This window comes from Bradyrhizobium sp. CCBAU 11430, assembly GCF_028128855.1.
Taxonomy (GTDB): Bacteria; Pseudomonadota; Alphaproteobacteria; order Rhizobiales; family Xanthobacteraceae; genus Bradyrhizobium; species Bradyrhizobium ottawaense.
This window is the reverse complement of the sequence record NZ_LBJV01000004.1, coordinates 1-56359: the sequence shown is the minus strand read 5'-3', so window position 1 is coordinate 56359 and position 56359 is coordinate 1. Positions and strand designations below refer to the sequence as shown.

General features: G+C 64.3%; 56 protein-coding genes and 1 pseudogene (1 of these 57 cut by a window edge). 30 read left to right on the top strand and 27 right to left on the bottom strand.

All coding sequences use genetic code 11. From position 1 onward, the window contains the following. Positions 1-3387, bottom strand: partial view of a methionine synthase gene (gene metH, locus XI04_RS02825; protein WP_271610444.1) — the 5' portion only. Its footprint begins 465 nt before the window's first position; 3387 of the gene's 3852 nt are visible here — the first part of the coding sequence; it begins with the start codon at positions 3385-3387; its stop codon lies off the left edge, out of view. Positions 3388-3393: 6 nt separating this feature from the next. Continuing rightward, positions 3394-4314, bottom strand: coding sequence for a methylenetetrahydrofolate reductase [NAD(P)H] (gene metF / locus XI04_RS02820; RefSeq protein ID WP_028142120.1), 921 nt, complete (start codon positions 4312-4314; stop codon positions 3394-3396). Positions 4315-4713: 399 nt separating this feature from the next. Here metF and XI04_RS02815 point away from each other — a divergent pair, with 399 nt between their 5' ends. Next, a complete protein-coding gene (locus XI04_RS02815) occupies positions 4714-5727 on the top strand; it encodes an LLM class flavin-dependent oxidoreductase (RefSeq protein ID WP_271610445.1) in 1014 nt (337 codons plus the stop codon). A gap of 127 nt (positions 5728-5854) precedes the next feature. Here XI04_RS02815 and XI04_RS02810 read toward each other — a convergent pair whose 3' ends face one another. Together XI04_RS02810 and XI04_RS02805 are read right to left on the bottom strand one after the other, a co-directional pair. Further along, a complete protein-coding gene (locus tag XI04_RS02810) occupies positions 5855-6715 on the bottom strand; it encodes a prephenate dehydratase (RefSeq protein WP_271610446.1) in 861 nt (286 codons plus the stop codon). A gap of 39 nt (positions 6716-6754) precedes the next feature. Next, positions 6755-7495, bottom strand: a complete 741-nt coding sequence (locus XI04_RS02805) for a 3-deoxy-manno-octulosonate cytidylyltransferase (RefSeq protein WP_152102359.1) — start codon at positions 7493-7495, stop codon at positions 6755-6757. 233 nt (positions 7496-7728) lie between these two features. Between XI04_RS02805 and XI04_RS02800 the strand changes: the two genes are divergently transcribed. The 6 genes from XI04_RS02800 to XI04_RS02775 all read left to right on the top strand — a co-directional run bounded on the left by XI04_RS02800 (position 7729) and on the right by XI04_RS02775 (position 16230). After that, the gene (locus XI04_RS02800; RefSeq protein WP_028142116.1) at positions 7729-8283 is read left to right on the top strand and encodes a c-type cytochrome; all 555 of its coding nucleotides are present in this window, start codon (positions 7729-7731) and stop codon (positions 8281-8283) included. Positions 8284-8495: 212 nt separating this feature from the next. Continuing rightward, on the top strand, positions 8496-10397 hold the full coding sequence (locus XI04_RS02795; protein WP_038971333.1) for an extracellular solute-binding protein: 1902 nt from the start codon (positions 8496-8498) through the stop codon (positions 10395-10397). Positions 10398-10411: 14 nt separating this feature from the next. Then, positions 10412-12298, top strand: a complete 1887-nt coding sequence (locus XI04_RS02790; RefSeq protein WP_095424711.1) for an extracellular solute-binding protein — start codon at positions 10412-10414, stop codon at positions 12296-12298. A gap of 2 nt (positions 12299-12300) precedes the next feature. Further along, complete coding sequence (locus XI04_RS02785; RefSeq protein ID WP_028142113.1) at positions 12301-13410, top strand: microcin C ABC transporter permease YejB; 1110 nt, start codon at positions 12301-12303, stop codon at positions 13408-13410. Further along, the gene (locus XI04_RS02780) at positions 13410-14588 is read left to right on the top strand and encodes an ABC transporter permease (RefSeq protein ID WP_271610447.1); all 1179 of its coding nucleotides are present in this window, start codon (positions 13410-13412) and stop codon (positions 14586-14588) included. The genes XI04_RS02785 and XI04_RS02780 overlap by 1 nt, the downstream gene beginning before the upstream one ends. 4 nt (positions 14589-14592) lie before the next feature. Further along, the gene (locus tag XI04_RS02775) at positions 14593-16230 is read left to right on the top strand and encodes an ABC transporter ATP-binding protein (protein ID WP_095424668.1); all 1638 of its coding nucleotides are present in this window, start codon (positions 14593-14595) and stop codon (positions 16228-16230) included. Between the two features lie 80 nt (positions 16231-16310). Here the strand turns inward: XI04_RS02775 and XI04_RS02770 are convergent, their stop codons facing one another. From XI04_RS02770 to XI04_RS02755, 4 genes are all read right to left on the bottom strand, one after another. Continuing rightward, complete coding sequence (locus XI04_RS02770; RefSeq protein WP_028142110.1) at positions 16311-16538, bottom strand: hypothetical protein; 228 nt, start codon at positions 16536-16538, stop codon at positions 16311-16313. A 36-nt stretch (positions 16539-16574) separates the two neighbouring features. After that, entirely contained in the window at positions 16575-16856 is a 282-nt protein-coding gene (locus XI04_RS02765; protein WP_028142109.1) for a hypothetical protein, read from the bottom strand. Between the two features lie 199 nt (positions 16857-17055). After that, positions 17056-17898, bottom strand: coding sequence for a C40 family peptidase (locus XI04_RS02760; RefSeq protein WP_028142108.1), 843 nt, complete (start codon positions 17896-17898; stop codon positions 17056-17058). After that, positions 17891-19264 (bottom strand): leucyl aminopeptidase family protein, encoded by a 1374-nt coding sequence (locus XI04_RS02755; protein WP_038950028.1) that lies wholly within the window; start codon positions 19262-19264, stop codon positions 17891-17893. Before XI04_RS02755 ends, XI04_RS02760 begins: the two co-directional genes overlap by 8 nt. 200 nt (positions 19265-19464) lie before the next feature. Here XI04_RS02755 and XI04_RS02750 point away from each other — a divergent pair, with 200 nt between their 5' ends. Together XI04_RS02750 and XI04_RS02745 are read left to right on the top strand one after the other, a co-directional pair. After that, positions 19465-19668 (top strand): hypothetical protein, encoded by a 204-nt coding sequence (locus tag XI04_RS02750; RefSeq protein ID WP_018318792.1) that lies wholly within the window; start codon positions 19465-19467, stop codon positions 19666-19668. Positions 19669-19901: 233 nt separating this feature from the next. Further along, the gene (locus tag XI04_RS02745) at positions 19902-20717 is read left to right on the top strand and encodes a tetratricopeptide repeat protein (protein WP_038950029.1); all 816 of its coding nucleotides are present in this window, start codon (positions 19902-19904) and stop codon (positions 20715-20717) included. Positions 20718-20792: 75 nt separating this feature from the next. On the opposite strand, the gene XI04_RS02740 is transcribed toward XI04_RS02745, so the two are convergent. The 10 genes from XI04_RS02740 to XI04_RS02695 form a co-directional block, all read right to left on the bottom strand. Then, positions 20793-21767 (bottom strand): type II secretion system F family protein, encoded by a 975-nt coding sequence (locus XI04_RS02740; RefSeq protein WP_028142105.1) that lies wholly within the window; start codon positions 21765-21767, stop codon positions 20793-20795. 9 nt (positions 21768-21776) lie between these two features. Continuing rightward, positions 21777-22754: a type II secretion system F family protein gene (locus XI04_RS02735; protein WP_028142104.1), complete on the bottom strand. Its 978-nt coding sequence runs from the start codon at positions 22752-22754 to the stop codon at positions 21777-21779. Between the two features lie 10 nt (positions 22755-22764). Further along, the gene (locus XI04_RS02730; RefSeq protein ID WP_028142103.1) at positions 22765-24234 is read right to left on the bottom strand and encodes a CpaF family protein; all 1470 of its coding nucleotides are present in this window, start codon (positions 24232-24234) and stop codon (positions 22765-22767) included. A 21-nt stretch (positions 24235-24255) separates the two neighbouring features. Further along, positions 24256-25524 (bottom strand): AAA family ATPase, encoded by a 1269-nt coding sequence (locus XI04_RS02725; protein ID WP_028142102.1) that lies wholly within the window; start codon positions 25522-25524, stop codon positions 24256-24258. Further along, a complete protein-coding gene (locus XI04_RS02720) occupies positions 25521-26255 on the bottom strand; it encodes a CpaD family pilus assembly protein (RefSeq protein WP_038971338.1) in 735 nt (244 codons plus the stop codon). The genes XI04_RS02725 and XI04_RS02720 overlap by 4 nt, the downstream gene beginning before the upstream one ends. Before the next feature lie 20 nt (positions 26256-26275). Next, a complete protein-coding gene (locus tag XI04_RS02715) occupies positions 26276-27751 on the bottom strand; it encodes a type II and III secretion system protein family protein (protein ID WP_038950033.1) in 1476 nt (491 codons plus the stop codon). 11 nt (positions 27752-27762) lie between these two features. Continuing rightward, positions 27763-28560 carry a Flp pilus assembly protein CpaB gene (gene cpaB / locus XI04_RS02710; protein ID WP_038950034.1) on the bottom strand — a complete coding sequence of 266 codons (798 nt, stop codon included), beginning with the start codon at positions 28558-28560 and terminating at the stop codon, positions 27763-27765. Between the two features lie 128 nt (positions 28561-28688). After that, on the bottom strand, positions 28689-29213 hold the full coding sequence (locus tag XI04_RS02705) for an A24 family peptidase (RefSeq protein WP_028142098.1): 525 nt from the start codon (positions 29211-29213) through the stop codon (positions 28689-28691). A gap of 124 nt (positions 29214-29337) precedes the next feature. Continuing rightward, positions 29338-29484, bottom strand: a complete 147-nt coding sequence (locus XI04_RS02700; protein ID WP_162832269.1) for a hypothetical protein — start codon at positions 29482-29484, stop codon at positions 29338-29340. A 70-nt stretch (positions 29485-29554) separates the two neighbouring features. Then, positions 29555-29719, bottom strand: coding sequence for a Flp family type IVb pilin (locus XI04_RS02695; protein ID WP_007599783.1), 165 nt, complete (start codon positions 29717-29719; stop codon positions 29555-29557). A gap of 269 nt (positions 29720-29988) precedes the next feature. On the opposite strand from XI04_RS02695, the gene XI04_RS02690 reads away from it, so the two are divergent. The 4 genes from XI04_RS02690 (at position 29989) to XI04_RS02675 (ending at position 32925) form a co-directional block, all read left to right on the top strand. Then, positions 29989-30816 (top strand): sterol desaturase family protein, encoded by an 828-nt coding sequence (locus XI04_RS02690; RefSeq protein WP_028142097.1) that lies wholly within the window; start codon positions 29989-29991, stop codon positions 30814-30816. Positions 30817-30966: 150 nt separating this feature from the next. Beyond that, a complete protein-coding gene (locus XI04_RS02685) occupies positions 30967-31464 on the top strand; it encodes a pilus assembly protein N-terminal domain-containing protein (protein WP_038950036.1) in 498 nt (165 codons plus the stop codon). Between the two features lie 229 nt (positions 31465-31693). Then, positions 31694-32275, top strand: a complete 582-nt coding sequence (locus XI04_RS02680; RefSeq protein WP_038950038.1) for a TadE/TadG family type IV pilus assembly protein — start codon at positions 31694-31696, stop codon at positions 32273-32275. Positions 32276-32298: 23 nt separating this feature from the next. Then, on the top strand, positions 32299-32925 hold the full coding sequence (locus XI04_RS02675) for a TadE/TadG family type IV pilus assembly protein (protein ID WP_028142094.1): 627 nt from the start codon (positions 32299-32301) through the stop codon (positions 32923-32925). Between the two features lie 102 nt (positions 32926-33027). Here the strand turns inward: XI04_RS02675 and XI04_RS02670 are convergent, their stop codons facing one another. The 3 genes from XI04_RS02670 to XI04_RS02660 all read right to left on the bottom strand — a co-directional run bounded on the left by XI04_RS02670 (position 33028) and on the right by XI04_RS02660 (position 35408). After that, positions 33028-33240, bottom strand: coding sequence for a cold-shock protein (locus XI04_RS02670; protein WP_028142093.1), 213 nt, complete (start codon positions 33238-33240; stop codon positions 33028-33030). A 258-nt stretch (positions 33241-33498) separates the two neighbouring features. Continuing rightward, complete coding sequence (gene infA / locus XI04_RS02665; RefSeq protein ID WP_008131890.1) at positions 33499-33786, bottom strand: translation initiation factor IF-1; 288 nt, start codon at positions 33784-33786, stop codon at positions 33499-33501. Positions 33787-33809: 23 nt separating this feature from the next. Further along, positions 33810-35408 (bottom strand): DEAD/DEAH box helicase, encoded by a 1599-nt coding sequence (locus XI04_RS02660; protein WP_038974843.1) that lies wholly within the window; start codon positions 35406-35408, stop codon positions 33810-33812. A 480-nt stretch (positions 35409-35888) separates the two neighbouring features. Here XI04_RS02660 and urtA point away from each other — a divergent pair, with 480 nt between their 5' ends. From urtA to XI04_RS02585, 15 genes are all read left to right on the top strand, one after another. After that, positions 35889-37211 (top strand): urea ABC transporter substrate-binding protein, encoded by a 1323-nt coding sequence (gene urtA, locus XI04_RS02655; RefSeq protein WP_026202068.1) that lies wholly within the window; start codon positions 35889-35891, stop codon positions 37209-37211. A gap of 84 nt (positions 37212-37295) precedes the next feature. Further along, positions 37296-38903: an urea ABC transporter permease subunit UrtB gene (gene urtB / locus XI04_RS02650; protein ID WP_028142091.1), complete on the top strand. Its 1608-nt coding sequence runs from the start codon at positions 37296-37298 to the stop codon at positions 38901-38903. After that, positions 38900-40069, top strand: coding sequence for an urea ABC transporter permease subunit UrtC (gene urtC, locus XI04_RS02645; protein WP_271610449.1), 1170 nt, complete (start codon positions 38900-38902; stop codon positions 40067-40069). The genes urtB and urtC overlap by 4 nt, the downstream gene beginning before the upstream one ends. Positions 40070-40075: 6 nt before the next feature. Beyond that, a complete protein-coding gene (urtD, locus tag XI04_RS02640; RefSeq protein ID WP_018318771.1) occupies positions 40076-40837 on the top strand; it encodes an urea ABC transporter ATP-binding protein UrtD in 762 nt (253 codons plus the stop codon). A gap of 3 nt (positions 40838-40840) precedes the next feature. Next, the gene (gene urtE / locus XI04_RS02635; protein WP_018318770.1) at positions 40841-41536 is read left to right on the top strand and encodes an urea ABC transporter ATP-binding subunit UrtE; all 696 of its coding nucleotides are present in this window, start codon (positions 40841-40843) and stop codon (positions 41534-41536) included. A 32-nt stretch (positions 41537-41568) separates the two neighbouring features. Further along, a complete protein-coding gene (locus XI04_RS02630; protein WP_212429064.1) occupies positions 41569-42399 on the top strand; it encodes an urease accessory protein UreD in 831 nt (276 codons plus the stop codon). 37 nt (positions 42400-42436) lie between these two features. After that, complete coding sequence (locus tag XI04_RS02625) at positions 42437-42739, top strand: urease subunit gamma (RefSeq protein ID WP_271610450.1); 303 nt, start codon at positions 42437-42439, stop codon at positions 42737-42739. 112 nt (positions 42740-42851) lie between these two features. Beyond that, a complete protein-coding gene (locus XI04_RS02620) occupies positions 42852-43157 on the top strand; it encodes an urease subunit beta (RefSeq protein ID WP_035708642.1) in 306 nt (101 codons plus the stop codon). 57 nt (positions 43158-43214) lie between these two features. After that, positions 43215-43754, top strand: coding sequence for an HD domain-containing protein (locus XI04_RS02615; protein ID WP_212429063.1), 540 nt, complete (start codon positions 43215-43217; stop codon positions 43752-43754). Positions 43755-43788: 34 nt separating this feature from the next. Continuing rightward, on the top strand, positions 43789-45504 hold the full coding sequence (ureC, locus tag XI04_RS02610; RefSeq protein WP_095424677.1) for an urease subunit alpha: 1716 nt from the start codon (positions 43789-43791) through the stop codon (positions 45502-45504). A gap of 142 nt (positions 45505-45646) precedes the next feature. Continuing rightward, the gene (locus XI04_RS02605; protein WP_018318764.1) at positions 45647-45946 is read left to right on the top strand and encodes a putative quinol monooxygenase; all 300 of its coding nucleotides are present in this window, start codon (positions 45647-45649) and stop codon (positions 45944-45946) included. A gap of 14 nt (positions 45947-45960) precedes the next feature. Then, positions 45961-46611 (top strand): urease accessory protein UreE, encoded by a 651-nt coding sequence (locus XI04_RS02600; RefSeq protein WP_028142083.1) that lies wholly within the window; start codon positions 45961-45963, stop codon positions 46609-46611. Continuing rightward, entirely contained in the window at positions 46592-47320 is a 729-nt protein-coding gene (locus tag XI04_RS02595; protein ID WP_081494296.1) for an urease accessory protein UreF, read from the top strand. The genes XI04_RS02600 and XI04_RS02595 overlap by 20 nt, the downstream gene beginning before the upstream one ends. Before the next feature lie 39 nt (positions 47321-47359). After that, positions 47360-47983 (top strand): urease accessory protein UreG, encoded by a 624-nt coding sequence (ureG, locus tag XI04_RS02590; protein WP_008131868.1) that lies wholly within the window; start codon positions 47360-47362, stop codon positions 47981-47983. 296 nt (positions 47984-48279) lie between these two features. After that, positions 48280-49938 carry a CHASE domain-containing protein gene (locus XI04_RS02585; RefSeq protein WP_271610451.1) on the top strand — a complete coding sequence of 553 codons (1659 nt, stop codon included), beginning with the start codon at positions 48280-48282 and terminating at the stop codon, positions 49936-49938. 65 nt (positions 49939-50003) lie between these two features. Here the strand turns inward: XI04_RS02585 and XI04_RS02580 are convergent, their stop codons facing one another. The 5 genes from XI04_RS02580 to XI04_RS02560 all read right to left on the bottom strand — a co-directional run bounded on the left by XI04_RS02580 (position 50004) and on the right by XI04_RS02560 (position 54141). After that, positions 50004-50612: a TetR/AcrR family transcriptional regulator gene (locus tag XI04_RS02580; protein WP_038971346.1), complete on the bottom strand. Its 609-nt coding sequence runs from the start codon at positions 50610-50612 to the stop codon at positions 50004-50006. 84 nt (positions 50613-50696) lie between these two features. Continuing rightward, positions 50697-51839 carry an OpgC domain-containing protein gene (locus XI04_RS02575; RefSeq protein ID WP_028142079.1) on the bottom strand — a complete coding sequence of 381 codons (1143 nt, stop codon included), beginning with the start codon at positions 51837-51839 and terminating at the stop codon, positions 50697-50699. Positions 51840-52029: 190 nt separating this feature from the next. Further along, positions 52030-52485, bottom strand: a complete 456-nt coding sequence (locus tag XI04_RS02570) for a hypothetical protein (RefSeq protein ID WP_271610452.1) — start codon at positions 52483-52485, stop codon at positions 52030-52032. Between the two features lie 93 nt (positions 52486-52578). After that, positions 52579-52950, bottom strand: coding sequence for a DUF883 family protein (locus XI04_RS02565; protein WP_028142077.1), 372 nt, complete (start codon positions 52948-52950; stop codon positions 52579-52581). A 78-nt stretch (positions 52951-53028) separates the two neighbouring features. Continuing rightward, on the bottom strand, positions 53029-54141 hold the full coding sequence (locus XI04_RS02560) for an AI-2E family transporter (RefSeq protein ID WP_028142076.1): 1113 nt from the start codon (positions 54139-54141) through the stop codon (positions 53029-53031). 209 nt (positions 54142-54350) lie between these two features. Between XI04_RS02560 and XI04_RS02555 the strand changes: the two genes are divergently transcribed. Together XI04_RS02555 and XI04_RS02550 are read left to right on the top strand one after the other, a co-directional pair. After that, complete coding sequence (locus tag XI04_RS02555; RefSeq protein WP_271610453.1) at positions 54351-55130, top strand: L,D-transpeptidase; 780 nt, start codon at positions 54351-54353, stop codon at positions 55128-55130. Positions 55131-55147: 17 nt separating this feature from the next. Beyond that, a complete protein-coding gene (locus XI04_RS02550; protein WP_028142074.1) occupies positions 55148-55795 on the top strand; it encodes a DUF2865 domain-containing protein in 648 nt (215 codons plus the stop codon). 218 nt (positions 55796-56013) lie between these two features. Here XI04_RS02550 and XI04_RS02545 read toward each other — a convergent pair. Further along, positions 56014-56359: pseudogene (locus tag XI04_RS02545) on the bottom strand (methyl-accepting chemotaxis protein); the annotation flags it as partial.

The window sequence follows — 56359 nt, the reverse complement described above, 5'->3', positions numbered from 1 at the left end:
GTCCGGCGCGTAGGCCCAGAATTCGCGGCGCACGCGGGAATGCATGCGCTCGGCGAAGGCCTCGGCGAGACGGTCGGCCAGCGCCTTGCACAGGATCGAGGAGTAGTCGTCATTCGCCATCTTGAAGCGGTCGGCGACCGCATCCTCGCCGATGCCGGCCGTGACGACGAAGCCACCGACATAGTCGGGCACGCCCGCGGGCGCGACGAAGTCGGCGAGCGCGGCATTAAACCGACCTTCGCGCTTCTCGAGCTGCTGGCGCAGCGTGTGCAGCGTCGCGATCTTCTTGGTCCGGCTCTCGTCGGCGTAAACAGCGATATCGTCGCCGTCCGCGTTCGCCGGCCAGAAGCCGATCGTCGCGCGCGCCCGGAACCACTTTTCCTTGACGATAGTGTCGAGCATTTTTCGCGCGTCGTCATAGAGCGAGCGCGCGACCTCGCCGACCTTGGCATCGTCGAGGATGGCGGGGAAGCGCCCCGCGAGCTCCCAGGTCTGGAAGAACGGGGTCCAGTCGATGCAGTCGACCAGTTCGGCGAGATCGTAGTCGTCAAAGCTGCGGATGCCGAGGAAAGTCGGCTTCACCGGCTTGCTTTTGGCAAAGTCGACCGGCACGCGGTTGGCGCGCGCTGCCGCGAGCTTCAGGCGCTTCTTGTCGGCCTGCGCGCGCAGATGCGCGTCCGAGATCTTGGCGTATTCGGCGCGCACCTCGGCGGCATAGGCTTCGCGCTTCTCGGGCGAGAGCAGCGAGGAGGCGACGCCGACGGCGCGGCTGGCATCGTTGACATGCACGACGGGGCCGGCCCGATAGCTCGGGTCGATCTTGACGGCGGTGTGCACGCGGCTGGTGGTGGCGCCGCCGATCAGGAGCGGCAGCTTGAGGCCCTCGCGCTGCAATTCGCCGGCGAAGAACGCCATCTCGTCGAGCGAGGGCGTGATCAGGCCGGAGAGACCCACGATGTCGGCCTTCTCCGCCTTCACAGTCTCGACGATCTTGGCGGCCGGCACCATCACGCCGAGGTCGATGACCTCGAAATTGTTGCACTGGAGCACGATGCCGACGATGTTCTTGCCGATGTCGTGGACGTCGCCCTTGACGGTCGCGAGCACGATCTTGCCGGCGGACGAGGAGCCCTCGGTGCCGATGCCGTTGGCGAGATTGCGCGCCTTCTCTTCTTCCATGAACGGCATCAGCCAGGCCACCGCCTGCTTCATCACGCGCGCGGACTTCACCACCTGCGGCAGGAACATCTTGCCGTCGCCGAAGAGGTCGCCGACCACGTTCATGCCGGCCATCAGCGGGCCCTCGATCACGTCGAGCGGCCGCGACGACGCCTTGCGGGCTTCCTCGGTGTCCACTTCGATGAACTCGGTGATCCCATGCACCAGCGAATGCGACAGCCGCTTCGCCACCGGCCATTCGCGCCAGGCCAGATCGGCTTCCTTGGTCTGGGTCTTGTTGCCGCGGAATTTCTCGGCGAGGGCCAAGAGACGCTCGGACGCGCCCGGGTCGCGGTTGAGCACGACGTCCTCGCAAGTTTGGCGCAACTCGGCATCGATGTCGTCATAGACGATCATCTGCCCGGCATTGACGATGCCCATGTCCATGCCCGCCTTGATGGCGTGATACAGGAACACCGAGTGCATGGCCTCGCGCACCGGCTCGTTGCCGCGGAACGAGAACGAGAGGTTGGAGACGCCGCCCGAGATGTGCGCGCCCGGCAGGTTCTGCCGGATCCAGCGCGTCGCCTCGATGAAGTCGGCGCCGTAATTGTTGTGCTCCTCGATGCCGGTCGCGATCGCGAAGATGTTCGGATCGAAGATGATGTCCTCGGGCGGGAAGCCGACCTTGTTCACCAGGATGTCGTAGGCGCGCTTGCAGATCTCGGTCTTGCGCGCGAACGTGTCGGCCTGGCCGACCTCGTCGAACGCCATCACGACCACAGCCGCACCATGACGGCGGGCGATCTTGGCCTCAAAGATGAACTTCTCCTCGCCTTCCTTCATCGAGATCGAGTTGACGACCGGCTTGCCCTGCACGCATTTCAGGCCGGCTTCGATCACCGAGAACTTGGAGGAGTCCACCATCACGGGGACGCGGGCGATGTCGGGCTCGGCGGCGACGAGATTGAGGAACGTCACCATCGCGGCTTCAGAGTCGAGCAGGCCTTCGTCCATGTTGACGTCGATGATCTGCGCGCCGTTCTCGACCTGGTCGCGCGCGACCTGCAGCGCCGCCGTGTAGTCGCCGGCCGTGATCAGCTTGCGGAAACGGGCCGAGCCGGTGACGTTGGTGCGCTCGCCGACGTTCACGAACGGGATCGCGTCGGTCAGGATGAAGGGCTCGAGGCCGGAGAGCCGCAGGCGCGGTTCGATCTCCGGCACGATGCGCGGCTTGTGCGGGGCGACGCTAGCGGCGATCGCGGCGATATGCTCCGGCGTGGTGCCGCAGCAGCCGCCGACGATGTTGACGAGGCCGGACGCAGCGAACTCGCCGACGAGGTGCGCCATGTATTCCGGCGTCTCGTCATACTGCCCGAATTCGTTGGGCAGGCCGGCGTTCGGGTAAGCGCAGACCAGCGTGTCGGCGACGCGGCCGATATCGGCGATATGGGCGCGCAGATCTTCGGCGCCGAGCGCGCAGTTGAAGCCGATCGTGACGGGTTTTGCGTGTCGCACCGAATTCCAGAACGCCTCCGGCATCTGGCCCGAGAGCAGGCGGCCGGATTTGTCGGTGATGGTGCCCGACACCATCACGGGCATGTCGATGCCGCGCGCTTCGGTGATCTCGGCGATCGCATAGAGCGCCGCCTTGGCGTTCAGCGTGTCGAAGATGGTCTCGACCAGCAAGAGGTCGACGCCGCCGTCGAGCATGCCGTTGATCTGCTCGCCATAGGACTTGCGCAGATCGTCGAAGGTGACGGCGCGGTAGCCGGGATTGGAGACGTCGGGGGAGATCGAGGCGGTGCGGTTGGTCGGGCCGATGGCGCCCGCGACGAAGCGCGGCTTGCCGTCCTCGGCCTCGACGCGCCGCGCGGCATTGCCGGCGAGGCGGGCGCCTTCGCGCGCCATCTCGTAGACGATGTCGGTGAGGTCGTAATCGGCCTGCGCGATCGACGTCGTGGAGAAGGTGTTGGTCGCGACGATGTCGGCGCCGGCGCGCAAATACGCCGCGTGGATGTCCTCGATTGCCTGCGGCTGGGTCAGAATCAACAGATCGTTGTTGCCGCGCAGGTCGCGATGAAAGTCCTTGAAGCGCTCGCCGCGGAAGGCAGCCTCGTCGAACTGCAGGTTCTGGATCATCGTGCCCATGGCGCCGTCGAGCACGAGAATGCGCTCGCGCGCGGCGTTCAGCAGGGCAGTACGTTTCGCGGAAACAGGTACGGTCATGTTGTCTCAGGCCGCTTTCTGGGCGCTCTTGGCGCGAATGCCGAGCAGATGGCTGATCGCGAACACGAGATCGGCGCGGTTCATGGTGTAGAAATGGAAAGTGTCGACGCCGTGCTTGGCGAGCTTCTGCACCTGGCCGGCCGCGACGGTTGCGGCCACCAGCTTGCGGGTCTCGGCGTCCTCGTCGAGGCCTTCGAATTTCGCGGCGAACCAGTCCGGCACGGTGGTGCCGGCGCGCGTCACGAAATTGCGGGCCTGCTTGAAATTGTGCATGGGCATGATGCCCGGCACGATCGGGATGTCGATGCCGCGCGCCCGCACGCGGTCGAGATAGCGGAAGTAGAGGTCGTTGTCGAAGAACACCTGGGTGATCGCGCGCGTCGCGCCGGCATCGACCTTGGCCTGCAGCGTGTCGATATCATCATCGAAGTCGCGCGCTTCGGGGTGCTTCTCGGGATAGGCGGACACGGACACTTCGATGTCGGCATGCCGCTTCTTGATCCCCGCGACGAGCTCGGCCGAGCTCTGATAGCCGTCGGGATGGCTGGCATAGGGCGTGCCGATGCCGCCGGCGGGATCGCCGCGCAGGCCCACGATATGGCGGACGCCGACCTCGTGATAGCGGTCGACGATCTCGTCGATCTCGCCGCGCGAGGCACCGACGCAGGTCAGGTGCGCCGCCGGCAGCAGCGCGGTCTCCTTCAGGATGCGGGCAATGGTCGAATGGGTGCGCTCGCGGGTCGAGCCGCCGGCGCCGTAGGTCACCGAGACGAATTTCGGGTCGAGCGGAGCGAGCCGGTTGATGGTCTCCCAGAGATTGCGCTCCATATCTTCCGTCTTGGGTGGAAAGAACTCGAAGGAGATCGCAGGCCGCTTCAGGTGCCCGTCTTGCCCGTCGGCTCGGGCAGGAATCGTCAGATCGGTCATGGCACCACTCGCTCCAGATGTGTCGCCAGATCCTGGCGGCCGACGGTCAGGTCTTGCTTGGGAGAGCCCAAGATAGGGCAAAGGCGGTCCGATCGACAGCCCATCATGGATGGGAAATGGCCCACTTCTGGCAACAATAGATGAATTATTGAGCGTCTATCAATTTGAGTGGGATGTCGGTGAATTCTACAATAATCTAGCTATTTCAATTATTTGGCAGAAAACTGAGGACCGACCGGGGCGGGCACGGTAGGTGGGCAATATGAAAGAATTGTTGTTTGGACTGCTCTTGGCCCACCGCCTCGCTTCGGTCGACTGCGCGGGCTCGCGGTCTGCACACGTCAGATCTGCGCAGCCGCCCCATTGTCGCCGCGCGGCCCTCCACTAGGTTAGCGCGCCATGATCCCGCTCTCAGTCCTCGACCTCTCCGTCGTTACCACAGGCACCAGGCCCGCCGCGGCGCTGCGCAACAGCATCGACCTGGCGCGCCATGTCGATGGGCTCGGCTATGTCCGCTACTGGCTCGCCGAGCATCACAACCTCGCCTCGGTCGCGAGTCCCGCGCCAGACGTCATGATCGGCCAGATCGCGGCGGTGACGAATCATATCCGCGTCGGCTCCGGCGGGGTGATGCTGCCCAATCATGCGCCGCTGGTGGTCGCCGAGCGCTTCAAGATGCTGGAGGCGCTGTTTCCCGGCCGCATCGACCTCGGCCTTGGCCGCGCGCCCGGCACCGACGGCGCCACCGCCTATGCGCTCCGGAGCCGGCTCGACCGCCGCGAGGGCGATGATTTCCTGGAGCGGCTGCACGAGCTGATTCTGTGGGAGACCCGTGAATTCCCCGCAGGGCACCCCTACCATAACGTCGTCGCCATGCCCGACGACACCAGACTGCCGCCGATCTGGCTGCTCGGCTCCAGCGATTATTCCTCGGAGTTGGCGGCACAGGTCGGCATGGGCTTCGCCTTCGCGCATCATTTCGCGTCCCACGACGCGGTCGACGCGATGGTGCATTACCGCAACCGCTTCCAGCCCTCGGCCTGGCGTGCGAGCCCGCAAGCGATCCTCGCGGTCGCCGTCATCACCGCTGATACCGATGAGGAGGCCGAACGGCTTGCCAGCTCGTTCGACCTCAACCGGCTGCGCCGCGACCGCGGTCAATATCTGCCGCTGCCGAGCGTCGAGGAGGCCCAGGCCTACCCTTACTCCGACTCCGAGCGCACCTCGATCCTCCGCAACCGTTCCCGCCTGTTCGTCGGCAGCCCCGCGACGGTGCGGAAGAAACTGCAGCCGCTGATCGACGCGAGCAAGCCGGACGAGCTGATGGCGATCACAGCGGTGTACGATCACGAGGCGCGGAAGAAGTCGTATTCGCTGCTCGCCGAGGCGTTCGGGCTTAAAGCGACCGCGTAAGAATATCGTGCCCCGGACGCAGCGCAGCGCTCCTTCAGCGATGCGCTGCAGAGCCGGGGCCCATCGCGCCTCCGGGTATCTTGGCCCCTGGGTCCCGGCTCGCGCTTCGCGCGTCCGGGACACGCGACTAATCCTGCTGGGTCTCGCTGAACGTGGCGCGGAAGGGGTGGCCGGGATACACGCCGACGATGCGGAATTCGCGCGAGAAGAATTTCAGCTCCTCGATCGCGAAGGCGAGGCCCTTGTCCTCGGGGTGGCCGTCGACGTCGGCATAAAACTGCGTGGCGAAGAAATTGCCGTCGACCATGTAGCTTTCGAGCTTGGTCATGTTGACGCCGTTGGTGGCAAAGCCGCCGAGCGCCTTGTAGAGCGCGGCCGGCAAATTGCGCACCCGGAACACAAAAGTCGTGACCAGCGGGCCGGAGCCTTGGGCGGCCCATTTCGGCTCGCGCGCCAGCACCACGAAGCGGGTGGTGTTGTGCGCCTCGTCCTCGATGTCCTGCGCGAGGATGTCGAGGCCGTAGATCTTGGCGGCGAGGCGGGAGGCGATCGCGGCCACCGTCTTGTCCTTGCGCTCGGAGATGTCGCGAGCGCTGCCGGCGGTGTCGGCATGCACGATCGGCTTGACGCCGAGCTTGCGGATGATGCGCCGGCATTGGCCGAGCGCATGCACATGGCTCTCGACGCTCTTGATGTCGTCGAGCTTGGTGCCCTTCACCGCCATCAGCTGATGCCGGACCGGCAAGAACCATTCGCCGATGATGAAAAGGCCGGAGGCCGGCAAGAGGTGATGGATATCGGCAACACGGCCCGCGACCGAATTCTCGATCGGGATCATGCCGAGATCGGCCTCGCCGGAGGAGATCGCCGACAGCGCGTCCTCGAAGGTGGCGCAGGGCATCGGCTCGGCGTCGGGATAGGCCTCGACGATGGCGATGTGGGAATTGGCCCCGGGCTCGCCCTGGAATGCGATCTTCATCTTGCTCATGTCTTAAAAGTGCTCCTGGGTCGGCCTTGTAACAGCGGCTCAGGATTTGGAAAGGATGCTGCGGGCGGTTTCCAGGTCCGCCGGCGTGTCGACCCCGCGGGGGACGGTGTCGACGATGGTGAAGTCGATGCGCATTCCGGCCTCGAGCGCCCGGAGCTGTTCGAGCTTCTCCTGCAATTCCAGCGGCGAGGGCGGCAGCGAAACGTAACGCTCCAGCGCGGCGCGGCGATAGGCATAGAGGCCGATATGGTGGTAACGCGGTCCATCGCCGGTCGGCGCGGTGGCGCGGGTGAAATAAAGTGCACGCATGCGCTTGCCGCCGAGCGAGGTTCCGATCGCCTTCACGACGCTCGGGGCGAGGTCCTCCTCCTCGGTGTGGATCTGCGAGGCCAGTGTCGCTATGTCCACGGCGGGGTCCTGCAGCGGCGGCAGCACCTCGCGGATGTTGCCGATCGTGATCGTGGGGAAATCGCCCTGCAGATTGACCACGATCTCGGCCTTGCCGTCCGGATCGAGCTTCTGCATGGCCTCGTGGATGCGGTCGGAGCCGGAGGGGTGTGTGGGGCTGGTCATCACAGCCTCGCCGCCATGGGCCGTCACGACCGAAGCGATCTCGGGCGTATCGGTCGCGACCGCGACCCGGCCGATTGCCGCGGCCTCGGCGCGGCGCAGCACGTGCACGATCATCGGCAATCCCGCGATATCGGCGAGTGGCTTGCCGGGCAGGCGGGTGGCGGCCATGCGGGCCGGGATCAGCACCAGGATGCGAGGATCGATCATCGGGTTCAAAGGTCTGGGGTCAAGAGCCTAGAAACGGGGCGTTTTCCGCGCCGGGAAATGGGTGGGGACGGGCCGAAAGCCGGGTCGCTTATACGGGTTGCCAGACCCCGGGCAAACCGATATCTCAATGGCAAAACTCGGGGAAACGATAGGGAACGCTTGATTCTCCCGAGGCTCGTCCTGGCGGCCGCCTGGCCGCTCGATTCTTCTTGCGGTGTGGGGCCTGGCCGGAAATGGACTCTTTCGAACTCAATAAAATTCTCGGTGCTGTGCTCGGCACCTGTCTCCTTCTGCTGGTGACCAGCTTCACCGCCAATGCGCTGTTCACGCCGAAGCCGCTCGAGAAGCCGGGTTTCGAGATCGCCGTGAAGGAAGATGCCGGCCACGGCAAGGAAGGCGGCGCTGCCGCCGCGGCCTCCGAGCCGATCGAAAAGTTGCTCCAGACCGCCTCCGTCGAAAAGGGCGCCTCCGCCGCCAAGAAGTGCGGCGCCTGCCACACCTTCGAGAAGGGTGGCCCGAATCGCGTCGGTCCGAATCTCTATGGCGTCGTCGGCGAGAAGAGGGGTGAGGGCCGCGGCGGCTTCAACTTCTCCGCTGCCATGAAGGGCAAGGGCGGTACCTGGACGTTCGACGACCTCAACAAGTTCATCGCCAATCCGAAGGGCTTCATCCCGGGCACCGCGATGGGCTTCGCCGGCATTGCCAAGGATTCCGAGCGCGCCGACGTCATTGCCTATCTGAACTCGCTGTCGGAGCATCCTCAGCCGCTGCCGACCGCGTCGAAGTAAGGCCTCAAGAACCCGATCTTGGAATATGCGGCCAGGCTGAAAAGCCTGGCCGTTTGCTTATCCGGGCCTCGCGGCGAGTTTATCGGGGCGTTTGGCCGCATCAGACAGGCCGCCCGGCCTTCCAAGATGAGGAAAAAGCAACATATTCGGTCGAAACCTCGCCTATATTGGGACCTTAAAGGAGTAGCCTCCTTCAAGACAGGACTATTGATTTGGCCATAACCCGACGCGATCTCCTGCTCACCGGCACTGCGGCCGCAGCGCTCCCCGCCCTCGGTTCCGTAGCGGGCCTTTCCGTCGTCGGCCGTGCCGAGGCGCAATCGGCGAATGAGCTTCCTTGGCGCCATGCTTTGTCGCTGTTCGGAAAGGTCAAGTACCCCGCCGACTTCACGCGCTTCGACTACGTCAATCCTGAAGCGCCCAAAGGCGGCGTCGCGCGCCAGATCGCGGTCGGCACCTTCGACAATTTCAATATCGTCGTGTCGGGCGTGAAGGGGCAGGTCGCCGGCGCCGTCGCATTCATCTACGAATCCCTCACGACGCCCTCGCTCGACGAAGTCTCGACCGAGTACGGCGCGCTCGCCGAGGCCGTCAGCCATCCGGACGATTTTTCCTTCGTCACCTATCGTTTGCGGCCGGAGGCCAAATGGCACGACGGCAAGCCCGTTACCGCGGATGACGTGATCTTCTCGCTCGATTCCTTCAAGAAGCACCACCCGATGTACTCGGCCTATTACAGCCATGTGGTGAAGGCCGAGAAGCTCGGCGAGCGCGAGGTGAAATTCGTATTCGACGCGCCGGGCAACCGCGAACTGCCGCAGATCGTCGGGCAACTCACAGTCCTGCCGAAGCATTGGTGGGAAGGGACCGACGCGCAGGGCCGCAAGCGCGACGTGTCCGCCACCACGCTTGAAGTCCCGCTCGGTTCTGGCCCCTACAGGGTCAAGGACTTCGTTGCGGGACGGTCGATCGCGCTGGAGCGCGTCAAGGACTATTGGGGCCGCGACCTCGCCTCCAATGTCGGCCGCAACAATTTCGACGAGCTGCGCTACGAATATTTCCGCGACGCCACCGTCGCGATCGAGGCCTTCAAGGCCGACCAGGTCGATTGGCGCACCGAGAACAGCGCGAAGAACTGGGCGACCGCCTACGACTTCCCGGCCGTGAGCGAAAAGCGCGTGATCCTCGAGGAGTTCGCCAATCGCAGCTCGGGCGTGATGCAGGCGTTCGTGCCGAACCTGCGCCGCGGCAAGTTCAGCGACCCGCGCGTGCGGCGCGCGCTCAACTACGCGTTCGACTTCGAGGAGATGAACAAGCAGATCTTCTACGGCCAGTACAAGCGCATCAACAGCTATTTCGACGGCATCGACGAACTCATGGCGACCGGCTTGCCGCAGGGCAAGGAGCTTGAGATCCTCGAGACCGTCCGCACCCAGGTGCCGCCCGAAGTCTTCACCACGGCCTACACCAATCCGGTCGGCGGCAATCCGGAAGCCGTGCGCGATAATCTGCGCGAGGCGCTCCGCCTGTTCAAGGAGGCCGGCTACGAGGTGCGCGACCGCAAGCTGACCGACGTCAAGACCGGCGTCCAGTTCACGCTCGAACTGCTGAACTCGGATCCGAGCTTCGAGCGGATCACGCTGTTCTACAAGCCGTCCCTGGAGCGGCTCGGCATTGCCGTCAACGTGCGGACGGTCGACCCGACCCAGTACGAGAACAGGACGCGCGAGTGGGATTTCGACATCGTCACAAACTCGTGGGGCGAGTCGCAGTCGCCAGGCAATGAGCAGCGCGAGTTCTGGTCGTCCAAGACGGCTGACATCGCCGGCTCGCGCAACATTGCGGGCATCAAGAATCCCGCAATCGACAAGCTGATCGAGCGGGTGATCTACGCCGCCGATCGCGACGATCTCGTCGCGGCCACCAAGGCACTCGACCGCGTGCTGCTGTGGAATCATTATGTCGTGCCGCAATGGACTTATAACAAGGTGCGTACGGCACGCTGGGATCGCTTCGGCCGGCCGACGGAAATGCCCAAATACGGCCAATCCGGCTTCCCGTTCATCTGGTGGTACGACGCAGAGAAGGCGGCGCGGATCGCAAAGAAGTCGTGAAGGACATTCCCCGCATGACGCAGATGTCACGCCGCCACGTGCTGGCCCTCGGTGTCGGCGGCACCCTCGGGATGTCGCTGGGCGCGCAGCCGTGGCGCGGAGCGCATGCATCGGAAGCGGGGATCGAAGCTCACGGCATCTCGGCGTTCGGCGATCTCAAATATCCCGCCGACTTCCACCATTTCGACTACGTCAACGTCGATGCGCCGAAGGGCGGCACGTTCTCGCTCATTCCGTCGGTGCGCGCCTACAACCAATCCTACCAGACCTTCAACTCGCTCAACGCCTTCATCCTGAAGGGGGACGGCGCGCAAGGCATGGACATGACCTTCGCGCCGCTGATGGTGCGCGCAAGCGACGAGCCTGATGCGATGTACGGGCTTGCCGCCAAATCCGTTCAAATATCGCCGGACAAGCTGGTCTACCGCTTCACGATGCGTCCGGAGGCGAAATTCCACGACGGCACGAAGCTCACCGCGCAGGATGCGGCGTTTTCGCTGATGACGCTGAAGACCAAGGGACATCCCCTGATCCTGGTGCAGCTGCGCGACATGGTCAGCGCAGAGGCGGCCGACGATGCAACGCTCGTCGTCACCTTTGCCAAGGGGCGGGCGCGCGACGTGCCGCTCTATGCCGCCAGCCTGCCGATCTTCTCGAAGGCGTACTATGCGTCTCGCCCGTTCGATGAATCGTCTCTGGAGATCCCGCTGGGCTCGGGTCCGTACAAGGTCGGCAAGTTCGAGGTCAATCGCTATATCGAGTATGAGCGGGTGAAGGACTGGTGGGCTGCCGATCTGCCGCCCTGCCGCGGTACCTACAATTTCGATGTCGTGCGCTATGAGTTCTATCGCGACCGCGACGTCGCTTTCGAAGGATTTACCGGCAAGAACTATCTCTACCGGGAAGAGTTTACCTCGCGCATATGGGCGACGCGGTACGACTTCGCGGCCGTGAAGGACGGCCGCGTCAAGCTCGAGATCGTGCCCGACGACACGCCGTCCGGTGCGCAGGGCTGGTTCATCAACACCCGGCGCGAGAAATTCAGGGATCCCCGCGTACGCGAGGCCCTGATCGACGCTTTCGACTTCGAGTGGACCAACAAGACCATCATGTACGGCGCCTATGCCCGTACGGTGTCGCCGTTCCAGAACTCCGATCTCATGGCGAGCAACGGACCTCCTTCGCCGGAAGAGCTGAAGCTGCTCGAGCCATTCCGCGGTCAGGTTCCCGAGGAGGTGTTCGCTGCGCCCTTCGCGCCTCCGGTTTCCGATGGATCGGGGCAGGACCGAGCTCTCTTGCGCAAGTCGCAGCAGCTGCTCAACGAAGCCGGCTTTCCGATCAAGGATGGCAAGCGAATGCTGCCGAGCGGAGAGGTGTTCAAGATTGAATTCCTGGCGGAGGAGCCCTCGCTCCAGCCGCATCACGCGCCGTATATCAAGAATTTGGGGACGCTCGGCATCGAGGCGAGCCTCCGCCTCGTCGATGCCGTGCAATATCGCGCGCGCGTGGAAGATTTCGACTTCGACATGACGATCCAGCGCTTCAGCATGTCGGCAACGCCCGGCGATGCCATGCGGGCGTTCTTCTCGTCGCAAGTCGCGGCAACCAAGGGCTCGTACAATCTCGCTGGCGTCGCCAGCCCGGCGATCGACGCCATGATCGAGAAGATCATGGCAGCCGAGAGCCGCGAGGAATTGACTGTCGCCTGCCGTGCCTTTGACCGCTTGTTCCGCGCCGGCCGCTATTGGGTGCCGCAATGGTATAACAAGACGCACCGGCTCGCGTACTGGGATCAGTTCAGCCATTCCCAGAAGCTGCCGCGCTACGCCAATGGCGTCGGCGCTCCCGACATCTGGTGGTCCGACCGCGCCAAGGCGGCCAAGCTCGAGCAGGCGAAATAGCCATGAGTGCCTATATCGCCCGCCGCATCCTCCTGATGATCCCGACATTGCTCGGAATCCTGTTCGTCTCCTTCGTCGTCGTGCAGTTCGCGCCCGGCGGCCCGGTCGAGCGCGTGATCGCGCAGCTCTCGGGGGCCGACACCGGCGGCACCTCGCGCATTTCGGGCGGCAGCGATTTTGCGCAGCGCGCGCCCGGGCAGGTCGGGGCCGGCGGCGATGCCATCAACTCGAAATATCGCGGCGCGCAGGGCCTTGATCCCGACTTCATCAAGAAGCTCGAGGCACAGTTCGGCTTCGACAAGCCGGCGCCGGAACGCTTCGCGCTGATGGTTTGGAACTTTGCCCGCTTCGATTTCGGCAAGAGCTATTTCCGCGACGTCAGCGTTCTGCAACTGATCAAGGAGAAGCTGCCGGTCTCGATCTCGCTCGGTCTCTGGCTGACGCTGATCACCTATCTGATCTCGATCCCGCTCGGCATCCGCAAGGCGGTGAAGGACGGCACGCGCTTCGACACCTGGACATCGACCGTTCTCGTCCTGGGCTATGCCATTCCAGGCTTTCTGTTCGCAATCCTCCTCATCATCCTGTTTGCCGGCGGCTCCTTCTTCAACTGGTTTCCGCTGCGCGGACTGACCTCGGACGGCTGGTCGCAGTTTCCCTGGTACTGGAAGATCATCGATTATTTCTGGCATCTGACGCTGCCGCTGATCGCCATGGGGCTCGGTGCCTTCACGACCATGACGTTCCTGACCAAGAACTCGTTCCTGGACGAGATCCGCAAGCAATACGTCATGACCGCGCGCGCCAAGGGCTGCGGCGAGGGCCGGGTGCTTTACGGCCATGTCTTCCGCAATGCGATGCTGATCGTGATCGCGGGCTTCCCCGGGACGTTCATCCACGCCTTCTTCTCGGGCTCGCTTCTGATCGAGACCATCTTCTCGCTGGACGGGCTCGGGCTGCTCAGCTTCGAGAGCGTGCTCAATCGCGACTATCCCGTGGTGTTCGGAACGCTCTACATCTTTTCGTTGGTCGGCCTCGTGATCAATCTGGTCTCCGACCTCACCTATATGTGGATCGACCCACGGATCGATTTCGAGGCGCGGGAGGTCTGATGACGGTTACCGCGCCGACGCCGATCGAGACCACGACCCAGTCCCCGCTGGGCGAGGTCGTTCCGATCACGCGCAAGCCCTTCGCGCCTTCGCCGCTCAGCAGGCGGCGTTGGCAGAACTTCAAGGCCAACCGCCGCGGCTACTGGTCGTTCTGGATCTTCATCATCCTGTTCGTGGTCTCGCTGTTTGCGGAGCTGATCGCCAACGATCGGCCTTTCCTGATCAAGTTCGACGGCCGGCTCTATTGGCCCGCTTTCGTGACCTATTCGGAAACCACCTTCGGCGGCGACTTCGAAACCGCGGCCGACTATCGCGATCCCTATTTGCAGAAGCTGATCAAGGACAAGAACGGCACCATCGTCTGGCCCCTGATCCGCTATTCCTACGACACCCACAATCTCGACCTGCCGACGCCGGCGCCGTCGAAGCCGACCTGGATGCTGACGGAAGCGCAATGCAAGCCGGTGGTGGAGAAGAAGGGGCTGAAGAGCTGCCGCGACCTCGAATACAACTGGCTGGGGACGGACGATCAGGGGCGCGACGTGGTCGCGCGGCTGATTTACGGCTTCCGCATCTCGGTGCTGTTCGGCCTTTGCCTCACCATCGTCTCGTCCGTCATCGGCATCGCAGCAGGAGCGGTGCAGGGATATTTCGGCGGGCGGGTCGATCTCATCTTCCAGCGCTTCATCGAGATCTGGACGGCGATTCCCTCGCTCTATCTTCTCCTGATCCTGTCCTCGGTGCTCGTGCCCGGCTTCTTCGTGCTGCTCGGCATCCTCCTGCTGTTCTCCTGGGTCTCGCTGGTCGGTCTGGTGCGGGCCGAGTTCCTGCGCGGACGCAACTTCGAATACATCCAGGCGGCGCGGGCGCTCGGCGTCTCCAACCCCGTCATCATGTTCCGCCACCTGCTGCCGAACGCGATGGTCGCGACCATGACGTTCCTGCCCTTCATCGTGTCGAGTTCGGTGATGACGCTGACGGCGCTCGACTTCCTAGGCTTCGGCCTGCCGCCGGGATCGCCTTCGCTCGGCGAATTGCTGTCGCAGGCCAAGGCCAATGTGCAGGCCCCCTGGCTCGGCTTTTCCGGCTTCTTCTCGGTCGCGAGCATGCTGTCGCTCCTGATCTTCATCGGCGAAGCCGTGCGCGACGCCTTCGATCCGCGCAAGACGTTCAGGTAAGCCGATGGACGCGATCAACCAGCCCCTGCTTGCCGTTCGCGACCTCTCGGTGGCCTTCCACCAGGGCGGCAGCACCACGCTCGCGGTCGACAAGGTCTCGTTCCAGATCAAGCGCGGCGAATGCCTGGCGCTGGTCGGCGAATCCGGCTCCGGCAAGTCCGTCAGTGCGCTCTCGATCCTCAAGCTGTTGCCCTATCCGAACGCCTCGCATCCCTCGGGCAGCATCCGCTTCAAGGGGCAGGAACTGATCGACCGCTCCGAGCAGCAGATGCGGGAGATTCGCGGCAGCGACATCTCCATCATCTTCCAGGAGCCGATGACCTCGCTCAATCCGCTGCACACGATCGAGGCGCAGATCGGCGAGATCATCCAGCTGCACAATCCGACCAGCAATGCCGAGGCGCGCCGGCGAACGCTGGAATTGCTGACGCAGGTCGGCATTCCCGAACCCGAGACGCGGCTGAAGAGCTATCCGCATCAGCTCTCCGGCGGTCAGCGCCAGCGTGTGATGATCGCGATGGCGCTCGCCAACGAGCCGGATCTGTTGATCGCGGACGAGCCGACGACGGCGCTCGACGTCACGGTGCAGGCGCAGATCCTGGCGCTGCTCGCCGAGATCCGATCGCGGCTCGGCATGAGCCTGCTCTTCATCACCCACGATCTCGGCATCGTGCGCCGCATCGCCGACACCGTCTGTGTCATGAAGAGCGGCGAGATCGTCGAGCAGGGGCCGGTCGAGCAAGTCTTCAAGGGCCCGAAGCATCCCTACACGCGCGACCTGCTCGCGGCGGAGCCGAAGCCCGATCCGGCGCCGCCGCAGCCGGATGCGCCGTTGGTGATGTCCGCCAACGACCTGAAGGTCTGGTTTCCGATCAAGCGCGGCTTGATGCGCAAGACCGTCGGCCACATCAAGGCGGTCGACGGCGTCAGCATCGCCGTGCGCAAGGGCGAGACGCTCGGTGTGGTCGGCGAGTCAGGCTCGGGCAAGACCACGCTGGGGCTGGCGCTGCTGCGGCTGATCTCCTCAAACGGGCGTATCGTGTTCTTGGGGAACGACATCCAGGGCCTGCGCTTCAAGGAGATGCGGCCGTTCCGGCGCGACATGCAGATCGTGTTCCAGGACCCGTTCGGCTCGCTCTCACCGCGCATGTCGGTCGCCGACATCATCGCCGAAGGTCTCTCGGTGCATCAGCCGAAGCTGTCGCACGAAGAGCGCGAGGCGCGCGTCGTCAAGGCGCTGGAGGACGTCGGGCTGAAGCCTGACACCCGCCACCGCTATCCCCATGAATTCTCCGGCGGCCAGCGCCAGCGCATCAGTATCGCGCGGGCGGTCGTGCTGGAGCCGGATTTCGTCGTGCTGGACGAGCCGACCAGCGCGCTCGACATGCTGTTCCAGGCGCAGATGGTCGATCTGTTGCGCGAGCTCCAGCGCAAGCGCGAGCTCACCTACATGTTCATCTCGCACGATCTGCGCGTCGTCGCTTCGCTTGCGAGCCATCTGATCGTGATGCGCGGCGGCAAGGTCGTCGAGGAGGGGCAGGCCGCCCAGCTGTTCAAGAACCCGAAGACCGAATACACGCGCGCGCTGTTCGCGGCGGCGTTCCGGCTGGAGACGGCGGGCAACGGGTCGGTGGCGACGTAGCGCGTCATTCCAGACGCGCGACATTGCGGCGCCCTGAGCGTTTCGCCGGAGCAGGCTGCACGGGGCAGCCCGCCTTGATGTTACGCGGCGCGTTCCTTGTCTGGCGCTTCCTCGAGTGTGGCCGCAGTGTCTTCCAGCTTCTTGTCGTAATTGGCCTCGAGCCTCTCGATACTATCGGCCCACATCCTCAGCATTGAGACCTGGAAGTGCATCATCGGCTTCAAGGCATTCATGCCGATTGCTGTCGCTGCGGCGATGCGCCGTTGAGGGTCGCGCACGAAACGGTTTGCATTGGTGTCGTCTGCCATGCTGTTCGCTCCTTCGCTCTGGTGCTATGACCTAAGCTATCTGTCCTGTTGCGAACTGCTTGCTTCCAAACGCTCGGCCAGAAGTTCATCTGCCGCGCGGCGCGCGCATTGGTCGTCATGCAATTCATCGAGCTTTTTCAAGTAGGCGACCGCGGCTATCTGCAGGAGATCGAAATCATCCTCGCCGGTACCGCGAAGATTGGAGATGTAGCTGTAGAGGGCGGAACGCCTGTCGTCGTTCTCGCTGATGCCGCTGTGGAGCAGCAAATAGTTTCGCCAAGCGAACGCACACGCGCCTTCTCTGGCTTGAGAACTCATGGGCACCTCCTAAAGCCAGAGAAAGACTGGCGCCGCGTTTCGTTCCGCAAATCTCCTCAGATGTAACGTTGTTCCGTAGCTGCGCCGCAAGGTAAACCATACTTCCGGTGCCAATGCGCAGGTTCCGTCAGCAACCGCGTCCGAAACCTGTTCGGATGCCGAGAACAAAGATCGGGTATGATCCCCGCGATCCACGGCCCTAAAGCCGCTTGATCGCGACGACCTCGCTGCCGGCCTGCCTGATCCGCGCAATCGCAGGCTCGATCGCCTCGATCACCGTCGCCATGTGATGCGCGTTGGCGTGAACCATCGTGCTGCCATCGCGGACGATGGCGACATGGCCCTTCCAGAAAATGAGATCGCCGCGCAGCAAGCTGCTGCGCTCATGCGGCTCCAGCGCGCGGCCGAGCCCCGCCTGCTGCATGTCGCTGTCGCGTGGGCAGCCGATGCCCGCTGATGTCAGCGACACCTGGACGAGGCCGGAGCAATCGATGCCGAAACTGCTTTTGCCGCCCCAGAGATAGGGCGTGCCGGCGAAGCGTTCGGCGACCGTCACGAAATCCGGCTCGCGATGATCGAGCGGGGCGAGATGGGCCTTGGGCAAATATTGTCCATCGCGCGTCACGGCGAAGCTGCCGTCCTCGCGCGCCACAGCCAGCCTGGATCCCATCACGAGCGTATCGGCCGGCGGCAGCTTGATCGAGGGACCGGGGAAGGCGAACGTCCGCAGCGCGCTGACCACATGGGTCGGCGTCGCCGAGGGTTTCATGAGCGCTGCATCCGGCAGCCAGCCGACATAGCCATCGCCATTGAGCTGGCCCCACGCCCAGCCCTCGCCGTTGCGGTCGTAGACCGTGACGCGTTCGCCGCGCAGCGCCTCCGTCATCAGCATCGCGCCCGACGACGGCTGCTCGCGCACCGGCGCGACCGGATCGACCACCTCGAATTCCTCGCCGGTGACGAAGCGATCAGCCTCGACCTTGCCTTCGAGATATTTCGCGGCGAGGTCGCCCCGCGCCGGGGTTATTCGCGGATCATGCATAGCGCTCGCTCAGCAAGGTGTAGATGGCGCGTGCGGCCTGGCACTCGCCGCCTTCGGGACGTGCCGGCTTTGCCGACGGCGTCCAGCCGTAGATGTCGACATGCAGCCAGCTCTTCGCCTGATCGACGAAGCGCTGCAGGAACAGCGCGCAGGTGATCGAGCCGGCAAAGCCGCCTGATGGTGCGTTGGTGATGGTAGCGGTCTTGGAGTCCAGCCAGGAATCGTAAGGCGGCCACAACGGCATGCGCCACAACGGATCGTTCTCCTGCATCGCGCAGCGCGATAGGTCGGCGGCAAGGCTCTCATCATTGGTGTAAAAGGGCGGCAAATCCGGTCCCAGCGCGACACGCGCGGCACCGGTCAGCGTGCCCAGATCGATCAGCAGATCGGGCTTTTCCTCATCAGCCAGCGCCAGCGCGTCGGCGAGCACCAGCCGGCCCTCCGCATCCGTATTGCCGATCTCCACCGTGATGCCCTTGCGCGAAGTAAAGATGTCGAGCGGGCGGAAGGCGTTGCCGGCGACCGCGTTCTCCACCGCCGGAATCAGCACGCGCAGCCGCACCTTCAGCTTCGCATCCATCACCATGCGCGCCAGCGCGAGGACGTTGGCCGCGCCGCCCATGTCCTTCTTCATGATCAGCATGCCGCTCGACGGCTTCAAATCGAGCCCGCCGGTGTCGAAGCAGACGCCCTTGCCGACCAGCGTCACCTTGGGATGATCGGGATCGCCCCAGCCGATGTCGATCAGCCGCGGCGCGCGGTTCGAGGCCATGCCGACGGCGTGGATCAGCGGGAAATTCTTCTCCAGATCATCGCCGACGGTGCAGGCGAAGCTTGCTCCGAACTCTGCGGCGAGGTCTTGCGCGGCGGCAGCCAGCTCCGCCGGCCCCATGTCGTTGGAGGGCGTGTTGATGAGGTCGCGCGCGAGCATCGCCGCATCAGCGATCCGCTCGATCTCGGCCGCATCGACGCCATCGGGCGGCACCAGCCGGACGTCGGGCCTGTCAGCCTTGTGGTATCGCGCGAAGCGGTAGCGCCCGATCGCAAAGGCGAGCGCCGCCAGCCGTGCATCGTGGGGTGCATTGGCAAAGCGATAGATTCCCGGCGGCAGCAGGCCGGGCAGGGCGCCGGGCCGGAACAGGTCGCGCGATCTCGCCCCCTCGTCCTCGAGGCCGAACAGCACCTGTGCGATTGCGCCGTCGGGCGCAGGCAGCGCCAGATAGGCGCCCTGCTTGGCGGCAAAGGCGCATGCCGCGGCGAACGCGCGTTGCTGCGGCGGCAGCGCCTCGGCGACCTGATCCCAGCTCGATTTGGTGACGAAGGTGATCGGGATGGCGGCGGGTGACGTCTCGAAAACAGAAGGCATTGGCGGGTCCGGATCGTCAGATCAAACGGGTCATGCGAATGGATGAGACTTCGCAGAGTTTCGCCGCCGCTGCAATCGGCTTTGCTGCCACCGTTCAGCGAGCCGCTACTCGCGGAAAGGGGGCCATGCTAGGTTCCGGCAACGGTCGCCAGAGTTGGAGATCAGGCGACCGACGACAAAGCGCGCCGGGAGGAAATGCAATGGAATTTGTGTGGAGCGTGGTCACATTCATTGGCGAGGCCATCGAGGCGATTTTCGGCTATGTCGAGCACCACCATTGGATCTTCGCGTTCCTTGCCGGCGGTTACGTCTTCTATCTCCACGACCGCTCCGTCCACGCGCGGTTCGATGCGCTCGACAGGCGCGTCGACGAAATCCGCAAACGGCTTGCCATCGAATATTGATCGGGCGAGACGAAAACGTCGTCGCACGGTCTCGTATCTCGTGTTGAGGGCTGCCGTTCCCGAGAGCGCGGCCTCGACCTGCTGCTGGATTGCAACCGCTCAAGCCTGACGACGCTTGCGAGCGGGAGTATCGACGAGAGCACGGCCCGGGAGCGGTGTTAACGGGGCGTTAGGGTTAACAGTCTATTGCTGGCGCGTTCGGCTCGATCAATCGGCTCGAGAGTCAAAGCGTCATGCGTCTACGGTTCAGTCTTGCCCGGCTTCTTGCGTCCACCTCGCTGGTCGCGGCGGTGGCCATGGGCCTCGGCGGCTGCACGGGCATGTCGAAACTCTCCGACGTGACGGGCTCGATCGGCGGACCACGGGCAGAGGCGACTCCCACCGATCCGGCGCGCGCCGTCGAGGTCTATGGCGAGCGCTACCGCGCCAATCCCAAGGACGCCGATGCCGCGCTCGCTTACGGTCAGGCGTTGCGCGCCAACGGTCAGCGTGCCCAGGCCGCCGCTATGCTCGAGCAGGCGACCATCGCGAATCCCGGCAACAAGGCGCTGCTCGCCCAATATGGCCGCGCCCTCGCCGACAACGGCAATTTCCAGCAGGCCTACGATGTGCTGTCGAAAGCGCATTCGCCTGACAATCCGGACTGGCGCCTGCTCTCGGTGCAGGGCACCGCACTGGACCAGATGGGCCGCCACGAGGAGGCGCGTTCCTACTACGCGAGCGCGCTCAAGATCGCACCGGGTGATCCCGGTGTGCTCTCCAATCTCGGCCTGTCCTACATGTTGTCGAGAGACCTTCCGAAGGCCGAAGAGGCGCTGCGGCAGGCCTACGCCTCGCCGCGTGCGAGCATCCGGGTGCGGCAGAATCTCGGCCTTGTCGTCGGTCTGCAGGGCCGCTTCGCCGAAGCCGAGACCATCGTAAAGGCAGATCTGCCACCGGATCAGGCCGCGGCCAACGTCGCCTATCTCAAGGAGATGCTCAGCCGCAGCGACGCTCCCCGCGGCGCACCGAAGCGGACGCCGGTCGCCTCGCTCAGCCAACCCGACTGATCAGAGCTGATCGTCTCTTCTATCGTCTCGTCCTGAAAGCTGCCCGCGAGCCGCATGCGCGGCCCGTGTCCTGCGTCATTGCATCTCGGAGATCTTGATGCCGGTCGGTCCGAGAATGACCACGAACAGCACGGGCAGGAAGAACAGGATCATCGGCACGGTCAGCTTCGGCGGCAGGGCGGCAGCCTTCTTTTCAGCCTCGTTCATGCGCATGTCGCGATTTTCCTGCGCCATGACGCGCAGGGAATGTCCGAGCGGGGTGCCGTAACGCTCCGCCTGCTGAAGCGCGAGACAGACCGATTTGACCCCCTCGAGTCCGGTGCGTCGCGCCAAATTCTCGTAAGCGACCTTGCGATCCTGCAGATAGGATAATTCGGCCGTGGTCAGCGTGAACTCCTCCGACAGCGCGATCGACTGCCCCACGATCTCGGTGGCGACCTTCCGGAACGCCATCTCGACTGACATGCCGGATTCGATGCAGATCAGAAGCAGGTCGAGCGCGTCGGGAAAGGCGCGCTTGATCGAGAGCTGGCGCTTGGAGATCGCATTCCTGAGGAACAGCATCGGCGCCTGGAGGCCGAGATAGGCGGCGCCGATGCAGATGCCGATCTTGATCGGCATGGCCTGCTGCAGATGCGCGATCAAGAAGACGTAGACGACCGAGCCGATGAAGAGCACCATCGGCGCGACCATGCGGGCAAACAGGAAGGTGATGTAGGGCGCCTGACCGCGGTAACCCGCCATGATCAGCTTGTCGCGCGCAGCTTCCTGCGCGAGCCATTTGGTGAGGTTGAAGTCCTCGACGACCTTGGAGACGAGCTGCTTCGGCGTCTGGCGCAGCGTGACCTTTTCATTCTTGTGAAGGCGCTCACGCTCGCGCTGCCGGATGCGCTCGCGCTCGCTTGCCACCGCCTTCATGCGCTTGGAGAGGCCCTCGCCGGCGAACAGGGGCATCACCAGCGTATAGACGGTGGCGCTGGCGGCAATGGCCGCCAGCATCATGGTCATGAAGTGGACGTCATGTAGTTTCGCGACAAGAAACTGGACCATACTGCACCGTCAGAAATCGAAATTGATCATCTTCTTCATCACCATGATGCCGACCGCCATCCAGACGACGCAGCCGACCAGCATGAGCTGGCCGGTGGGATGGGTCCACAGCACCGAGATGTAATGTGGCGTCGTGAGATAGACGAGGAACATCACGATCGGCGGCAGCGAGCCGATGATGCCGGCCGAGGCCTTGGCTTCCATCGACATGGCCTGGATCTTTTCCCTCATCTTCTTGCGGTCGCGCAGCACCTTGGAAAGGTTGCCGAGCGCTTCGGAGAGGTTGCCGCCGGATTTCTGTTGGATCGAGATGACGATGCCGAAGAAGTTGGCCTCCGGCAACGGCATGCGATCATAGAGCCGCGAGCAGGCCTCGCCGAGCGGCATGCCGATCGCCTGGGTCTCGATGATCGCCAGAAACTCGCTGCGCAGCGGCTCGGGCGCGTCGGCCGCGACGACCTTGATCGATTCGAACAAGGGCAGGCCTGCCTTGATGCCGCGGACGATCACGTCGACCGCATCGGGCAGTGCCGCCAGGAACTTGGCCTCGCGGCGCTTTTTCAGGAAGCCCAGTGCCCAGCGCGGCAGGCCGAAGCCGCCGGCAAAGGCGAGGCCGGCAGCACCGATCAGGCCGCCGCCGGCGAACAGAGCGGCTGCGAAGAACGCGCCCGCCACGGCGGCGGAGACGATCCAGAACTTCTGCGGCGTCCAATCGAGCCCCGCCTGCGACAGGCGGACGGGGAGCGGAGCGCTCTTCTCCTGCAGGCGTCGCGCCTCGAGATCCTTCAGCGTGGTCTCGACCTGCTCGCGGCGCGAGCGCTGGGTCTTCTCGGCCTGGCGGGCCGTGGGCGCCTCGGCGCGGGAGATCGAAGCGCGGCGGCTTTCGGCCTTTCGTTCCCCGGACAGCAGCGGATAGAGGAAGACCCAGGCGATGCCGCCGACCGCTGCGGTGGCAAGGAATGCGAGGGCGAGGACCTGCATGTTCATGCTGAACTGCTCACGTCTTCGGCGCGACTTCCGCCGCGTCCAGCGCAGCGGCAAGGCGCTTCTCGTCGCCGTAATAGCGGGCGCGTTCCCAGAATTTCGGACGGCCGATGCCGGTCGAGCGGTGCCGGCCGATGATCTTGCCGTTGGCGTCCTCGCCGATCATGTCGTAGAGGAAGATGTCCTGGGTGATGATGGTGTCGCCTTCCATGCCCATCACCTCGGTGATGTGGGTGATGCGGCGCGAGCCGTCGCGCAGGCGCGCAGCCTGGACGATGACGTCGATGGAGGCGCAGATCATCTCGCGGATGGTGCGTGAGGGAAGCGAGAAGCCTCCCATCGTGATCATGGATTCGCAGCGCGACAGGGCTTCGCGCGGGTTGTTGGCGTGCAGCGTGCCCATCGATCCGTCATGGCCGGTGTTCATGGCCTGGAGCAGGTCGAACGCCTCGGGTCCGCGGACCTCGCCGACGATGATGCGCTCGGGGCGCATACGCAGGCAGTTGCGCACCAGCTCGCGCATGGTGATCTGGCCTTCGCCTTCGATGTTGGGCGGTCGGGTTTCCAGCCGCACCACGTGAGGCTGCTGGAGCTGGAGCTCGGCGGCGTCCTCGCAGGTGATGACGCGCTCGTCATGCTCGATATAGTTGGTCAGGCAGTTGAGCAGCGTGGTCTTGCCGGAGCCGGTGCCGCCGGAGATCAGCACGTTGCAGCGGACGCGACCGATGATCTGGAGGATTTCGGCGCCTTCCGGCGAGATCGCGCCGAACTTGACCAGTTGATCGAGCGTCAGCTTGTCCTTCTTGAATTTGCGGATGGTGAGCGTGGGGCCGTCGATCGACAGCGGCGGCACGATGGCGTTGACGCGGGAGCCGTCGGCAAGGCGCGCGTCGCAGATCGGCGAGGATTCGTCGACGCGCCGGCCGACCTGGCTGACGATGCGCTGGCAGATGTTGAGGAGCTGCTGGTTGTCGCGGAAGCGGATTCCCGTGCGCTGGATTTTGCCGGCGACTTCGATGTAGACGGTGTTGGCGCCGTTGACCATGATGTCGGCGATGTCGTCGCGCGACAGCAGCGGCTCGAGCGGGCCGTAGCCGAGAACGTCGTTGCAGATGTCGTCGAGCAGTTCCTCCTGCTCGGCGATCGACATCACGATGTTCTTGATCGCGATGATCTCGTTGACGATGTCGCGGATTTCCTCGCGCGCGGACTCCGAATCGAGCTTGGCGAGCTGGGCGAGGTCGATCGCCTCGATCAGCGCGCCGAAGATGGTCGCCTTGACCTCGTAATAATTGTCCGACCGCCGGCTCTCCATGGCCGGAGGCGGCGGCGCCTTGGCAGGCGCAAGCGGCGGCGAGGCGACGGCCGGCGGAGGCGGGGCGCGCGACACCGTCGGCGCCGGAGCCTGGGCAGGCTCGGGCGACACGGCGCCGGGCTTGGGCGCCCGAAGGTCGGTGTCTGTTCCGCTACGCTTACCGAACACTTAACAACTCCATGCGGCGGCTTATTTTCCCCGCAACTTGTCAATCAGGGGTGAAAGCAGGGACGACTTTTGTTTCTTGGTCTCGCTGCGGCCGGTCAGGCGCTGCGCGATCTGAAGAAACATCTCGATCGACTTGTGGTTGGCGGAGATCTCCGCGATCATCTGGCCGTTGTTGGCGGCCGAGCCGAAGATCTGCGGCTCGAACGGGATCGAGACGATCGGCTGGCTCTCGATCGCCTTGGCGAACTCCGCGGCGGCGATTTCGGGGCGTTTCGGCACGCCGACCTGGTTCAGGCAGTAGAGCGGTGGCCGGTCGTTGGGGCGCGCGGCCTTCAACAGATCGAACAGGTTCTTGGTATTGCGCAAATTGGCGAGGTCGGGCGCGGCCACGATCAGGATGTCGTCCGCTCCGATCAGGGCGCGCTTGGTCCAGCCCGACCATTGATGCGGTATGTCGAGCACGATGCAGGGCATGGTGGAGCGCAGGGTGTCGAACACGGCGTCGAAGGCGTCGGTGCCGAAATCATAGACCCGGTCGAGCGTCGCCGGCGCCGCCAGCAGGCTGAGATGGTCGGTGCATTTCGACAGCAGGCGGTCGATGAAGGCGGTGTCGACGCGATCGGGCGAGAACACGGCGTCGGCAATGCCCTGCGGCGGGTCCTGGTTGTAGTCGAGCCCGGCGGTGCCGAAGGCGAGGTCGAGATCGGCGACGACGGCGTCCATGGCGAGGTCGCGCGCGATCGCCCAGGCGACATTATGGGAGATGGTGGAAGCCCCGACGCCGCCCTTGGCGCCGACCACGGCGATGATGCGGCCGACCGCCTTGGCTTCTGGTGCGGAAAACAGGTTGCAGATCGAGCGCACGACATCGATCGCGCCGACCGGCGCGAGCACGTAGTCGCTGACACCGCGTCGCACCAGCTCACGGTAGAGTGTGACGTCGTTGATGCGGCCGATCACGACCACGCGGGTGCCGGCGTCGCAGACGGTGGCGAGCTGGTCGAGCCCGCCCAGCAGGTCGTTGCGTCCGTCGCTTTCGAGCACGATGACGTTCGGCGTCGGGGCCGAGCGGTAGGCCTCGGTTGCAGCGGCCATGCCCCCCATCTGGATCTTCAGATGGGCCTTGCCGAGACGGCGGTCTTCGCCGGCCGACTGGACCGCAGCAGCAGTCTCCACGGTCTCGCAGAAGGCCTGGACCGAGACGCGCGGCGCGGGCGCAATATGCTCCTCGACTGGCGGAGGAGCTGCGTCCGGCTGCTCTTCGTGTATCTGGCGAGCGTAGCTGATCATTTGCCGGTGTCGCTGAGTTTGGCCTTGTCGGCCTCGGGATAGGTGGTCGTCGTCGTGACACCCTTGCGATACTTCTCGAGAGCGGTGATGCGCCGCGGCGTGTAGGACGGAGTCTCAGGCCGCGGCTGCTCGAGGTCCGACGGATTGTCGACCATCGCCGCGAGGTTGCGCTGATAGGCGCAGCCGTAATTGTAGTAGTCCTTGTTCTCGAACCACCTCTTGTTCTTTATCGAAGGGCCGACGTCTTCCGGCCACAGGCCGCAGGGACCCGCGACCGCGGCGATCTTGGAATAAGTGAGCCGGATCGGCGGCAGGAAGCGCTTGTCTTCCGGCTGGTAGGGTCGAACGTTGACGCCGCGCGGCGGAACGCCTGCTCCCGCCAGCATCGCCTGGATTTCACGCATCGTGTCCGCGACCGGACGCGCATTGGGCGTGCCGGACGGCACGTCGATACGGATGGCGCCCGTGCCTTCGTGCAACCATGCCGATGCGACACCCATCACGTCCGCGCGCTGGGCGGCGGTCAATCCGCCGCGGGCATGGCCGACGAAGACGACGATCGAACGATTTTGCTCCTCGATCGCGATCGGATGGCGCTGCTTGTAGTCGTCGGGAATGGAGGCCGTGACGGCTTCGTCATGCTGGCACCCGCCGAGCGCGAGCGCCATGCCGATGAGCGCGCCACCGAGACGGATGGCGCGTTTGCGAAGCTGGGGTGGTCTTGTGATCATCGTGAAGTCCCCGTTCCGCCTCAGTCGGTGATGAAGCCGTAGGTGCCGCGGTAGTTCTTGGCCGGCTCGGTCCGGCCGGGCACGCCGTAGATGCGGTTGATATTGCCGAGCAGCTGGGCCTGTGGATCCGCAGGCGGGGCGAAGCCGTCATCCGGCCGCGACAGGTCCTTTGGCGCCACCGCGCGAACGACGTAGGGCGTCACGATCACGACCAGCTCGGTCGCGTTGTTGACGAAGTCGCGGCTGCGGAACAGCGTGCCGAGGACCGGGAGCTGCATCAGTCCCGGCAATCCGCTGACTGCCTGCTTGGTCTGCTGCTGGATCAGGCCGGCCATCGCCATCGCGCCGCCGGAGGGAATTTCCAGCGAGGTCTCGGCACGGCGGGTCCTGATCGAGGGCACCGTCACCGAGTTCACCGACGTCGAGGTCACGGCCTGCGACAGCGTGATCGCATTCTCGTTCGACAGCTCCGAGACCTCGGTCATCACCCGCAGGCTGATCTTGCCTTCGCTCAGCACCACGGGGGTGAAGTTGAGCGAGATGCCGAACTTCTTGAAGCTGATCTGGGTGGTACAGACATGCGTGGTGGGATCGCACGCATAGCCCGCCGGCACCGGGAATTCGCCGCCGGCGATGAACGTTGCCGATTCACCGGAGATCGCGGTCAGGTTCGGTTCGGCCAGCGTGCGGATCACGCCAGCGGTTTCCATCGCGCGCAGGGTGGCCTGCACCGACGGCGCCGCGCCGAACTTCGTGGTCAGATTGTTGCCGTCCACGAGGTTGTGGCCGAGAGCGGTGAACGGATTCGAGTTGGAGAAGCTCACCACCGACGTGCCGTAGTTGAGGTTCGCGGTCAGGTCGATGCCGAGCTGCTTGACGATGTTGCGCTGGACTTCGGCCACCGTCACCTTGAGCATGACCTGGTCGCGGCCGCGGACCACGATCGAGTTCACCACCTTGTCGGCGCCGCCGGCCAGGCGCGCGGCGAGGTCGTTGGCCTGCTGCGCTTCCATCGGGTTCGCCGCCGTGCCGGTCAGGACGATGCCGTCGCCGAGTCCGTCGATCTGGATGTCTGAATGCGGCAGGACCTGCTTCAGCGCCGCCCGCACACCGTTGAGGTCGCGCTTGACCGCGATGTCATAGGCCGCGATCTGCTGGCCTGCAGAATCGAAGAACACGATGTTGGTCTGGCCGAGCGCGGCGCCGATGATGTAGGCGCGCTGCGCCGAGCGGACCACCGCATTGGCGATCTTGGGGTCAGCGACCAGCACGTCCTTGATGTCGCGCGGAAGGTCGATCACCACGGACTTGCCGATGCCGAGCGAGAGGAAGCGGGCGTTCATCTGACCGTCGGCAGCGACCGGCGCGCCGGGGCGATAGTCGGCGGCGACCACGGGGCTCAGCACCGGGTTGAATGCCAGCGCGAAGGCGGCCGAAAACGACAGGGCGCGGACCATGGAGGTTCGCATCGTCGCTATATCTGCCCTGCATTTCATGTCGCCTGTCCTCATCGTGCTTTCGCCGTCGAGCTCGGAATGCCGTAGCGAATGATCGAGACGCCGTCGCGCTTCTGGGCGGATTCGTCGAGCGTGATCTCGCTCATCTTGACGTCGGCAATGCTGCGCAGCGCCAGCGAGAGCGTTCCGGCCTGACGGGCCGAAGAAAGCGCCTGGGTCTGTGCGGAAGTGAGTTCCAGGGTCACGGTCTTGCCGACCACGGCGTTCTGGCCGTCCTTCTCCTTCGGGGCCTGGTCGATGGCGAGGACGCGCACATTGACCAGGATGATCTCGGACGTGACGACGTCCTGGCCCCCGGCGGCCTGGTCCGGGTTCTTGAGGCGGCGCGTGAGCAGGACGTCGACGCGGTCATTGGGCAGGATGAAGCCGCCTGCGCCGGTCTCCGGCGAGATTTCGGTCGAGATGGCCCGCATGCCGCTGGGCAGGATGGCCGCCATGAATCCGGAGCCCTCGGCCTTGACCAGCTTCTGGTCGCGGATCGGCTCACCCTGAATGAAGGGGGCGCGCGCGATCGAACCGGTCACCTGGGTCACGCCCTCGGGACGCTCGTTGCGGCGGATGAAGGTGGCGCTGGCGGTCGCGGCCGGCCAGGTCTGCCATTGCAGATCTTCCGGCTTCACGGTCTGGCCGAGACCGATGTCGTTCTTGGCCACGAGGACGTCGACGGTCGGAAGCTGCGCGACCGGCGCCGGAGGCGGCGCAGAATTGTCCGAGCCGCTCGCCAGGTACGCGGCGACACCGCCGGCGCAGATGGCGACCGCCAGGACGACAATGCGTGCCCTATTCATACGCTTCACTTTCCAACAAAACGCCGCGACGCTGACGCCGCCGTAATCGGCAGTTGACCAGCTATTCGTCAAAGCATGGTTAATGAGGCGTATCTAAATCGCCTTAACGCCGGGTTTACCCGGTGCGTTCAGCGCAGCGCGAGGTGAGCGAGATCAATCGCCTTCACCCATTCGGTCTCCGGGTAGACCATCAGCGCACTCAGTGCGAGCGCGATGCCGTAGGGGATGCCGCTCTCCTTGGCATGCAGCCGGGCGAGCCAGGCCTGGCCCGCCAGCCCGTAGGGCAGCGGCCATTGCCGGAACTGGAGCAGGAGCAGCGTCAGCGCCCCGCCGAACAGCGAGGCGTAGAGCAGGAAGTTCATCAGTTGTGCGAAGCCGAACCAGAGTGCGACGGAGGCCGCGACCTTGGCGTCGCCGCCGCCGACCCAGCCCATCGCAAAACAGGTGAAGGCGATGACCAAAAGAAGCGCGCCGGCGCCGACATGACTGAGCATCTCGTAAGGTGCCATGCCACCGGCGAGGGCAAGTGCGAAGAAGCCGGCGACCAGCGCCAGCGACACGCGGTTCGAGATCGTCATCGTGAAGAGATCGCTCGCGGCAGCAAACGCCATCAGGGCCGGGAAGAGCAGAAGGCGCGCAAGGTCGAGGATCATGGCTGCGTCTTGAGGCCTGGGGTTTGCCGCGGGAACTGGGCGTCGGGCGATGCTAGCCGGCAGTGCTAAACAAACCGACAACGGCAGCAAGCGACCCACGCGGCTGAAACCGCGGAACGCGTCATTACCAGAGGCTGGCAATGCGCACGGCGAGCGCGGCCGTCGCAAGCAGCAGCGCAAGGCAGACCCAATAGACCGGCGAGCCGGCCTGAGCCGCCGCCGTCTCGTTTGCCGCGATCGCGGCATCGGTTCTGTACTTACGCAACGCCACTGGAACTCGCCGTCTTCGGAAAAACAAAGGCCCCGGAGATCCGGGGCTTTTGCCGTCGTTCGTCGGTCGCTTACTTCAGCGAGCTGCTGATCGAGGTGAACTTGGCGTTCAGCGTGGTGCCGAGGTTGTTGACGACGGTGATGATGGCCAGCGCGATGCCGGCGGCGATCAGACCGTATTCGATGGCGGTGGCGCCGGATTCATCCTTCGCGAAACGTGCAATCAAGTTCTTCATGAACATAACTCCATCTGGGGTGGGGATCGCCTCGTTCGGCGCCGTCTTTGACCCGATGACCATGAGAGCCGAGCTCTTTCGGTAGAGTTAATTCGATCGGGCAAACCCGCTTGCGGCGCGATGCTTTGGCCCAGAGTGAATTTCGTCTTAAGGCGGCGCCTGTAATTCGTTCCGGTTCCAGATGTACCGTCGGCGCAGCACCGGCTTCACGCTCCCTTAAATTTAGCGGCGTAGGCGTAACTGAGCTGGAATTCGCAAGAGAGGCGACGATGTCGAGCCTGCCCATGCAAGTCGCCCTGATGCTCGGCGAGACCATCGTCAAGGTGATCCCCGTCACCTTCGCACTCGCGGCGGTCTTCACCGTGCTCGAGCATTTCTGGGCCTGCAATGCCGGCGCGCCGTGGTGGCGCAAGCGCGAGATCGTCACCGACATCTGCTACTGGTTCTTCGTTCCGGTGTTCGCCCGCACGATGCGGATCGGACTTCTGATCGTCGGCGCGAGCCTCGTCTTCAACATCCACGACGCCGACGAACTCATCGCCTTCTACGACAATGGCCACGGCCCGCTGTCGTTGATGCCGCTCTGGGTCCAGGCCGTATTGTTCCTGGTCCTGTCCGACTTCATGCTGTACTGGCTGCACCGGCTGTTCCACGGCGGCGGGTTCTGGAAGTACCACGCGATCCATCACTCCTCGGAGGAGATAAGCTGGATTTCGGCGGCCCGCTTCCATCCCGTCAATCTCGTGCTCGGCACCATCGGCGTCGACGTCGTGCTGCTGATGGCCGGCATTTCCCCGAACGCGATGGTCTGGCTCGCCCCGTTCACGACCTTCCATTCGGCCTTCGTGCACGCCAACCTGAACTGGAGCTTCGGGCCGTTCAGATATTTGTTGGCGACGCCGGTGTTCCACCGCTGGCACCACACCTCGCTCGAGGAGGGCGGCGACACCAATTTTGCCGGCACGTTCCCGATCTGGGACGTTCTGTTCGGCACCTTCCGTATGCCCGAGGGTAAACTGCCGCAGGATTACGGCAAGGACGAAGCGACCATGCCGAAGGAGATCGCGGGCCAGTTCGCCTATCCATTCCGCCGCTAGCCTCGAAGGCGGTAAAACGCCAGTCTGTTCAAACAATAGTCGGCGAGTTTGCGGAACGTTCACGAATTAAGGGCAGGTTAGCCGGGTCGGGCACTGGCTCTGTTGTATCGAGTCGCTTCTGCCGGTTTGTGACGTCCCGGGGGTAAGAGTATGCGTAAAGAATTGCTGCGCCGTCGGGCGCGCGTTTGTCTTCTGGTTGCGGCCGCGGTGCTGGCATCGCCGGCTGCCGGCCTTGCCGACCCCACCGCCGACACCATCGCTGTCAATGTCGACCAGGCCAAGCTGGTGCGGCTGCCCGGCAAGGTGGCGACCATCGTGGTCGGCAATCCCCTGATCGCCGACGTCACGCTCCAGCCCGGCGGCATGATCGTCGTGACCGGCAAGGGCTATGGTGCCACCAATTTCATCGCGCTCGACCGGGCCGGCGAGATTCTGGTCGATCGCCAGATCCAGGTCGAAGGTCCGAGCGACCGGCTCGTCACCGTCTATCGCGGGATCGAGCGCGAGTCCTACAGCTGCGTGCCGCTTTGCCAGCGTCGCGTGACGCTCGGCGACAGCGACACCTACTTCAACAACACGATGAGCCAGGCCGGCTCGCTGAGCGCCAGCGCCAGCGGTGGTGGTGGCGGTCCGCCCAAGTCCAACTAGCGGCACCGATCGGCGGGTTTGCCCGGACAGTATCCTGGCAGACCGCTTTGCAGATGCGAGCCAGAGGGCTCTGCGCGCCCGCCGCGCTTTCCGTGGGCTCGGGGCGCTGCTGGTTAACGCATTCTTAACGGCGCGGTCCGCCGGCTGCGGATCGCCTGAAACACTTAAACAATCAGTTTCCGCTATTGAACGGGACAGTTGATCGCCCGTTGCTGGGGAATTTGACGCGATGCCATCGCCTGCACCTACGAGGTTCACACTCCGGAAAGCGCTGGGCCGGTTTTGCGGCAACCGCCGCGGTTCCGCGGCCGTCGAGTTCGCCCTGGTCGCGCCGATGTTCTTCGGGCTGCTGTTCGCCATCATCGAAACGGCGCTCATGTTCTTCGCGAGCCAGGTGCTCGAGACCATCTCGCAAAATTCCGCGCGCGCGATTCTGACCGGCCAGGCGCAAGCGCAGGGCGGTTCGGTGGCGGCTTGTCAGACCACGCCCAACGTTGTCATGGCGTGCGACCAGACGACGTTCAAGGCCTATGTGTGCACGCAGATCCCGGCACTGTTTGATTGCAGCAAACTCTACGTCGACGTCGTGAGCACCAGCTCCTTCGGGGCGCTAAGCCTGACGAACTACGGCGATTCCTGCAATTTCAACCCGACCGGCATGCAGTACAGTGCCGGGACCTCCGGCCAGGTGGTCGTGGTGCGGCTGTTCTATCAGTGGCCGCTCATCGTCACCGGCCTCGGTTACAATATCGGGTGCAGCAACAAACGGCTGATGGTGGCGACCACGGCCTTCAAGAACGAACCCTTCTGAGACAGATGGATCCGAGCGGACCGATGCAGGCGATTGCGAATATCTGGCGGAATGGATGTTGTTCCGTGCGCGACTTCGTCGCCGACAAGCGCGCGCTCGCGGCGACCGAATTTGCGGTCATCGTTCCGCTGATGCTGGTGATGTTCTTCGGCACCGTCGAGTTTTCGTCGGCCGTGGCGATAGATCGCAAGGTCACGTTGATCGCGCGGGCTCTGTCCGATTTGGCATCGCAGTCGGTCAAGCTCACCGATGCCGACATGAAGGATACGTTCACGGCGAGCATCTCGGTCATCATGCCCTACGACGCTACCCTGGTGAAGGGCACGGTCTCCCAGATCCAGATCGATGCCAACAGCATCGCCACGATCCAGTGGAGCAGGGCCGGCACCATTGCGAGCGGTGCGACGCAAGCGACGCTGGCGACCTCGGCCCGCAAGCCCGGCGACAAGGTCACCAGCATGATTCCTGCGTCGCTGTTGATTCCGTCGACCTACCTCATACTCAGCGAGGCAAGCTACACTTACACGCCTTCCGTAGGCTATGTGTTGAAGTCGAGCTTACCCTTGAGCGATGTGTCCTACACCCGGCCGCGTCAGGTCGCCTGCGTTCCCTATCCCTACCCAGATAACAACAACCAAACGACGTGCTGACATCGGCGAGCAGGCGCCAAAATGAAAAAGGCCGTGCGTTGCGCACGGCCTTCTTGCTTTCTTTGGCTTGCGCGAGCCGATCGGGCCAAGCGCCCGGCGGACTCAGCCTTCGGAGCGGAGGTTGTCCGCTGCCGACTTGCCGGAACGGCGGTCGGCCACGATCTCGTAGGAAAGCTTCTGGCCTTCACGCAGCGTGCCGAGGCCCGCACGCTCCACAGCGCTGATGTGGACGAACACGTCCTGGCCGCCGTCGTCGGGCTGAATGAAGCCGAAGCCCTTGGTCGCGTTAAACCACTTCACGGTTCCCATGCTCACGGGGATAGTCCCTTCTCAGATAACACAATGTTAGAGCCTGCTTGCGCAGGCCGGTTAGATCGAATTTTGGAAGGGTCGTCAGCGTGTCTGAACCGGCTGTACCGGTGGATGCTAATGTCGTCCGGCCGAAAATCGATAAATTCATTTTATCGGAATTGAGGCCTCAAAACAATCCGGACATGCACGATTTTTTGATCCGCCGCGATGTCCGCGGCGGATCCACATAAAGGTCGGAATCTTACTTCCGCGCTCAAGCGCCTAGCGACGGCGGAACTGGCCGCCGCGCTGGCCCGGGCGAGGCGGTCCACCCACCCCGCTGGGACGCTCGTCCTTGTGGCGGAAAATCAGCCGGCCCTTCTCGAGGTCATAGGGCGACATCTCCACCGTCACGCGGTCGCCGGCCAGCGTCTTGATGCGGTTCTTCTTCATCTTGCCGGCGGTATAGGCGACGATCTCGTGTCCGGCGTCGAGCTGCACGCGGTAGCGTGCGTCGGGGAGGATTTCGGTGACCAGTCCTTCGAACTGGATCAGCTCTTCCTTAGCCATGAATTTCTCCAGGTCGTGGACGGCTAGTGCGAATAGGGTTTGCGGTTCGGTTGGCCGTTCGGCCGACTCTCACGGCGCAAAAAGGCAACGCCTTGTATCCCATCAGCTGCCCCGGCGCTATGCGCGGAACGCTGTTCTGGACGACTGCCTGCAGAAGAATGCGGCTTCCCGCCAGAGCGTGGACGACGAGACCCCTTTGAGCCCTTCGGGCCATTGCCGGGCCGCCCGTCAGCATGTCGCGCTTCGCCGCCATGTCGGCCTTCACCGGGGCGTCCATCGCCGTGCTTGCCGGCGCTATGGTGGCGTCCGTCGGAATGTCGTTCGTCGCTACGGCGCCCGTCACCGTGGCGTCCCTCGCCGTGCCTTGCGCCTTGCGGACGTTGGCCCGGGCGGCCTCCGCGGCCCTGTCGTTGCTGCGGCGCGGGAGGACCCGCATCGCGGCGGCCGGCGTCGGTGCGGAGATCTTCGCGCGGCAATGCCACCTTGATCAGCCGTTCGATGTCACGGAGATAGCTGAGTTCCTCGCCGCCCGCGACCAGCGAGATCGCGGTGCCGTCGGCGCCGGCGCGCGCGGTGCGGCCGATGCGGTGGACGTAGGTTTCCGGCACGTTGGGCAGGTCGAAATTGATGACGTGGCTGATGCCGTCGACGTCGATGCCGCGGGCGGCGATGTCGGTGGCGACCAGGGTGCGGATCTCGCCCGAGCGGAACTGGGCCAGCGTCCGTTCGCGATGGTTCTGCGACTTGTTACCGTGGATGGCGCTGGCGGGGATGCCGGCCTTCTCGAGTGACTTCACCACCTTGTCCGCGCCGTGCTTGGTGCGGGTGAAGACCAGGGCGCGGTTGACCGGCTCGTCCTTCAGAAGCTTGGTCAGGAAGGCGGGCTTGGCGGAGAAATCGACCTGGACGATGCGTTGATTGATGCGCTCGGCGGTCGAGGAGACCGGGGTCACCGCGACGCGGGCGGGGTCCCGCAGCATCGCGTTCGCCAGCTCGGCGATGTCCTTCGGCATGGTGGCCGAGAAGAACAGCGTCTGCCGCTTGATCGGCAGCTTGGAGACGATTTTGCGGATGTCGTTAATGAAGCCCATGTCGAGCATGCGGTCGGCCTCGTCGAGCACGAGGAACTCGACGCTCGACAGTTTCAGCCCGTTGCTCTGCACGAGGTCGAGCAGGCGGCCGGGGGTGGCGACCAGCACTTCGACGCCCTGCATTAGCGAGCGGACCTGACGGCCCATCGGAACGCCGCCGATGGCGAGCGTCGAGGACAGGCGGATGTGACGGCCATAGGCGTTGAAGCTGTCGAGGATCTGGCCGGACAGCTCGCGGGTCGGCGACAACACCAGGACGCGGGTCGTCTTGGGCTGCGGCTTGATACGGTGCTCGAGCAGGCGGTGCAGGATCGGCAGTGCGAAGGACGCGGTCTTGCCGGTACCGGTCTGGGCGATACCGACGACGTCGCGGCCGGTCAGCGCCGTGGGAATGGTCTGGGCCTGGATGGGGGTGGGGGTGACGTAATTCTCTTCTTGAAGAGCGCGCGCGATGGGTTCGGCGAGGCCGAAGTCCTGAAACGAAGTCAAAAGAGGGGTTCTTTCCATGTCAAAAGCGGGCGCCCGGCGCATTCAGCGCGGCGCACGCAAAAGGGTGTCGAGAAGACACCTGCGTGTTTGGGGTGTCGGATGGCTTGGGAGATATGGGGCAAGCCAGAGGCCCGTAAGGGCTTAAGAACACGCGGCTCGCAACGACCCCTTGATTCGCAAGAGGTCTCGGCCGCTTATATGGAACATCGAGGGGGCGCTTTCAAGGCAAGCTCGTTCAAAATGGCGATTGCGGTGCAGAAATAGTTATGCCGGAAATTTAGCCAGAACGGGCATTTTGCTCAGAAAATGAACGGCCTGCCGCTTTGGCATACATTTGGATGGCTCAATTTTTAGGCTGTCTCGAGGTCGGGATACTTTGATTTCGGCCGGTTTTGTTAGCAAAACCAATTGGTTGGAAGGTGCCCAGGCCATGGCATGGTTCTTGCGAATCCGTTAATCGCAGGCGGCCGTGGGGCCGTTTCGCAGCGTTTTTCACGTCTGCGTCAGGGAGATGAGACACTCATGTTTAGCAAATCCACTCACGATATAGCGGCGTCATTTAGCCGCCGCGGCGTGCTCGCCGCGACCGCCGGACTGGTGCTGGGTCTGGCTTCATTGACTGGCGCGAAGGCCGCGGATGACACCATCAAGGTCGGCGTGCTGCACTCCCTTTCCGGCACCATGGCCATCAGCGAAACCACGCTGAAGGACACCATCCTTTTCCTGATCGACGAGCAGAACAAGAAGGGCGGCGTTCTCGGCAAGAAGCTCGAGGCCGTCGTCGTCGACCCCGCGTCGAACTGGCCGCTGTTCGCCGAAAAGGCGCGCGAGCTGATCACCAAGGACAAGGTCTCGGTCGTGTTCGGCTGCTGGACCTCGGTGTCGCGCAAGTCGGTGCTGCCCGTCTTCAAGGAGCTGAACAACATCCTGTTCTACCCCGTGCAGTACGAGGGTGAGGAGAGCGAGCGCAACGTGTTCTACACGGGTGCGGCGCCGAACCAGCAGGCGATCCCCGCCGTCGATTACCTGATGAAGGACGAGAAGGTGAAGCGCTGGGTGCTCGCGGGCACCGACTACGTCTATCCGCGCACCACCAACAAGATCCTGGAAGCCTATCTGAAGTCGAAGGGTGTCGCCCAGGAAGACATCATGATCAACTACACGCCGTTCGGTCACTCCGACTGGCAGACGATCGTGGCCGACATCAAAAAGTTCGGCTCGGCCGGCAAGAAGACCGCGGTGGTCTCGACCATCAACGGCGACGCCAACGTTCCCTTCTACAAGGAGCTCGGCAACCAGGGCATCAAGGCGAAGGACATCCCGGTCGTCGCGTTCTCGGTGGGTGAAGAAGAGCTCGCCGGCATCGACACCAAGCCGCTGGTCGGCCATCTTGCCGCCTGGAACTACTTCCAGTCGATCAAGTCGCCGGAGAACGAGAAGTTCATCAAGGCATGGCAGGCCTACACCAAGAACCCGAAGCGCGTGACCAACGATCCGATGGAAGCGCACGTGATCGGCTTCGACATGTGGGTCAAGGCGGTCGAGAAGGTGAAGTCGACTGATCCGGACAAGGTGATCGACGCTCTCCCGGGCATCGAAGCCAAGAACCTGACCGGCGGCGTGTCGAAGATGCTGCCGAACCACCACATCACCAAGCCGGTGTTCATCGGCGAGATCAAGGGCAACGGCCAGTTCGACGTGGTCTGGAAGACCCCGGGTCTCGTCGCGGGCGATGCCTGGTCGAAGGAACTGGACGGCTCCAAGGACCTGGTCGGCGACTGGGTCGGCAAGAAGTGCGGCAACTTCAACACCAAGACCAACAAGTGCCTCGGTTCGGGCTCCTGATCCTGATCTGACACGCCATAGCACGCCCGGAGAAGGCGGCGATCCCGCCGCCTTCTCCACTCATTTCTGCCGGGGTCATTCACATTGCCAGCCCATTTGTCCGCGCGCCTCTGCTCGCTTGCGCTCTCGTTGTTCCTGATCGCGTTCGCGCTGCCGGCCCTCGCCGGTCCGTTCGAGGATGCGGTCGCCAAATTCGCCAACGATGATTATTCCGATACGGACGAGGCGATCGGCGTGGTCGCAAGCAGCGGCAATCCGCTGGCTTTCCCCATCATCAGTGCGCTTCAGGACGGCCGCCTGATGGCCGACCCTGACAGCAAGAAGGTTTACGTCACCGGTACCGACGGCAAGTCGATCGACGCCGCGACCGGCCAGGCGGTGGCCAGCGTTCCCGACAGCGCGAGCGCAGTTCGCCTCAACAACCGCCTGCGCCGCAGCGTCGACGCAGCTCTCGGCAGCCTGACGCTCCAGTCGCCGGACGTCGGAACACGGCTGCAGGCCGCGCAATCCGTCTTCAAGTCGCATGAGGAGACCGCGCTCGAGCCGGTCGATGCCGCGCTCGCCAAGGAAACCAACAGATCCGTCAAGGCTGCGCTCGGCGACGCCCGCGCGGCCATCCTGCTGTTCAAGCCTGATGCCACCGAGGTCGAGAAGCTGGAGGCGGTGGCCACCCTCAAGGGGCGCGGCGACCAGGAGGCACTGGCCCTGCTCACAGGCATGGGCGACCAGCCGGCGTCGGTGACCAAGGCTGCCGCGAGCGCGATCGGCTCGATCCAGAACTCGCTCGCGGTCTGGTCCATGGTGCAGAACGCCTGGTACGGCCTCTCGCTCGGCTCGGTGCTGCTGCTCGCCGCGATCGGGCTCGCCATCACCTTCGGTGTGATGGGCGTGATCAACATGGCGCATGGCGAGATGGTGATGATCGGGGCCTACACCACCTTCGCGGTGCAGGAGGTGATCCGCACCCGCTATCCCGGCCTGTTCGACTATTCGCTGCTGATCGCGGTGCCGCTGGCCTTTGTCGTCGCCGGCGCGATCGGCGTGCTGATCGAGCGCAGCATCATCCGTTTCCTCTACGGTCGTCCGCTGGAGACGCTGCTCGCGACCTGGGGCCTGTCGCTGGTGCTGCAGCAGGCCGTGCGCACCATGTTCGGCCCGACCAACCGCGAGGTCGGCAATCCCTCCTGGATGAGCGGCGCCTTCGAGCTCGGCCAGATCACCATCACCTATAACCGGCTCTGGATCCTCGTGTTCACGCTCGCCGTGTTCGCGATCCTGCTCGCGATGCTGCGCTACACGGCGCTCGGCCTCGAGATGCGCGCGGTGACGCAGAACCGCCGCATGGCGGCCTCGATGGGCATCGCCACCTCGCGCGTCGACGCGCTGACCTTCGGGCTCGGCTCCGGCATTGCCGGCATCGCCGGCGTGGCGCTGTCGCAGATCGACAATGTCAGCCCCAATCTCGGCCAGAGCTACATCATCGACAGCTTCATGGTCGTTGTGTTCGGCGGCGTCGGCAATCTCTGGGGCACGCTGGTCGGCGCCTTCACGCTCGGCATCGCCAACAAGTTCCTGGAGCCGGTCGCCGGCGCCGTGCTCGGCAAGATCGCCATCCTGGTTCTCATCATCCTGTTCATTCAAAAGCGCCCGCGCGGCCTGTTCGCGCTCAAGGGCCGTGCGGTGGAAGCATGACCCCTCACATGCTGACGCGATCGCTGGACCGCAGCGCGACGATCTTCCTTGCCGTCGTCGCGGCCTGCGGCATCCTCATCCCGCTCTCCAATTTGCTGCTGCCCGCGGGCTCGTTCCTGCAGGTGCCGACCTATCTGGTCGCGCTCTGGGGCAAATATGTCTGCTACGCGATCCTCGCGCTTTCGATCGATTTGATCTGGGGCTATTGCGGCATTCTCTCGCTCGGCCACGGCGCCTTCTTCGCGCTCGGCGGCTACGCCATGGGGATGTATCTGATGCGGCAAATCGGCACCCGCGGCGTCTACGGCAATCCGATCCTGCCCGACTTCATGGTGTTCCTGAACTATTCGAAGCTGCCCTGGACCTGGTACGGCTTCGACATGTTCTGGTTCGCGGCGCTGATGGTGCTGCTCGTGCCCGGCCTGCTCGCCTTCTGCTTCGGGTGGCTCGCGTTCCGCTCCCGCGTCACCGGCGTGTATCTGTCGATCATCACCCAGGCGATGACCTATGCGCTGCTGCTTGCCTTCTTCCGCAACGACTTCGGCTTCGGGGGCAACAACGGCCTGACCGACTTCAAGGACATCCTGGGCTTCAACGTGCAGGCGGAGGGCACCCGCGCCGCGCTGTTTGCGCTGAGCTGTCTGGCACTGATCGCAGGCTTCCTGATCTGCCGCGCGATCGTCTCCTCCAAGCTCGGCAAGGTGCTGATCGCGGTGCGTGACGCGGAGTCGCGCACGCGCTTCCTCGGCTACCGCGTCGAATCCTACAAGCTGTTCGTGTTCACGGTGTCGGCCTGCATGGCCGGCGTCGCCGGCGCGCTCTACGTGCCGCAGGTCGGCATCATCAATCCTAGCGAATTCGCGCCCGGCAATTCGATCGAGGCGGTGATCTGGGTCGCGGTCGGCGGCCGCGGCACGCTGGTCGGCGCCCCGCTCGGGGCCGTCGTCGTCAACTACGCCAAGACGTTTTTCACCTCGGGCGTGCTCGCGCCGTACTGGCTGTTCATGCTGGGCGCATTGTTCATCCTGGTGACGCTGCTGCTGCCGAAGGGCATTGTCGGCACCTTCAACGCCTGGTGGGACCAGTCGAAAGAAAAACGCAACGCCGCGACCACCGTGAGCGCTGCGGCCGAGGACGGCGTCACCGAACCCAAGATGGCGGAGTAGGCGCAAATGAACGTCATGGACAACCGCGCAACCTCCGCGATGCTCTATCTCGACGGCGTGCACGTCTCCTTCGACGGTTTCCACGCCATCAACAATCTGTCGCTGACGCTCGAGCCCGGCGAGATGCGCGCCATCATCGGCCCGAACGGCGCCGGCAAGACCACGATGATGGACATCATCACCGGCAAGACCAAGCCCGACGAGGGTACGGTGCTGTTCGACGGCGTCACCGATCTGACGCGGCTGGACGAGACCCGCATCGCCGAGCTCGGCATCGGCCGCAAGTTCCAGAAACCGACCGTGTTCGAGAGCCAAACCGTGCAGGACAACCTCCTGCTCGCGCTCAATGTCGACCACAGCGTCAAGGGCACGCTGTTCTGGCGCGGCAGCAAGGCCGAGTCCGAGCGCATCGACAAGGTGCTGGAGACGATCCGTCTCACCGAGGCCCGCAACCGCCTTGCCGGCAGCCTCAGCCACGGCCAGAAGCAGTGGCTCGAGATCGGCATGCTGCTGGCGCAGGACCCAAAACTGCTCCTCGTCGACGAGCCCGTCGCGGGGATGACCGACGTCGAGACGCATCTGACCGCCGAGCTGCTGAAAGAGATCAACAAGACCCACACCGTGATGGTGGTCGAGCACGACATGACCTTCGTGCGCGAGCTCGGCGTCAAGGTCACCTGTCTGCACGAAGGCACCGTGCTGGCCGAAGGAACCATCGACCAGGTCTCGTCCAACGAGCGGGTCATTGAAGTCTATCTGGGACGCTGAGCGATGCTTGAAGTCAAAGACATCAATCTGTTCTACGGCGCGGCGCAGGCGCTGCGTGGCGTCTCGATCTCGGCCGAACCGGGCAAGGTGACCTGCGTGCTCGGGCGCAACGGCGTCGGCAAGACCTCGCTCTTGCGCGCCATGGTCGGGCAATATCCGATTTCGTCGGGCGCGATCGTGCTCGACGGCAGCGACATCACCGGCCTGAAGCCCTATGAGCGGGCACGCAAGGGCATCGGCTTCGTGCCGCAGGGCCGCGAGATTTTTCCGCTGCTCACGGTCGAGGAGAACCTCAAGACCGGCTTCGGTCCGCTCAAGCGCGAGGACAAGCACATTCCGGACGACGTGTTCTCGCTGTTTCCGGTGCTGCAATCCATGCTCGGCCGGCGCGGTGGCGATCTCTCCGGCGGCCAGCAGCAACAGCTCGCGATCGGTCGCGCGCTGGTGATGCGGCCGAAATTGCTGCTCCTTGACGAGCCGACCGAGGGCATCCAGCCCTCGATCATCAAGGACATCGGCCGCGCCATCTCCTATTTGCGCAACCTCGGCAACATCGCCATCGTGCTGGTCGAACAATATCTCGACTTTGCCTGCGAACTCGGCGACAGTTTTGCCGTGATGGATCGCGGCGCGGTGAAATTCACCTGCGATCGCGCCAATTTGGACGCGAGCGAGATCAGCCGCCAGATGGCGCTGTAAGAAGTTCTGTCGCGACCGGCTGGGGGAGGCGGATGCGCAGCGACGTTTCGGTCACGTCAGGGGTTTTCGAGGCAAACCGTGCCCGCGGCGCGGTGCGTTTCGACGTCCATGCGCGTGACGGCGTGACGCGGCGCGGCGTCTTGCATGAATCCGGCTCGCTGCGCGTGCGCTTTCCCTCGCCGGAAGGCGAGGGGCTCTCCGGCGTGTTCGTCAACACGGCAGGCGGCGTTGCCGGTGGCGACAGTTTCGATATCAACATCACGGCGGGCCAAAGCTCGCGCCTGACGCTGACGACCGCCGCCGCCGAAAAGGTCTATCGGGCGCCCGGAGCCGCGGCGCAGCTCAGCATTGCCTTGAAGGTCGATGCGGGTGCGCATCTGTCCTGGTTGCCGCAAGAGACCATCCTGTTTGACCGCGCCCGGGTCCACCGCCGTTTCGATATCGAGCTTGATGATGCCGCCTCGCTCCTGCTCTGCGAGATCGTGGTGTTCGGCCGCACTGCCATGGGCGAGCGGATGGAGCAGGGTGAGTTTGTCGACCGCTGGCGGCTACGGCGTGGTGGCAGGCTGGTGTTCGCCGAGACCATCAGGCTCGACGGCAATATCGGCGCAAAACTTGGGCGATCCGCCGTCGCCAAAGGCGGTGCCGCGATCGGCACGGCGCTGATCGTGCCCGGCGACGAGGCCCTGGTCGAGCGCATCCGCGAAGCCTCGGACTCATTCTCCGGCGAGGTTGGAATCTCGGCGTGGAATGGCTTTGCAATGGCCCGGTTCTGTGCCCAAGATGCGGCGCGGTTGCGGGTCGACATGATGACGGTGCTGGCGCGCACTGGAACGGCCCTGCCGCGACTCTGGCTGAACTGATTGGCCGAATTGACGTGTTGAACGGAAGAGATTCTGCATGAACCTGTCTCCCCGCGAAAAGGACAAGCTTCTGATCTCGATGGCGGCCATCGTGGCCCGCCGAAGGCTGGATCGCGGCGTCAAGCTCAACCATCCCGAGGCGATCGCGATCATTTCCGATTTCATCCTCGAAGGCGCACGCGACGGCCGCACGGTCGCCGAGCTGATGCAATCCGGCGCTGAGGTCCTCACCCGCGACCAGGTGATGCCGGGCATTCCCGAGATGATCCACGACATCCAGGTCGAGGCGACATTTTTGGACGGGACCAAGCTCGTCACCGTCCACGAGCCGATCAGGTAATTCGAATTCGTCATTCCGGGGCGCCCGCAGGGCGAACCCGGAATCCAGAGGTTTTGGTTTCGAGATTCCGGCCTTCTCGCTGCGCGAGCCCCGGAATGACGAGGAGGATAGAATGATCCCCGGCGAACTCTTCATCCAGGACGGCGAGATCGAACTCAATGCCGGCCGCAAGACCGTGACGCTGACGGTGGCCAATACCGGTGATCGGCCGATCCAGGTCGGCTCGCACTACCATTTCTTCGAGACCAACCCGGCCCTGAAATTCGACCGCAAGAAGTCCCGCGGCATGCGCCTCGACATCGCTGCCGGCACCGCCGTCCGCTTCGAGCCCGGCCAGACCCGCGACGTCCAGCTTGTAGCCATGGCGGGCAAGAAGACGATTTACGGTTTTCGTGGTGACGTGATGGGGAAGCTGTGAACCCCACAGGAACGAGCGCGGTGCGGAACGGTTGAGGCGGAAACGGAGGTCTTTGCCATGCTGTCGCCCGTCCGCCTCGTCTCAGAAGCCGCCGAACTCGCTGCGCACCGTCACAATGGCATGGCGCGCAAGGGGCGCGGCAACGAGCCCTACATCAATCATCTCGCCGAGGTCGCGAACCTGCTGGCGACCGCGACCGACGGTGCCGATGCCGAACTGGTCGCGGCCGGCTGGCTGCATGACACCATCGAGGACACCGACACCACGCGCGAGGAGCTGGCGCAGAAATTCTCGGAGCGTGCTGCCTCCCTCGTCGTCGAATGCACCGACGACATGAGCCTTCCCAAGGCAGAGCGGCGGCGTCTGCAGATTGTCGATGCGCCGAAGAAATCTGCTGGCGCGAAGCTGATCAAGATCGCCGACAAGGTCAGCAACATCGGCGCGCGCATTCAGACCGATCCGAGTGCAGAGGAGCGCGACGATCTCGCCGACTACGCCGGCTGGGCCACGCAGGTCGTTGCGGGCTGCCGCGGCGGCAATCCCTGGCTCGATGAGAAATTCGACGACGCCGTGAAAGCAGCGAGGGCCTTGCTGTGAGACACCAAACATTCAAACGCAAACGGGGCTTGTGATGTCCGTCAAGATGAAGCGTTCCGTCTATGCCGACATGTTCGGCCCGACCACCGGCGACAGGGTGCGGCTGGCCGACACCGACCTCATCATCGAGGTCGAGAAGGATCTCACCACCTACGGCGAGGAGGTGAAGTTCGGCGGCGGCAAGGTGATCCGCGACGGCATGGGGCAGTCGCAGGTGACGAACAAGCAGGGCGCGGCCGACACCGTCATCACCAATGCGCTGATCGTCGACCACTGGGGCATCGTCAAGGCCGACGTCGCGATCAAGGACGGCATGATCGCCGGCATCGGCAAGGCCGGCAATCCCGACATCCAGCCGGGCGTCACCATCATCATCGGTCCCGGCACCGACGTGATCGCCGGCGAAGGAAAAATCCTCACCGCCGGCGGCTTCGATAGCCACATCCATTTCATCTGCCCGCAGCAGATCGAGCACGCGCTGATGTCTGGCGTCACCTCGATGCTGGGCGGCGGCACCGGCCCGTCGCATGGCACCTTCGCAACGACCTGCACGCCGGGTCCCTGGCATATGGGGCGGATGATTCAGTCGTTCGACGCCTTCCCGGTCAATCTCGGCATCTCCGGCAAGGGCAACGCATCGCGGCCCGCTGCCCTGGTCGAGATGATCAAGGCCGGCGCCTGCGCGCTGAAGCTGCACGAGGACTGGGGCACGACGCCGGCGGCGATCGACAATTGCCTGTCGGTCGCCGATGCTCACGACATCCAGGTGATGATCCATACCGATACGCTGAACGAATCCGGCTTCGTCGAAGACACGATCAAGGCGTTCAAGGGCCGCACCATCCATGCCTTCCACACCGAGGGCGCCGGCGGCGGTCACGCCCCGGATATCATCAAGGTCGCAGGGCTCAAGAACGTGCTGCCGTCCTCGACCAACCCGACGCGGCCCTTCACGCGCAACACCATCGACGAGCATCTGGACATGCTGATGGTGTGCCACCACCTCGATCCCTCGATCGCGGAGGATCTGGCATTCGCCGAAAGTCGTATCCGCAAGGAGACCATCGCGGCCGAAGACATCCTGCACGATCTCGGCGCGCTCTCGATGATGTCGTCGGACTCGCAGGCCATGGGCCGCCTCGGCGAGGTCATCATCCGGACCTGGCAGACCGCGGACAAGATGAAGAAGCAGCGCGGGTCACTGCCGCAGGACAAGGGCAAGGACAACGACAATTTTCGCGTCAAGCGCTACATCGCCAAATACACCATCAATCCCGCGATCGCGCACGGCGTGTCGAAACTGATCGGCTCGGTCGAGAAGGGCAAGCTCGCCGATCTCGTGCTGTGGTCGCCGGCCTTCTTCGGCGTCAAGCCGGATTGCATCGTCAAGGGCGGCACCATCGTCGCAGCGCCCATGGGCGATCCCAACGCCTCGATCCCGACGCCGCAGCCGGTGCATTACCAGCCGATGTTCGGCGCCTTCGGCAAGGCGCGCACCGCGTCGTCCGTGGTATTCACCTCGAAGGCAGCGATCACCGGCGGCCTCGCGCGAAAGCTCGGCATCGAGAAGAAGCTCTATGCCGTGCAGAACACCCGCGGCAAGATCTCGAAGAAGAGCATGATCCACAACGACGCCACGCCCAATATCGACGTCGATCCGGAGACCTATGAGGTCCGCGCCGACGGCGAATTGCTCACTTGCGCACCCGCCGAGGTGCTGCCCATGGCGCAGCGATATTTCATGTACTGAAAATAGCGCCTCAACGCATGTCCCCGGGATTATGTCCAGAGGGCATGTCCCGGGATGGCTTTTACGGTTTTGCGTTCGATCCTGCCTGGTCTAATGTCCCGCCCGGTATCCAACCTTAGAAGAAAAGCCGGGAGGATTTCTCGTGATCTACGTCGTTGCCACCTTGACCATCAAGCCAGAGACGCGCGCCGAATTCATTGCAGCCGCCACCGCCTGCATCAAGGAGACGCGGAAGGAGCCCGGCAATATCGCCTATGATCTGCATGAAAGCGTCACCGATCCTGCCAAGATGGTGTTCGTCGAGCAGTGGGAGAACGCCGAGGCGCTGGTGCCGCATCGTGGCATGGAGCACATGAAGACGTTCGGGCGCGTGGCGGTCAAGTGCTTCACGGCACCGCCGAAGATCGAAGTGATCACGCCCGAGAAGGTCGAGACAAGGTAACGGGGTAAAAGCGCATGATCCGGGCGACGCAGGTCAGGGGACAGCACCGCTTCACGGAAGCGCCGGCGGATACGGTGGTGCTCGATTTCGACGATCGGCACCGCCGCCGCATGGCGATGACGGGAACGCGGGGGCTCGAATTCCTGCTCGACCTGGAGCAGGCCGTCGCGCTGCGCGGCGGCGATGCGCTGGTGCTGGAGGACGGCCGGCTCGTCGAAGTGGTCGCGGCGCCCGAGCCGCTGCTGGAAATCCGCGGCCGCGATCCGCATCACCTCATTCGCGTCGGCTGGCACCTCGGCAACCGTCATCTGCCGACGCAGATCATGGCCAAGGCCTTGCGCATCCGCCGCGATCACGTCATCGAAGCCATGGTGAAGGGTCTCGGCGCGCGCGTGATCGAGATCGAGGCGCCGTTCGATCCCGAAGGCGGCGCCTATGCCGATGCCGGCCACGCGCATGGCCACGACGATCATGCGCATCATGATCACGGGCATCATCATGACCATGGTCACGATCACCATGGCCATGATCATCACGCGCATGACCACCACCCCCATGATCATGCCGCGCATGATCATGGGCACGATCATCACCATCACCACGACGAGCATTGCGACCATCCCGACCATCACCACGGCCACAAGCATGCTCATGACCACAAGTGAGTCGGTCGGCGCCGGCGACCTCGCCGAGGGCGAGGCGGCGGCGCTGTACCGGCTGATGACCTGGCTGTCGCCGGCATTCCCGGTCGGCGGCTTCTCCTATTCCAGCGGCATCGAATGGGCGGTCGAGGCGGGCGACATCGTCGATACGGCCACGCTGGCCGACTGGCTCGACGCGATGCTCGGCGACGGCTCCGGCTTTTGCGACGCGACGCTTCTGGTGCATGCCTATCGTGCTGCAGAGATGGGCGAGGATGCGACCTTGAGCGACATCGCCGAGCTCGCCGCGGCCATGGTGCCGTCGCGCGAGCGGCAGCTGGAGACGATCTCGCAGGGCCGCGCCTTCATCGACATCGCTCGCGCTGCCTGGGATGCAGACGGCCTTGATGCCATGGTTGCGGCATGCCGCACGCCACTGGTCTATCCCGTCGCGGTCGGCGTGGTTGCAGCTAAGCACGGCGTGGCGCTGGCGCCGACGTTGCACGCGTTCCTGCATGCGCTGGTGTCCAACTGGATTTCGGCCGCCAGTAGGCTCATTCCGCTCGGCCAGACCGACTGCCAGCGCGTGCTGGTGAGGCTGGAAGCCGCCGTTGCCGCCACCGCCAATCGTGCGTTGAACGCAGCATTGGACGATCTTGGCAGCGCGACCTTCCGCGCCGATCTCGCCAGCCTGCGGCACGAGACGCAATATACCCGGCTGTTCCGGTCGTGAGCGGTGCGACCTTTGACCCATCGAGAAAGAGCCAATGACATGTCGAAATCTCACGGCCCCTTGCGTGTCGGCGTCGGCGGTCCCGTCGGATCGGGCAAGACCGCGCTGATGGACCTGCTCTGCAAGACCATGCGCGAGCGCTATGACATTGCCGCGATCACCAACGACATCTACACCAAATGGGATGCCGAGTTCCTGGTGCGTTCGGGATCGCTGACGCCGGACCGCATTGCCGGCGTCGAGACCGGCGGCTGCCCGCACACCGCGATCCGCGAGGATGCCTCGATGAATCTCGCCGCGGTGGCGGACATGCGCGCCAAGTTTCCCGGGCTCGATCTCGTTCTGATCGAGTCCGGCGGTGACAATCTCGCTGCCACTTTTTCCCCGGAGCTGGCCGACCTGACCATCTACGTCATCGACGTGGCCGCCGGCGACAAGATCCCGTCCAAGGGCGGCCCCGGCATCACCCGGTCCGACCTGCTGGTCATCAACAAGATCGACCTCGCCCCCCATGTCGGCGCCTCCCTGGAGAAGATGGACACGGACGCCAGGCGCATGCGCGGCGAGCGCCCCTTCGTCATGACCAATCTGAAGAAGAGCGAGGGCCTTGACCGCATTGTCGGCTTCATCGAGGCCAAAGGCGGCCTGAAACGGGCGGGCTGACAGCGCGCGACGACTTGGCGCATGCTTTTTTCGCCGTTAACCCTGGGGCCGGGCCGCAACCACGGAACAAATTTCGGACACGGCGATTAACTACCTCCGGTGCCCGGGCAATTCATCCCGGCCAGACCATTGGCCGGGCGGATTAAGCTTTCCAGGCGACCCAAGTTGCGTACTGATGCCTCCTCCTTCATTATCTCTGCCACCGGGGTTCACCCTGTTTCGGCACATGGCCGTTCGAGCGGCGTACATATGCTCCTTGTTTATTGCCGACCTCCTGCTTTCGCCTGAGTAGTCGCGTGGTCCGGCTGGGTTTCATCATCGGTTTCATCGCTCTGCTCGGAGCCTTGCTCTCCGGGCTTGCGGCCTATCGCGTCCACGACCAGGAGCTGGCGCTGGATCGTATCGCGCTCGCGCGCGCGATCGACGTTCATGCCAGCCTGGTGCAGGACCGGCTCACTGAGCGCGAGCTGCTCGCACGTGTCGCCTCAGGCCTGTTCCGCACACCATCAGTGATCAAGCCGAACATGCTGGAGCCGCTGCGCTCGGCCATTTACGCCTTCAAGACCGATTTCGTGGTGGCCGGCTGGATCGCCCGGCTGAAGCCGAACGAGCTTACGGCGGCGCAGGCTGCCATTGGAGGCGCCGGCTTCCCCAATCCAAAGATCCGCACCTTTGACGACAAGCCGATCAATCCGGCCGAGATCACCCAGCCGATCGACGTGCTGTTGGATCTCGAGCCGCGCAGCGACGAGACCAAGGCTCTGCCTGGCCGTAGTTACGACCAGGATCAGGTTCGCAGCGCCATGTTGACACGGGCCCGGCTCGAGAAGCGGTCGGTGGCCTCGGACCCGATTCCGCTGTTGCGCGGCAACGGGCCGGTCGGGATCATCGTGGCAGCTCCCGTCATCCCCGAGGGTGCGACCGAGCCGGCCGGGTTCGTCACGTTTTCCTACGAACTCGCCTCGCTGATGCTGACCAATGACGACATGTCGTTGTTCTCGGTCGCGCTCAGGGACCCGCGCAAGGAAGGTGGCGAGCTCGTCGCCAACGATCAGGGAATCGTCTCCACCCGCATGACGACGACGGACGGGCCGACGCCATCGGCGACGCGCACGGTGAGCTTCGGCGGCCGTGACTGGCAGCTGGGTTATTACGCGAAGACCAACTCGGCGCGTCGCGCCGAGCAGACCGCGATCATCGTGGCGGCGATCGGCTTTGCGATCACTGCGATGGTGTGCGGCCTGTTTGGCTATGTCGCCTACAACAACTTAAGGCTCAGCCGGGAAATCCAGGTCAGAATCGGCTTCGAGCGCCGGCTGACCGCGGTGATCGACGAGCTCAACCACCGGGTCAAGAATATCCTCGCGGTGATCCAGTCCATCGTGACGCGCACCTTGCGTCACGGCTCGGACATCGACGTCGCCCGCGAGCTCCTGATCGGGCGCATCCACGCCATGTCCAACGTGGTCTCGCTGCTCAGCGAGAGCCAGTGGCAGGGCGTCAAGCTGAAGGGCCTGTTCGAGGCGCGCGCCATCCCGCATGCCGACCGCATTGCCGTCACGGGTCCTGATATCGCGGTCAGCGCGCGCGCGGCGCAGAGCCTCTCGCTGCTGTTCTTCGAACTTGCCTCGCATTCCGACGAGGGCCTGTCGCTGGTCGGAAAGCATCCGCACATCACCGCTAGCTGGATCGTGACGGGCGAGGGGGCGGGCGAGGTCTTCCATTTCCGCTGGGAGGAGCTCAACACCAGCGAGGCGACCCGCCGCCCCGATTCCGATTTCGGCCTGATCCTGCTCGACCGTGTCGCCCCCGAGGCTCTCGGCGGCACCGCCAAGCGCTATTTCACCGACGCCTCCTATGTCTACGAGCTGACGGCGCCGATGGAGACGGTGGTCGACATGACCGAGCGCGACCGCACGGACAAGATCTCCGCACCGGTGAGGTCTGCGCGATAGAAGCCGCCGGCTTAAGCCTCGGACTAACCCCTTGGGCTTAACCCCTTGGGCTTAACCCCTTGGGCTTAGCCCTTGGGCCTCAACACCAGGTCGACCAGATTGCGGGCATAGGCCGGCGTGATTGGCGCGATGCCGAAGACGTAGCGATAGAACAGGCCGCCATAGATCGCGTCGTAAAGATCCTCAGCCGGCCCTTCGGCCAGGATGCTGCCGTCGTTCTGGCCCGCGGCAATCATCTCGACCAGCGCGTCGCGACGGAATTGCAGATAGCGGGCATAGAACAGCTCGGCCGAGCCGGTTTTGGAAATGCATTCGGAGATCACCGCGAGCTGGACCTTGCCGAACTCGCCCTGGAGCGCCTCGGCGTAGGCTGCGGCATGGCGGCGGGCGCGCGCCGCGGGGTTGCCGGAGCCCTCCGGAGGCAGCGGCAGCATCTGCGCGGCATGTTGAAGAAAGGCGTCGATCAAGAGCGCCTCGCGGGACGGCCACCATTTGTAGATCGTCATCTTGGAGACGCTGGAGTGGCGGGCGACCGCGTCGATGGTGGTGGCGGCAAGGCCGGTGGAAGCCATCAGCGCATAGGCGCTTTCGAGAATGGCGTTGCTGGTCTCGATCGACCGAGGCCGGCCGCGCCGGGGCGTGCTCCCGGTCTCTTCCCCCCCGCTTTTCGCCATCGCCACGCCCGGTCTCCTCACGCAGAGCTTCTCCGCATAGCGCAGCCGCCGCTTTCGGCCTAGCAGAATCGCACGGTTCTCTGGCTAGGCCTGCTGCCGCAAGGCCGTGGGGAGATCCTGCCACCTCGACCAGGCGACGTAGTAGGCCACCGCGGTCATCGCGGCGAAGCCGGCGAGGCTCACCACGATCTGCATCGCCACCAGATTGGCGCTGGTGATCAGGATGAGATGGCCCGCAAACGACAGGAACACCCCGACGCAGAACACGGCGAGCCATTCCTCGCCACATCGGATGACCGCCTGCAGCGGCTTCAATTGCAGGCCGGGATGATTGGCCGGAATGAGATGGGTCGCCAGCAAGGCGAGCGCGAGGAAGTGAATCACGCGATAGGGCGCCAGGTTTTCCTTTTCGGTCGGCGCGATGCTGTCGAGGAGCAGGTCCGGCAGGTAAGCCGACACTGCCGGCGAATGGCGCAGCAAGGTGATGGCCATCGCGAATACGAGATAGGTGCCGGCGAGAATCCGCAGCCAGGGCATGTCGCGTAGCGCGCGCCCGGGCGCGCCTGTCACGGCGAACCAGCCCCCGAGCACCATCAGCATCTGCCAGCAGAGCGGATTGAAGGTCCATTCCTGGTCCGGATAGACCCGAAAATTCCAGTCGAACCAGCGTGCGGCGAGATACAGCGCGACCGATGCCGCCAGGGTCAGGTTCGGCCACCGCAACAGACCCCACAGCGCGAACGGAAAAAAGGCCATCAGCGGGATCATCAATTGCAGGAGGTCGAGGTTCAGCGGCTCCTCCTGGAGCACGAGGCCGCGGACCAGGATCCGCAGCGGGTGCTCGAGAATGCCCGAGATATTGTATTCGTGGATGATCTCCGGCGCCATCGACTGCGAGGCGACATAGGCGATGGTGTCGATGTAGATCACGAACAGCACGACATAGGCGGCGTAGAGCCGCCAGACGCGGCGGAAGATGCGCGTCGCCGCCACGAGGTAGCCCCGTTCAAGCGCCATCCGGCCGTGGATGATGGCGACGCCATAGCCGACGACGAACACGAACAGGTCAGCCGCGCCGCTGAAGCCGAAATTGCGCAGCGTCAGCAGGTTGACGACGTTGTTCGGGATATGGTCGACGAAAACCGACCAGTTGGCGATACCGAGCGTCAGATACAGCCTGGCGTCGTGATGGAATGCGGCGAGGTTCGCCTTAACGGACGGTTTCATTGATTAAAATAGCTTTGGGAATCAGGGTGGTACTTTTAACGGCAACCGCCTGCCCATCCGAGTAGCGTTTGCGTGATGGCTGGGGGCAGCCGCGCCCGTTATGGCGCGAAATTGCGCGGCATCTTATGGACGAATTCTGATAGATGCGCTCGGAAGACTTACAACGAAATTTTCTGACCCGCTCGGATCGCTATTCGGCCGGTTCAGCCGACGCCTCGTCGGGAACGCCCGCGCGGCTCGCCATGATGCCGAGGGCGACGCCGCCGATCGCCAGGATCGGCAGCAGCCGCTTGACGCCGATGGCACGGACGATCTGCAGCCCGGTGGCGAGCAGCATGGGATCCGCGAGCATGCTCTGCGCCGCCGACTTCGCGGCGCGCTCGGCCGCGATCTGGGCGCGCTTCTGCACCTCCCGCTTGTAGCCCCAATAAGAACCTGCCGCAGCCAGCGTCAGCAGGAAGAAGATGCCAGCGCCGGCAAGACAGGCCTGCACCGGGCCATATTTATCCAGCACCGAGATGAAGGCGGCGGCGCAAAGGAAGCACGTCGTCACGAAAAGCGCGAAGGCCGCGGCTGCGGCAAGCGAGGTCAGTCGCACCGTCGTGCCGGTGGATGCACTGATCCCATCGATGATGCGCTGAAACATGGCCCTCGCTCCTCAATTCCCCGCAAGCCAAACCGTCACGGGCCGACACCGGCAACGCGCCGGTGCCGACACCTCAACACGCGTCCGCAAATCTTACCGGCGCCAGGCGGCACCGATCAGGAAGCCGATGCCGAGCGCGAGTCCGACGGTCGCAAGCGGCCGCTGTGTGATCGCGTCTTCGAGCGTCTCCTCGATCGAGCCGTAGGCTTCCTGGGCCGCGCCCATCATTGCACTGCCGCGCTCCGACACGTCGTCGAGCGCGGTATCCATGTTTTCGCGCGCCTGGCGATAGCCGCGGCGAGCCTGCTTGCTGGTGGAATTGGCAAAGGTATTGAGCGCGTCGGTGATCTGGTCGGTGAGGGCGGCGATATCGCTTTTCACGGCTGCTACATCCTTCTCGAGGCGTTCTCTGGTGGCTTTGTCGGTCCAGTCCTTCATCCCGGCTTCGGCATTGGTCGTGGACATCGGGAGCTCCAAACTGTTGACGGCTGAGATAGCCGGAAAACGTTTCGTCGTCGGGGAAGTTCCGTTCGCGGAAACCGGTCAATCCTGCGGCAGCTGCGGCGCATCCGCCGGCAACAGATGCTCCTTCAGGATCAGCGCGACGATCAGGAGCGGCGACGATAGGAAGGCGCCCATCGGTCCCCACAGCCAGGTCCAGAACGCGAGCGCCAGCAGCACGGCGAGCGCGTTCAGCGCCAGCCGCCGCCCGATGATCATGGGCGTGACGAAGTGCCCCTCCAGGAAGGTGAGGCCGCCGAAGGCGAGCGCCGCCATCAGGCCGCCGCTGATGGTCGGGAAGGCGACCAGCCCCACCACGATCAGAACGGCGAACATCGCGATCGGCCCGATGATCGGGATGAAGTTGAGGGTTGCGGCGAGCGCGCCGAGCCCGGCCGGATTGGGCATGCCGGTGAGCGCACAGACGAGGCCGGTGGCGACGCCGACCCCAATATTGATGAGCGTGACGGTCAAGAGGTAGTTGCCGAGATGGACCTCGATCTCGTTGAGGATCCGAAGCGTGCGCAGCCGGGCGTCGCGGTCGCTGAAGGTCATGATCAGTGCCCGACGCAGGTCGCGCCAGCTTGCGATGAACAGGATCAGGGTGACGAAGAACAGCAGGAATTCGGTAAAGGTCGGTGACAGGAATTCCAGCGTCGGCTGCACCCAATCGAATTTCGGCATCTGGAAGTTCGGCAGTCCTTCCGAGCCGCCGACCATGGCCTGCAGCTCGCGCCACAGCGCGAGCGGTCGGTCGAACACGTGCAGCTTGTCCTTCAATTGCGCGCCGAGCTCCGGCAGGCGCGTGCTCCATTCCATCGCGGGGGAGGCGATCAGCGCCACCACGAAGGCCACCACCGTGGTCACCGCGACCACGATCAGGACGGCGCCGAGCCCGCGCGGGACCTTGCTCCGTTCGAGGAAGCTGGCGGCCGGCGACAGCATGGTGCCGGTGACGAAGGCCATCACGACCGGCAGGAAGAACGCCTTGCCGACATAGAGCACGGTGACGATGGCGATCAGCAAGAGGCCGGCAAGCGCGAAGGCGACGAACTCGGTGCGACGGATCACCGGCGGCAGCTCGATATGGCTGTCGGGAAGCGGACTGCCTTCGCTGTTGCCGGGAGTCAGACGTTCACTGGGAAGGACGCGCACAATCTCTCTCCGGCACGGAAGCCTCGATCCGCGCGCCCATTGGCGAACTGACAATGCGCGAGCAGTGCGGCGGTTCCATCGCGGCTTCGTGAACACGCACTCGCTTGACTGTGACAAGGATGCCGCGCGCAGGGCCGGAACCTGAATCGCCCCCGCGGCGTTTGTTCGCAAGCGCATCACCCTGATGCACGCATCCAACGGGGCAGCACATGACAAAGTTCTCTGCAGTCCGTCGCAGCTTTTCGCCGCGCGTCGTCACCGCCTTCGCCTTCGCGACCGCTCTGCTGGCGGTGCCGTTCGCTGGCGCGAGCGCGCAGACCTACGGCTATGCGCCGATGCAGCCGCAGGCGTATCCGCAGGACCAGGGTTACGCGCAGGGCAATGTGAACGAAGCGCCGCAGCGGCAGGCGGCGGACGAGGATGCCCAGCTGCCCGATCGCCTGCGCAAGCAGATCGTCGGCTTCGACCGCAGCGAGCCGGCCGGCACCATCGTCATCGATACCAACAACACCTATCTCTATTACGTGCTCGGTAATGGTCGTGCGATCCGTTACGGCGTCGGCGTCGGTCGCGAAGGCTTCACCTGGTCCGGCGTGCAGAGCGTCAGCCGCAAGGCGGAATGGCCGGACTGGCATCCGCCGGCCGAGATGATTGCGCGCCAGCCCTATCTGCCGCGCTTCGTCGCCGGCGGTCCCGGCAACCCGCTCGGGGCGCGTGCGATGTATCTCGGCTCCAGTGAATACCGCATCCACGGCACCAACGATCCCTCCACGATCGGCAAGTTCGTCTCCTCCGGCTGCATCCGCATGACCAACGAGGACGTCACCGACCTGTTCGGCCGCGTTAATGTCGGCGCCAAGGTCGTGGTGCTGCCGAAGAACGCGCCGCTGATGGCCAAGGGCGGCGACCCCGCGCGCAAGCGTCCAGCCGTGACGGCGATGCCGTCGGGCCGGCAGGCGCTGAACATCGCGACGTCGGCCGTGAACTAGGAGTAAGAGTGAGTCATATGAGCAGACGCCTGATTGGCAAAGTGGCTGGCGGTACGGCGATCATGGTCGTTGTCTCCGCCGGTCTCGCATTCGCACCGTCGGCGCATGCGGAAGATTTCTTCTCGGCGCTGTTCGGTGCGTTCGGAGCGCGGCCTCCACAGATCCGGACGCCGTTCCCTGGCGATGACATGCCACGCTACGACGCCCCTCGCCAACGCGCGGCCTATGGCGGCGGCACGGCCTATTGCGTGCGCGGCTGCGACGGCCGCTACTTCCCGGCGCAAGGCAATGATGCCGAGAGCAAGGCACAATCCTGCAAGAGCTTCTGCCCGGCTTCCGAGACGTCGCTGGTCTATGGCAGCAATATCGACGACGCCACGGCTGAGAATGGAAAGCCCTATTCCGACCTGCCGAACGCGTTCCGCTACCGCAACGAGATCGTCGCGGGCTGCACCTGCAACGGCAAGGATCCGGCCGGGCTCGCATCGGTCAAGGTCGAGGACGATCCCACGCTGCGCAAGGGCGATATCGTCGCCGGCGCTGACGGCCTGGTGGTCGCCAGCCGCAACGCCAACGACCGCCGCGGCGTCGCGATGAATTTTTCGCCGCTGCCGGCATCGGTGCGCGCCAAATTCCGCCAGGTGCCTGTGGTGGCGAAGGAGTAGGGCGGCGGCTTCACGTGGGCCTAGCGCTACCGCCTCAATCTCCGCTGTCATCCCGGACAGGCGAAGCGCAGATCCGGGATCCATAACCACAGGGAGGCGTTACGGCACGAGCCGATAACCACGAGTCTTCGCCGAACTCCTCCCCGTGGCTATGGATTCCCGCGTTCGCGGGGATGCCACCGAAGGTGTAGAGGCAGTTTGCTATCCAACTTACAACGTTACGCCGCGCGGATCTTGCCGAGGAAGTCGCTGACCTGATGGCCGAGCTGGCGGCTCTGGGTTTCCAGCATCTCGGAGGCCTGCTTGACGTTCTCCGCGGCACCGGCTGCGGTGTCGGCGTCGGCTTTCACGCCGGTGATGTTGTCCGAGACGTTCTTGGTGCCCTGCGCCGCATATTGCGTGCTGCGGGTGATCTCCTGAGTGGCCGCGCCCTGCTCCTGGACGGCGGCGGCGATCGCGGTCGCGACCTCGTTGACTTCGCCGATGATGCCGCCGATGGCCTGGATCGCATTGATGGCATCGCCCGCGACCTTCTGGATGTCGGCGATCTGCTCGGAGATCTCT

What these genes read in the sequence shown, in the direction of transcription:
- XI04_RS02620 (WP_035708642.1), top strand. Translation starts at nt 42,852, where the DNA reads ATGATCCCCGGCGAACTCTTCATCCAGGACGGCGAGATCGAACTCAAT.
- XI04_RS02805 (WP_152102359.1), bottom strand. Translation starts at nt 7,495, where the DNA reads ATGATCGATCCTCGCATCCTGGTGCTGATCCCGGCCCGCATGGCCGCC.
- XI04_RS02705 (WP_028142098.1), bottom strand. Translation starts at nt 29,213, where the DNA reads ATGATCCTCGACCTTGCGCGCCTTCTGCTCTTCCCGGCCCTGATGGCG.
- XI04_RS02815 (WP_271610445.1), top strand. Translation starts at nt 4,714, where the DNA reads ATGATCCCGCTCTCAGTCCTCGACCTCTCCGTCGTTACCACAGGCACC.
- infA (WP_008131890.1), bottom strand. Translation starts at nt 33,786, where the DNA reads ATGGCTAAGGAAGAGCTGATCCAGTTCGAAGGACTGGTCACCGAAATC.
- XI04_RS02800 (WP_028142116.1), top strand. Translation starts at nt 7,729, where the DNA reads ATGGACTCTTTCGAACTCAATAAAATTCTCGGTGCTGTGCTCGGCACC.
- XI04_RS02770 (WP_028142110.1), bottom strand. Translation starts at nt 16,538, where the DNA reads ATGGCAGACGACACCAATGCAAACCGTTTCGTGCGCGACCCTCAACGG.
- cpaB (WP_038950034.1), bottom strand. Translation starts at nt 28,560, where the DNA reads ATGAATAGGGCACGCATTGTCGTCCTGGCGGTCGCCATCTGCGCCGGC.
- XI04_RS02745 (WP_038950029.1), top strand. Translation starts at nt 19,902, where the DNA reads ATGCGTCTACGGTTCAGTCTTGCCCGGCTTCTTGCGTCCACCTCGCTG.
- XI04_RS02630 (WP_212429064.1), top strand. Translation starts at nt 41,569, where the DNA reads ATGCGCAGCGACGTTTCGGTCACGTCAGGGGTTTTCGAGGCAAACCGT.
- XI04_RS02725 (WP_028142102.1), bottom strand. Translation starts at nt 25,524, where the DNA reads ATGATCAGCTACGCTCGCCAGATACACGAAGAGCAGCCGGACGCAGCT.
- XI04_RS02595 (WP_081494296.1), top strand. Translation starts at nt 46,592, where the DNA reads ATGCTCATGACCACAAGTGAGTCGGTCGGCGCCGGCGACCTCGCCGAG.
- urtE (WP_018318770.1), top strand. Translation starts at nt 40,841, where the DNA reads ATGCTTGAAGTCAAAGACATCAATCTGTTCTACGGCGCGGCGCAGGCG.
- XI04_RS02755 (WP_038950028.1), bottom strand. Translation starts at nt 19,264, where the DNA reads ATGCCTTCTGTTTTCGAGACGTCACCCGCCGCCATCCCGATCACCTTC.
- XI04_RS02750 (WP_018318792.1), top strand. Translation starts at nt 19,465, where the DNA reads ATGGAATTTGTGTGGAGCGTGGTCACATTCATTGGCGAGGCCATCGAG.
- XI04_RS02565 (WP_028142077.1), bottom strand. Translation starts at nt 52,950, where the DNA reads ATGTCCACGACCAATGCCGAAGCCGGGATGAAGGACTGGACCGACAAA.
- XI04_RS02580 (WP_038971346.1), bottom strand. Translation starts at nt 50,612, where the DNA reads ATGGCGAAAAGCGGGGGGGAAGAGACCGGGAGCACGCCCCGGCGCGGC.
- XI04_RS02760 (WP_028142108.1), bottom strand. Translation starts at nt 17,898, where the DNA reads ATGCATGATCCGCGAATAACCCCGGCGCGGGGCGACCTCGCCGCGAAA.
- XI04_RS02675 (WP_028142094.1), top strand. Translation starts at nt 32,299, where the DNA reads ATGCAGGCGATTGCGAATATCTGGCGGAATGGATGTTGTTCCGTGCGC.
- XI04_RS02550 (WP_028142074.1), top strand. Translation starts at nt 55,148, where the DNA reads ATGAGCAGACGCCTGATTGGCAAAGTGGCTGGCGGTACGGCGATCATG.
- XI04_RS02690 (WP_028142097.1), top strand. Translation starts at nt 29,989, where the DNA reads ATGTCGAGCCTGCCCATGCAAGTCGCCCTGATGCTCGGCGAGACCATC.
- urtC (WP_271610449.1), top strand. Translation starts at nt 38,900, where the DNA reads ATGACCCCTCACATGCTGACGCGATCGCTGGACCGCAGCGCGACGATC.
- ureG (WP_008131868.1), top strand. Translation starts at nt 47,360, where the DNA reads ATGTCGAAATCTCACGGCCCCTTGCGTGTCGGCGTCGGCGGTCCCGTC.
- XI04_RS02790 (WP_095424711.1), top strand. Translation starts at nt 10,412, where the DNA reads ATGACGCAGATGTCACGCCGCCACGTGCTGGCCCTCGGTGTCGGCGGC.
- XI04_RS02570 (WP_271610452.1), bottom strand. Translation starts at nt 52,485, where the DNA reads ATGTTTCAGCGCATCATCGATGGGATCAGTGCATCCACCGGCACGACG.
- XI04_RS02660 (WP_038974843.1), bottom strand. Translation starts at nt 35,408, where the DNA reads ATGCGCCGGGCGCCCGCTTTTGACATGGAAAGAACCCCTCTTTTGACT.
- XI04_RS02735 (WP_028142104.1), bottom strand. Translation starts at nt 22,754, where the DNA reads ATGAACATGCAGGTCCTCGCCCTCGCATTCCTTGCCACCGCAGCGGTC.
- ureC (WP_095424677.1), top strand. Translation starts at nt 43,789, where the DNA reads ATGTCCGTCAAGATGAAGCGTTCCGTCTATGCCGACATGTTCGGCCCG.
- XI04_RS02785 (WP_028142113.1), top strand. Translation starts at nt 12,301, where the DNA reads ATGAGTGCCTATATCGCCCGCCGCATCCTCCTGATGATCCCGACATTG.
- XI04_RS02810 (WP_271610446.1), bottom strand. Translation starts at nt 6,715, where the DNA reads ATGAGCAAGATGAAGATCGCATTCCAGGGCGAGCCCGGGGCCAATTCC.
- XI04_RS02775 (WP_095424668.1), top strand. Translation starts at nt 14,593, where the DNA reads ATGGACGCGATCAACCAGCCCCTGCTTGCCGTTCGCGACCTCTCGGTG.
- XI04_RS02615 (WP_212429063.1), top strand. Translation starts at nt 43,215, where the DNA reads ATGCTGTCGCCCGTCCGCCTCGTCTCAGAAGCCGCCGAACTCGCTGCG.
- XI04_RS02715 (WP_038950033.1), bottom strand. Translation starts at nt 27,751, where the DNA reads ATGAAATGCAGGGCAGATATAGCGACGATGCGAACCTCCATGGTCCGC.
- XI04_RS02720 (WP_038971338.1), bottom strand. Translation starts at nt 26,255, where the DNA reads ATGATCACAAGACCACCCCAGCTTCGCAAACGCGCCATCCGTCTCGGT.
- XI04_RS02680 (WP_038950038.1), top strand. Translation starts at nt 31,694, where the DNA reads ATGCCATCGCCTGCACCTACGAGGTTCACACTCCGGAAAGCGCTGGGC.
- XI04_RS02575 (WP_028142079.1), bottom strand. Translation starts at nt 51,839, where the DNA reads ATGAAACCGTCCGTTAAGGCGAACCTCGCCGCATTCCATCACGACGCC.
- urtD (WP_018318771.1), top strand. Translation starts at nt 40,076, where the DNA reads ATGAACGTCATGGACAACCGCGCAACCTCCGCGATGCTCTATCTCGAC.
- XI04_RS02555 (WP_271610453.1), top strand. Translation starts at nt 54,351, where the DNA reads ATGACAAAGTTCTCTGCAGTCCGTCGCAGCTTTTCGCCGCGCGTCGTC.
- XI04_RS02685 (WP_038950036.1), top strand. Translation starts at nt 30,967, where the DNA reads ATGCGTAAAGAATTGCTGCGCCGTCGGGCGCGCGTTTGTCTTCTGGTT.
- XI04_RS02780 (WP_271610447.1), top strand. Translation starts at nt 13,410, where the DNA reads ATGACGGTTACCGCGCCGACGCCGATCGAGACCACGACCCAGTCCCCG.
- XI04_RS02600 (WP_028142083.1), top strand. Translation starts at nt 45,961, where the DNA reads ATGATCCGGGCGACGCAGGTCAGGGGACAGCACCGCTTCACGGAAGCG.
- XI04_RS02695 (WP_007599783.1), bottom strand. Translation starts at nt 29,719, where the DNA reads ATGAAGAACTTGATTGCACGTTTCGCGAAGGATGAATCCGGCGCCACC.
- metF (WP_028142120.1), bottom strand. Translation starts at nt 4,314, where the DNA reads ATGACCGATCTGACGATTCCTGCCCGAGCCGACGGGCAAGACGGGCAC.
- XI04_RS02765 (WP_028142109.1), bottom strand. Translation starts at nt 16,856, where the DNA reads ATGAGTTCTCAAGCCAGAGAAGGCGCGTGTGCGTTCGCTTGGCGAAAC.
- XI04_RS02740 (WP_028142105.1), bottom strand. Translation starts at nt 21,767, where the DNA reads ATGGTCCAGTTTCTTGTCGCGAAACTACATGACGTCCACTTCATGACC.
- XI04_RS02625 (WP_271610450.1), top strand. Translation starts at nt 42,437, where the DNA reads ATGAACCTGTCTCCCCGCGAAAAGGACAAGCTTCTGATCTCGATGGCG.
- urtA (WP_026202068.1), top strand. Translation starts at nt 35,889, where the DNA reads ATGTTTAGCAAATCCACTCACGATATAGCGGCGTCATTTAGCCGCCGC.